Raw genomic sequence first — 57,671 nt, 5'->3', positions numbered from 1 at the left:
CAGGCAAAAAAAGCATGAACCCATCAGCGCAGGTTCATGCTTTTCCATCTTAAAACATTTCACTAATCGTTTTTGCCTGCATGTGCAGAGCTAGGTAATCTGGACCGCCTGCTTTTGAATCAGTGCCTGACATTTTGAAGCCGCCGAATGGATGATATCCAACGATGGCACCTGTGCAGTTACGGTTAAAGTAAAGGTTCCCCACATGGAACTCCTGCTTCGCACGGTTGATGTGATCACGATTATTCGTAATCACAGCACCTGTTAAACCGTATTCTGTGTTATTGGCTACCTCAAGTGCCTCATCAAAGCTAGAAACTTTCGAGAAAGCCAAGACCGGTCCAAAGATTTCTTCTTGCATTAAGCGGGAAGTTGGCTCAAGATCTGCAAAAATGGTCGGGTGGATAAAGTATCCTTCCGAATCATCACTCGTTCCGCCAGTGACTAAGCGGCCTTCCTGTTTGCCAACCTCGATATAATCCGTAATCTTGTCAAAGGACGCTTGATCAATGACAGGTCCCATGTAGACATCCGCAGAAAGCGGATTGGCTGTTGTTTTCGTTTCTGTGATTTCCTTCACTCGCTCAACCACTTGGTCATACAGCTTTTCGTGGACGACTGCCCGAGATCCAGCTGAACATTTCTGACCTGAAAACCCGAAGGCTGATGTGAAAATGGCATTAGCCGCTAATTCAACATCTGCATCCTCATCGACAACCACTGTATCCTTACCGCCCATTTCAGCAATGACACGTTTTAAATGCTGCTGGCCTGGCTGTACTTTTGCCGCGCGTTCAAAGATACGTGTCCCTACTTCTCTTGATCCAGTGAATGTAATCAGACTTGTTTTCGGATGATCTACTAAGTAATCCCCGACCTCTGCACCGCTTCCTGGTACAAAGTTGACAACACCCTTTGGAAGACCGGCTTGCTCAAGCTCTTCCACAAAACGGGCTGCAATGACAGGCGTCGCACTTGCTGGTTTTAAAACAACTGTATTCCCAGTGACGATTGGCGCTACTGTTGTTCCTGCCATGATGGCAAACAAGAAGTTCCACGGCGGAATGACGAGCGTCACGCCAGTTGGTGTGTACACATATTGATTGCGTTCCCCTTCGCGGCTGTTCACTGGTTTGCCTTTCGCCAGCTCCAGCATTTGACGAGCGTAATACTCTAGGAAGTCAATCGCTTCTGCTGTATCTGCATCTGCTTCATTCCAAGGCTTTCCTGCTTCTTTTACAAGAAGGGCTGAATACTCATGCTTTTTACGACGAATGCTTGCCGCAGCACGGAATAATACGCCTGCTCTTTCTTCAGGAGACGTGTAGCGCCATGTTTCAAATGCTTTCGCTGCTGCTTGAACCGCTTGTTCTGCCTCTTCCTTCCCGGCCTTTGAGACGGTTCCGACCACTTCATCCTTTTTCGCTGGATTGATTGAAACGATCTTGTCTTTCGTTTCAATTCTTTCTCCATTAATCACGAGCGGATAGGTTTGACCAAGTGATTCTGTTACTTTAGCTAATGCTTGTTCAAACGCTTTGCGGTTTTCTTCCTGGCTAAAATCCGTGAATGGTTCATGCTTGTAAGGTGTTGTCATTTTTGTCACGCTCCCGTTTCAAATTATTTTTTCGTCATCCCTTTTAAAGCAAAGGCAATGTTTGCCGGCCGTTCTGCAAGACGTCTCATGTAGTAGCCATACCACTCTCGTCCATACGGAGTATAGACCCTCATTTGATAGCCTTCTTTCACAAGTGCTTGCTGCGTTTCTGATCTCATGCCGTACAGCATTTGAAATTCGAACTGACTTGTCTGTATATTGTGTTTTTTCACAATATTTTTCGTAAACTCAATCATTCGATCGTCATGTGTCGCAATAGCTGTATAGTTTCCTGAGAGCAATTGCTTTTCGATCAGCTTTTGATAATTCTGATCGACGTCTTTTTTGTTTGGATACGCCACTTCGGCGGATTCCTTATAGGCACCCTTTACAAGTCTTAAAAATGGCTGCAGCTCATTTAGGTCATCAAGATCCTTTTCTGTTCTGTACAAATACGCCTGCAAGACCGTACTGACATACTCATATTGAGATTTCATCTCTTTAAAAATGTCCAGCGTTTTTTGGCAGCGCTGTTCATCCTCCATATCGATTGTCACCATGATACGGTGCTTCTCTGCCGTATCTAAAATACGTTTCATATTGCGATACACAAGGTCATCGTCAATATCCAGGCCAAGTGATGTCATTTTGAGTGACACGTGAGAATTGAGTCCCGCCTCTGCAATCCGCTGAATGGTTTGAATACACTCAATCGTCCGTTCATTTGCAATCTCTGCCTTTGTGACAAACTCACCAAGGTGATCAACTGTCACAGCCATTCCTTGGTCATTTAATCGCTTGATAACAGGGATCGCACTCTCAAAGTCCTTCCCTCCGATGATTTTCTTAGATGCAACAGCACTTCCCCAATTACGAGCAATATGGTTCAAGAGACTGCTCTTTGACAAAAACAAGAAGAAATTTCTTGTGACCGACTCCATAAAGGGCACCTCCCACTCTTTGTAAGCTATGTCTTTATTGTAAGGCTCATAAGCTGTCCGCTACAATATTTGAAGATGACAAAAATTCTGACTTTTTTTGTGGTTTTATCACAATAAGAGATAAAGAAGAGCCTGCCGCGATCCGGCTGGCTCTTCCTTGCTTACGCCCACACCTCATCAAGGGTAGACTGCAGCAGCTCATTTAATTCTTGCATCAGGTTGTCTTTCGGCTGATTGTAGCTTTTCACCAATTCATCAAATCGCGCGAGCTCTTTGTCGATAAATGGATGGACATAAGCGAGACGGTTCTCTATATCCATTTCTTCGCCGTCCATTTTACGTTTGAGCAGCTCATGGATTTCCGCTAAAAGCGGACCTTCCTCTACTAGTTCCTCGAGTAGTTCATGAAAGTCCATCGGCGGAACCGTCCGGTAGCGTTCAATCCACTGACAGGCAAGCAGCGGACGAAGTACATAAAAATACTTCTTGATTCGCACCTGCTCTCCTCGTAAATGCCGGCTTTCATTCCGCTTCGCCATATTGAGGTAATGATACATCAATGCTGCAGGATAAAACGCTCGATCCTTTAATTCTCTTAGCTGCTTTGCCAAAGAAAAGGATTCAGCATAGATGATGTCAGAAGACAGCCATTCCATGATGGACGGATTCGATTTATGGAATAAACGAAGTGCCTTTCTAAGCTCCCAGCCGCTGATATCAAGCACATCATCAATCGGCCGTTCAATGACATCACGATGTTCTTCCATCGCCCAATACCATTCTTTTCGAGGAACATATAAAAAACGAACATCATAATCACTATCAGTCGAAGGAAATCCCCAAGCCCTGCTGCCTGATTCCACAGCGAGGCAAATTTTTACGTCATACGTTTCTTCGATGATTTTCAGCTCTTCCTTGATTCTCTCTCTCATCATCCATCAACTCTTTCTATAGAAATCTGCATGACTTCTTCACGTTTTGGTAAAATACGAATAAGACATATATGAAAAAGGAGTTGGATCTCATGTCTATATCTCGCATCATGAAATGGATCACCGGGATTTTTGAAGCCTGTCTTGCCATCCCTGTCATCGGAGGACTATTTATTATTAGTAATGGCTATACACCGCTCATGGTCATGCTTATTCTGCATATTATCACACTCGTCTTATCGAAGCGAGACCAAGGACCAATGATTGGCAGCATCATTGGGATTATCACAGCCTGCCTCGCCTGGATTCCGATACTCGGATTCATCCTGCATATCATCACAGCTCTTGCCCTGATTATCACAGCGTTAGTGCCTGATGAAAAAACGAGGCAGAATACGAGTTATTAAAAAAGAGGCCCTCCTAGAGCGGCCTCTTTGTTCTTTTATTTGAGCAAATGCTTTTGTAAGAAGGCGAGCTTCTCTGTTTGAAAAGCCGGGATATATTCGTGTCCAAAATAGCGATATATCTTCAGGTCTTTTTCTGTTTCTAAATGGTTGTATGCCGCAAACACAGTAGATGGTGGGGTTATTTTGTCAATCAGCCCAATCGCCATCAATGTTGGCTTTTTCACCCATCCAGCTAGATTGATTAAATCAAAGTAGCTTAATGTCTCAAATGCCTTTTCTTCCACTTCCGGATCACTATTTCTTCGAAAGTATGAATTGATTTCTAAATAAGGCTGCTCCAATGCCACATCCACTGCACGCTCGAAGTTTGATAAGTAAGGGTAATCTGCCACGACGACTTTCGGAATGTCAGAAAGGGCTGCAGCTGCAACCGCTAATGCGCCCCCTTGGCTCCCGCCAATCACGCCGATCCGTTGTTTATCCACTTCCGGTAAGGACTGAATGACTTCGAGTGCACGAACCGTATCTAAATAAACACCTCGATAATAGTAGGTCTCTTTTGATAAAATGCCTTTTGTCATCCATCCCAAAGCGTGACCACTTGGTGTCACTGCCTGATCTTCACTGCCGCCTTGACCGCGGACGAGCATACCAAATGTTGCATAGCCGTGCAGCGCCCAGTTGACGATGTCGTGAATGCCGCCGTCATAGCTGGCATTATAGCCATGAAAACGAACGAGAGCTGGATGTGGACCAGTTTGATCAGGTACAGCATAAAAGCCTTCAATTTTAGAATGTCCAAAGCTTTGATAGGTCAGGCGGTACACCTTGACGCCTTTCACTGGATAGTCATAAGGTTCAAGTGATGGCTCTGCCTCCACTTGGCGCAGTTCTTCGAGTGATTTCTTCCAAAAATCTGAGAAATCAGAACGTGCTGTTTTCTTTGGTTTATATTTTTTTAACTCTTCAAGTGGTAAATCGAACAATTGCATATCCGAGTATCCCCCTTTGTTTTATTCATTATATGTATCATAACACCGATTTCTTGAGTTAGAAAGCTATTTAACAAAACCTTCTGACATTTCTATTGGCAAAGATGATGGAAACCTTTATGATAAAGAAACTGGCCTTGAAGACTAAAATAAACCATTACATACATTCATGATTTTCACATGACATATAGCAAATAAAGGAGGAACTCGTATGAAAATCGCCCTTGTCCAAATGGACGTACAAATTGGAGAACCTGAAATGAATTTTAAAAAAGCAGCAGCGTTTTTAGAAGAAGCGGTCCGCGAGCAGCCTGATTTGATCATTTTACCCGAAATGTGGAATACCGGCTACGCCCTTGAGCAAGCCGATCAGCTTGCGGATGTAAACGGTGAACGCACAAAACAGCTCTTTTCCTCCTTTGCCCGTAAGCATCAGGTGTATCTCATCGCAGGCAGTGTATTAAATAAGCGGACAGAAGATGAAAACATCACCAACACGATGTATGTCTTTAACCGCCAAGGTGAGCTTGTGTTAGATTATGATAAAATTCATTTATTCCGCTTAATGGATGAGCACAACTATTTAACCGCTGGTGATCAGCTTGGTTTATTTGACTATGGTGAAGATGTAACGATTGGTGCGATGATTTGCTATGACCTCCGCTTCCCGCAGCTTTCCAGAACACTTGTGAACAGAGGAGCGAAGGTGCTCATCAATACGGCGCAATGGCCGTCAGCAAGAGTGGACCATTGGCGCAGCCTGCTCATTGCAAGAGCGATTGAAAACCAGTCATTTATGATTGCTGTTAACAGAACAGGCACAAGCAGAGACACAGAATTCCCTGGACATTCCATGGTGATTGATCCACTCGGCCGCATACTGCTTGAAACACGCGGTGACGAAGACATTTATTATGCTGAAATTGATCTTCAGCTTGTGGATGAAGTCAGGAAGCAAATTCCAGTTATGACGGATCAGCGTCTGGACTTATATTAAAAAGCAGGGTGCTCCCCTGCTTTTTGCGTTTAATTAAACGTTTGTTTAAGCTTTCCCTTGATCCTGATATAGGTCCATGAAGACTTGAGCGGCTTTCGTTAAATATCTTTCTTCCACATATGCAAACACAAGTGTGCGGGTTGGGCATGAATCAATTTGCAAATAAGTGACTTGGTTCCTATCCTCTTGTGCCACCATTTTCGGCACAACGGTCACTCCTAATTCGTTTTTGACCATTGCCTGTGCTGTTTGAATATGGCTTGTTTCAAAAGCCACTTTTGGCTGAAAACCGTGATGACGGCACAGTTCTGTGACCACTTGCCGAAAACCGTATCCCTCTTTCAGCAAAATAAATGGGATACCTTCAAGAAGCCGAAAGGGAACGATTTCGTGACCGGTCTCTTTTTGCCCTGCTTGCTCAATGATCTCGTTCAATTCCTCTGATAACCAAGGCTGAGCAGCTTGCGGAACTGCAAGAAGGAGCGGCTCGGTCAGCATTTGTTTCGTTTTCAATGATTCGTGCTCGACAGGCATCGATAAAATAGCCAAATCCAGCTTTCCAGCCAATAGAAGTTTTTCGAGCTCACGCGGAGACTCTTCTATCAGTTGAACGTGAACATGAGGATACGTTTGACAAAAGGTTTTTAATAAACCGGGCAAGACATATCCCCCTGTCACTGCTGGCGCTCCAATGTTCAGCTCTTTCCCGATTTCATAAGCTGCTTCTTCCATTTCACGCAGCAAATCATCTCTTTCCTTCAAAATATTCTCAGCCCTTTTAATGAATCGTCTCCCTTGAGGTGTGGGCGTTACTTGTCCATATTTTCGAATAAATAGTGGTGTGTCTAATTCCTCTTCCAGCTTCTTTATTTGCTGGCTTAAAGAAGGCTGTGCAATATGAAGTTGATCAGCTGCTTTTGTAAAACTTTGCTGCCGGTACACTTCTATGACATATTCCATCATTCGTATATCCACTTTCATCACCTCATAGGTTTTAACTATTCATGCCATATCTTTTATGTCTTAGACAAATAACAGAAGGAATTCTACGATAAAGAGACCACAAAGGGGGAAAAGAAATGAATCCATATGCTAAAGCAGAGAACCAATTCTCACAAAATGCCGAGAACTATCGAGATTCACCTATATTTGCAGCTGGAGAAGAGCTGGAATGGATGAAAACAACAGCACATGCGAAGGGACATGAGCATTTACTTGATATTGGCTGCGCGGCAGGACATACCGTTTTTTCCTTTTCAGACGTTATCTCTAAAGGGATCGGCATTGATGTCACGCAAAAAATGATCGAGGTTGCAGCAGCACTTGCGGAAGGACGCCACCTGAACCACATTACTTTTGAGCAGGCAGCCGCAGAAGCATTGCCCTTCTCTGATGAATCATTTGATTTAGTGACGTGCCGATTTGCTGCTCACCACTTTCCAAACCTTCAGGCAGCCATGTCTGAAATCAGCCGAGTCTTAAAAAAAGGCGGCCAATTTCTGCTCGTTGATCATTATGCACCTGAAAACACTGCACAGGATTCATTTATTAATCACTTAAATAGACTGAGAGACCCTTCTCATGTGCGGGAAAGCTCGTTATCAGAATGGAAACAGCTCTTCGCTGACAACCAATTGACTCAGAAAGAGATTCGTTACTGGGATCTGCATATTGATTATCAGGACTGGATTATACGTGGACGCACACCAGAGAATATTCAAAAGGAGATCGTTTCCCATCTTCAAGCCGCAGACCCTGACACAAAGCAGCTGTTTCAGCTTCAATTCGATGCACAGCATCAGCCCATTTCCTTCTGTTTAAAAGCTGCACTGCTTCAAGGAATCAAGCATTAAACTGATAGAAAAAGTCTACCATCGTCGGTAGACTTTTTTATTTCAAATATACATCTTCACTGTTTCACAGGTGGCTTTTCATGTTCGTGACACGTCTCTTCTCACGACAAGATCATGTTTCTATTATATGATAAATGAACGAAGATAGGTGAGGCATTTTAGATTCTCTGAATAAAAAAGAACCTACCCTCTTTGGAATAAGTTCTTTACTGCATGCGTAACTTACGGTGCAATATCCTCTAATACTTTCTCGCGCGTTTCTATCATTTTAAAAGCAAGAATTGCTCCCACTACCGTCACACTTGCAAAAAGAATAAAAATAGTTGAAACACCGCTTACCTCTAAAATAAAGCCTATCATAATAGGAGCGATCGCTGAAGCCAGTCTAAGCCACGCTGTAGCAAATGCCGTTCCAATCACCCTCATACGTGTCGGATAAATTTCAGGTGTATATAGATAGAGGAGAACTGTAATTGTCCCCATCATTCCGTAAGCAGCAGACCCTAAATAGATGACGCTTTCTGGTGAAGTCGCTCCGCTGATCCATAAAGCCGTTAATAACACACCTGTTAATACAAATGCAATGGTTGCCCAGCGCTTCCGTCCCACTTTATCAATTAAAAATGCACAAGCGAATACCCCTACGGTCTGTAAAATATTTGTGAGAGATGCTGCCCTTAATGAATCTCCGACTGGCAAATGGTAAACAGTATTATAAAGACTCGGTAACCAGTTATTTAAACCATTCGATACAAAGTAGGCAGAAAACCATAGTCCCCATACGACCAATGTTCTTTTACGGTAAAAAGTTGAAAATAGCTCTTTCCAGTCGCCTTTTTCAGTACTGCTGGATACTTGATTTGCGACAGGCATTCGTTTGTCAGTACTAGCTTCAATTTCTTCAATAATTTTTTCGGCTTCATCTAGCCTGCCTTTCGAAATAAGCCACCTTGGCGATTCACGCAACATGAAAAAGAATACAAAGACGATTAAACCTCCAATGCCTCCAATCAAGAACATCCATTTCCACCCAAAGCTAGGTACGACGAATGCGCCAATTTGAGCTGAGATCATTAATCCTAATGGAAAAATCATCTCATAAAGCATAAAAAATCTGCCTCTTCCTTGGGCTCGGGACAACTCATTAATATATGAAGCTGCTACCGGCACCTCTCCTCCAACTCCAATCCCTTGTATAAAGCGGAAAATAAAAAGGGCCATAAAATTACCTGAAAATACACATGCGATACTCATAATAGACATGAGGAACACTGTCCATTTTGCACTAAATACACGGCCGCGCCTTTCTGCTAACCACCCAAAGAAAATAGCACCAACCGCTTGTCCTATATAACCAGACCCAATAAGAAGGCCAATTTGAGCAGGTGATAAATTCCACATGCCGATGAGGACCGGGAGAACAAACGCTAAAGATAGCGCATCAAAAGCATCAAAAAAGGTAGCAGATCCCATAATGATCCGAGGTTTTAAATGCCACCTCGAAAAAGGTACACTTTCCATCCTGGTCAATAGTTGTGAAGCTCTATCAACAACTTGCCCACCTTGAGAATTTGAATTTCCGCTGAGTTCTAACGTCATGGTATCTCCTCCTTATTAGAGGAAATGATGCAAAAGTACATGCCGAAGAGCACTGAAGAAATCGCTTACATTTTAAATCAAGAGAAATTCTGCAGCGTTCATACGAGTTTTCAGCATCTATCAAATCTTTTTTGGCGTTCCCGTGGTGCCCCGATCTATATAATACATAGGGAAGATATGTTCCATCGCCTCTAACTGTTCCCCTTCTAATAACTGTGTTAGTAAAGAAACAGCTTTTCTTCCCATTCCAACTAAATCAACATGAACAGAAGACAAAGAAGGGGTTAGAAAACTTGCAATGGGCACATCATCAGCACCAACGACAGACAAATCATGAGGTATTGACACATTTGCGTTTTCTGCCGCTTTCATGACCCCTATCGCCAAAAAATCTGAAGAGCAAACAACTCCAGTCATGTGCTGGTTTCCTTGGAGAAATTGAGAAACCACTTCTACTACTTTTCCCCCATCAAATTCATCTAACTCAAACACAAGCTCTTTGTTCATTGTTAATCCTAAACGTTTCAGTGTGCGCTCATACCCCTTGTAATACCTTACACTATGCATCGAACTCATTGGACCATTGACCAGCCCAATGGTTCGATGACCTTTATCAAATAAGGCCGTTACAGATTGACAAACACCTTCTTCATCATCTGGCCTGACACATGGAAATGGTGAATCCTCTAAGTAACTTCCGACAACGATAATGGGAATAGCCAAACTTTTTAACCAATCTATGCTCAATTCTTCATTTCTTGGAGAAAATAAAATGGCACCATCTACAGCCTGCGTCTCAAGTAACCGCTGCTGCTGCACAGATGTAAATGACATCAGCATATTGAATTCGGTCTCATCTAATTCCTTCGCTATTCCATCTAAAATCGTTGAAAAAAATGGATTATTCAAAATATATGAACCGCGAGGAACCACTACAGCCATATTCCCAGTCTTTCTTTTCACGAGCCCTCTCGCTCCTAAATTAGGGCGGTAGCCTAACTCATCAATTACTTGTTTGATTCTTTCAGCCGTTTGAGCACCTACTCCTGGTTTACCACTCAATACTCGGGAAACAGAGGCTATAGACACTCCTGCTTTCAATGCTACATCTTTAATACTTACTGACACATTTCATACCTCCGGGAGTCTGTTGTTTTATACCTTATTATAACCTGACTCACCTTCATCATGAAATCAATGGTCTGTTATCTACTGACATTTTCCTTAAGCAAACCAACACTTTGAAGGCCCTGGCGAATCTCTTCTTTTTCCTTTTGAGTTAAAGGTAATACCGGCTTCCTAGCAAGCGAACTGCTGATCAAGCCTCTCTGGAACATCGCTTCCTTCATTCGCAGATGAGAGGTAGAGGAAGGTTCATCCATTTTATATACAGCATGCTTTAATTCAAAGATTCTATCGTACACTTTATTAGCTGCTGCAAGGTCTTGTTCTTTCACACATTTCACAAGTTCAGCAATCAAATCCGGCACAAAACAGCCGAAACCTACAAGCGCCCCGTCAATCCCTTGAACTAATGTTGGCAATAAATATTCATCGTGACATGTGAGTAGCGATACATCTGGTGCATGCTTTTTCAATGCGCGCACATCGACTTCATATTGTGCCATGTCTCTTTGACCAATTTTAAATGAGACAACATTTTCAATTTCCGACATTTCTAGTAATTGATTCGTTGTATATGAGGTTTTTGTCCACGTTGGATATTGATGGACGATGATTGAAATGTCAATCGCTTCTGCAACATCTTTAAAGAATTGGACAGGTGATTCAGGCTGCATACCGAATCTCAGCCATGAATGCGGCGGCATGAGAAGGATACCTTCTCCGCCAGCTTCTTGAACTGCTTTTGCATGCTGGATCGCTTCAATTGTTCCTTCAGCTGAAACCCCGGAAATGACAGGTACTTCCCCTTTTAATTCGTCGGCTGCAATACGCACAGCCTCAGCTCGTTCATGTGGCAGCAAAGTCATAATCTCGCCCGTATGTCCATTGACAACAATCCCGTTAATCCCTTCGTGCTCCGCCACCCAGCGAACAAGCTTACGAAAAGCAGGTTCATCAATTGAATAGTCATCTTTAAAAGGAATTAAGACCGCCGGGAATACACCGCTCCATTTTTCTTTATTCTTCATCAACAAATTCCTCCCCATTCGATTATAGTAAACGTTTACGGTAAGCGTTTACGTAAACAATCATAGAATGTTCCCATCGAAGATGTCAACATTATTTTTTAAAAATTTTAATAATTCAAATAAATATTATTAAAATTTAGATACTTTTTTATTTTTCCGAAAAAGAAAATGATCTATATCAAAAAACTCCTCATCATGAACTGATTGAAGGAGGATCACCGCTTTTCCCTAACGGCCGCACACCAAAAAAAGGATAAATACATTTTGGTTGTCAAAGCATCATCATATGTACGAAGGAAAAGAATTCAATAGAAAAAGTCTACCCTAAACGGTAGACTTTTTTTATTTCGAATACAAATCCCAGCCAAGCTTGAGTGTGTCCACAATATAATTGGCGACTTCCTCAGCCTCTAAATGATCTGTTTCCACTCTTGAGTTATGAAGAGAATAAATCTCCCGGCGCTCTTCAAACAGCTCTTTCATCTCATCAAGTGTCCGGTTGTGAAGAACAGGACGGTTTTCGATTAAAATATCAAGCCGCTGCTTCCAATTCTCCCACGATAGATCAAGGAAAAGAACGGTACAATGCTTCAAGCAGGCGCGTTTGATTTCTTCCTGTTTGAATGCACCGCCTCCAAGGGAAACGATCTTGAGCTGTGTATGTTCACATAAATCGACGATATAATCCTTTTCAGCCTGCCTGAAGAATGCTTCTCCTTTTTGCTGAAACATCTCTGGAATCGTCATGTTGTACTTTTTCTCAATCTCCTGATCGACATCAATAAAATCTCTATATAGCTTTTTGGCAACCAGCTGCCCAATGGTTGTTTTCCCAACACCCATAAAGCCAATGAGGACAATATTCCGCTGTCTTACAGGAATTTCTCTATTGATTTTCATGGTCGTGACACGTCCTCCCTACGACAAGGAATGCTACATAATGTTTCTATTATATGATAAATGGAGCGCGAAAAGATAGGCAATCTTAAAAATTGTGTTTGACGACGTAGCCGAGCTGTTCAGAAAGCCTCTGTGCCTGTTCTTTCACTTTTTGTTGCAGCTGAGGAATGACTTCTTCAGTAAACCGATGGGTTGGACCAGATATGGATAAACAGGCTTTCACTTCACCATGAATGTTAAAGATTGGTGCCGCTACTGCCGCAGATCCTACCTCGCGTTCATCAATGCTGCAAGAAGTATATGTGTCAAGAATATGTTTACGTTCCTTTTGCCAGTCACCCTTCATCACATGAGCAGCCTCAGACGCTAATACTTTTTGTTGAAATTCTTCACTTTGAAATGCCAATAATACCTTTCCGCCTGCACCTGCGTACAATGGCAGCTTCTCACCAATCTTGACAAGATGCCGAATCGATTGCAGCCCTTCCGCTTGTTCAATACAAACCCTGCTTGTTGAATCCAGTACATACAGGTTGACGGTTTCCTTTGTTTCATCACGAAGTGAGTACATGAGTGGTTTAGCCAGTTCTCTCAATTTAATGGACTTCCCTGCAATGTATCCGAGGAGATAAAGCCTTTGACCCAATCGGTATTTCATTGTTTCTTGATTCTTCTCCACAAAATGATTCATTTCAAGTGCTTTGAGCAGTCTCGTTGTCGTAGACATTGCTAAATTCATCTCTTTTGAAATATCCGTTAGCGTCAGCTCTTGACGTTCTTCACTAAAACAATAAAGAATATCCAAAGCACGCTGAACTGTACGCAGTCCTGATTCTTCTTTTGACTTTTTATCAGCCATGTTCACTTTCTCCCTTTCCCCTTTGATTTCTTATCGACATCAACGATCGATTTTGCTATAATCCATTTTAAACGTTCCACTAAAAGAAAACAAATTCCACCAGTCGGAATAAAGTCACTTGAAGATATTTGATGGAGGAGATATTTGAATGTACCTGCTCGTTTTTACACTTCTTATCAGTCTATATATTGTTCATCAACTATTTCCTGCTCCTATACTCTCCTATTTTGTTGGTCTGCTGGCCGCTATCTCGCTCACCATTTCTTTTAAGAAAGCAAGCGGTCTTTATTTGAAAACAGGTGCTGTATTTCTCATCATTGGGTTGTTCTTATTCTTCTTATCCGGCCAGCCATTGCACACGTTTTTTCTTCACTTTCATTCCATGCTGGGCTTGCTTTCTCTCTTTTTCATGCTGCCTTTTATTCATTCTCTCATACATGTTGGACATTTCGATACACAATTAAATAAACTGCTCACACTGCATACAACGAACTCAAACCAGCTTTATCGCAAGAGTTCATTTGTCACTCATATTCTCGGCATGTTTTTAAATATCGCGACCATTCCTTTACTATATACATCGCTCAAACCGTCGCTCGAATCCCTAAAAGAACAAGTGAAACAACATCTTTATACACGCAACCTCTTAAGGTCATATGCATTATGTTTAAGCTGGAGTCCTGTTGAAGTGCTGGTAAGCGTCACCATTGATGCAACCAAACTAAAATATTATCAAATTGCACCTATTACTTTTGGTTTAATGGTCGTCGTGCTGGCGATAGATTGGATGCTTTTTTCTCGTCAAAGCAAACGATTACCAAACATCATTCAGTCTTCAGAAACAAACGCCAATCCTCATCGAATTAAGCGAAAAACCCTTCAGCTCGCTTTCATGCTGCTAGGTTTTATGACAGTCGTCTCACTTGTCGATGCATGGATTGGGAAAGGCTATTTATTCGCTGTAGTACTGACGATTATTCCATTTGCTCTATTATTCTCTTCTGTTATCAAAAAAAGAAAACAATATATCGCTGTCTCTGTGCCTCATTGGAAAGAAAGAACCCGTCAGCTCTCCAACTATATGTGTCTATTTTTAAGTGCAGGCTTCTTTGTCGATATGCTCCTTGCGACAAACAGTATGCAGCCGATTCAAGCATTTATTGTCAGTATATCAGACCATGCCATTTGGGTTTATTGTGTCATTGGGTTGTATTTTCTGATCACCGCCCTTTGCGGTTTTCACCCGCTCGTCTCACTTGCTTTGTTAGTCAGCATGATGGCACCAGTCATCCATGAACTGCCTGCTCTTCCCATTGCCATCATGCTGATCGTTGCTGGCACATCAACTGTCATGTTTAGCCCTTTTAATGTTTCTGTCTCCTTATTGGCTGATTTGATGAAGGTCAATCCTTACCGTATCACTCGCTGGAATATATGGTTTGCCAGCCTTTATATCAGCATGGGTATCGCATGTGCAGCGATCATCACCGTTCTCTTTTATACATAAAAAAGAGAACTCACCTTGGTATGAGTTCTCTTTTGCTTTCCCGCTATGGTTTTAATTGAATACGTTCAATTTTACCTACGATAAAAATGTACGACAATGCCCCGCCTAAAGCGACTAAACTGACGAATAAAATTCCGCCATTGTAAGAGCCTGTCGCCGACACGATGAATCCGATAATCAGCGGAGTGATGATCCCAGCTAAATTAGCAAAAAAGTTAAATACGCCGCCAGCCAGCCCAACCATTTCCCGCGGTGCCACCTCAGACAGCATCGTCCAAGAGATATTAGACAGTCCTTGCGCAAATGAAGCGATGGATAAAATGGTCAGCACAAGCGGGATATTTGTTGTAAAGTTTGCTAAAACAATGGTACTCGTCATCAGCAAGCCCACCACTACTGGCAGCTTTCTCGCTACATTCACTGATACGCCCTTTTTAAGCAGCCAATCAGACACATAACCTCCAAATAAGACCCCAAAGAATGCAGCAATATAAGGAAGAGAAGCAGCAAAACCTACCTTGAGAAACGCCATATTTTTTGCCTCTGCCAAATAGGTCGGAAACCACGTTAAAAAGAAAAAAAGGGTAGACGCAACAGAGAATTGGCCAATATAAAGCCCGATCAATTTACGATATTTTAGAAGGGCGGCAAAGTCTGCCCATTTCAGCTTCTCCTGTGATGCGACTGTCAGCCCATCGCCTTGCCGGATTAATTCTAACTCATCTTCATTTATCTTCGGATGCTCTTTCGGTTCGTGATAATACTTGTACCAAAAGAAAGCAAATATGATACCGAGCGCACCTGCCGTAATGAAGACGGTTCTCCAATCGAAAGTCGTCATGATCCAAAATAGAAGAGGTGTCGCAAATGCAAGACCCACATACTCTCCAGCAGTATAAACACCTGTTGCAAAAGCCCGTTCCCGCCTTGGAAACCATGTGGTGACAATACGGTTATTTGCAGGAAAAGCGGGAGATTCTGTAATCCCAATAAACAAACGGCAACCGAATAAAAAGGCAAAGCTGTTCGCAAACGCCTGTAAGCCTGTGAAAATAGACCAAGTAACGAGTGATATCCCATACGTTACCTTTGAGCCAAATTTATCGAGAATAAAACCGCCTGGTATTTGCATCGCTGTATATGTCCAGCTAAATGCCGAGAAAATCAGGCCTAATAAGGCTGGATTTAATTGCAATGAAGATTGAATTGCAGGAGCAACAATGGACACACTGGCTCGATCAATATAATTAATAGCGGTAATAAAAAACAACAGAATCAATATGCCAAAACGGGCTTTCGTTGGTTTCACATATGCGGGCTGCAATTCATTCCCCTTCAGTTCTGAATGCACTTTCATAACCATCCTCCTTTGTTTCCGCAGCGTGCGGTTCGGTTGAGCGTATTAAATAACCCCTTTTTCTTCTAACTGCTTACACTCTTCTTCTGTTAAGCCAAGCATATTTGTTAAAATCTCATAATTATGTTCGCCTAAATCAGGTGCAATGTGACGGATACTTCCAGGTGTTTTTTCAAACTTCGGAATGATCCCAGGCACCTTCACTTTTCCAAGACGAGGGTGATGCACCTCGACGATATTCTCTCGTGCTTTAAATTGCGGATGCTCAAAAATATCCCGAATACTTAAGATTGGGCTCACAGGAACACCATGTGTATCTAAAATTTCTAATACGTCATCCCTTGTTTTCGACGCGATCCATTGAGAGACGATCGCATCCATTTCTTTGTTATGCTTCAGCCTGGATGCATTGACCGCGAATTTTTCATTCTCTAGTAAATCTAATCGATTCATTGCCTCCGCCAATCGATTGAAGGTCGAATCTGTACTCGTCACAAGAACCAAATAATGCCCATCCTTTGTCTCATAGGTACCGGCAGGGCTTGAATGACCGCTTAGCCCCGGTGAACGCTCACGCACCTTCCCAAGCTTGTCATATTCTGCAACCAAAAACTCTAACATACGAAACACAGATTCGTAGAGGGCCAAATCCACCATTTGCCCAGTTCCTTCTGGATGTGTATCCCTGTAATACATCGCTGTCACAGTAGCAAACGCCACATAGATGCCAGCAATATAATCAGTGAGAGAAAAGGAAGGGCTGACTGGATGCCGGTCTGGAAACCCTTGAATATATGTAAAGCCGCTAAACGCCGTTGCCGGTGTTCCAAATCCGGCCTTGTCCTTAAATGGACCCGTTTGTCCATAACCTGATACACGAATCATGATTAAACGAGGGTTGATTTCTTTTAACACATCGTACCCAACGCCCCATTTTTCGAGTGTTCCAGGGCGGAAATTTTCAATCAGCACATCGACCTGACCCGCAAGCTTTTTAAAAATGTCCTTTGCTTCTTCTTTGTGCAGATCCAGTGTAAGGGATTTCTTATTCCGCGAGAGACCTGACCATCTAAGTGGTTCCCCATCTGCAAAAGGGCCGACATGCCGCAGCGTATCGCCTTTGCCAGGAATCTCGACTTTGATGACCTCTGCTCCAAAATCCCCTAGAAGCACCGCGCCATAGGGTGCAGCAATCATCGTAGAGACGTCTAATATTTTTATTCCTTCGAGCGGTGTATTCATATTCATTGCTTGACTCCCTTTCATTCATGTGATGAAGGGCTAAAATCATTCCTAATTTTAGCCCTTTTCATCTTTCTGATTGACCTGGAAGGCCCTGATGATTCAAAAGGAGGGCTTACCGGTGCAATTTTTTAATCCTTCGGAAGCTGCCCTTGCGGTGTGTAGAGCCAAATGAGCCATAAAGGTTCATCTCCTGTATTGACATGCTGGTGCGGGACACCGTCAGGAATGAACATAAAATCATTTTGTTTAAAGGACTGCCTTTCTCCATCACAAATGACTTCGCCAGATCCTTTAATCACAAAATCAAATTCCTCTGAACCCGGGTGATTGTGCACTGAACTTGCTTCCCCTGGTTCAAAAATGGTGAGACCCGCCATCATATGTTCTGATCCAACTGTATCCGGTGTAATGGTTTGAAATACCTTTCGAATCATTTGCTCCTCTGGACGATCTAAGCCTAACCATAATGGGTTCCCATCTTGAAACGGATTCAATACTTTAATTTTCATTGTTCATTCCTCCCTCGTTCTGTTTAATTCACGCTGACATGTGAGCGCTTTGAATTTGGTGAATAAATATCATTAATGTTCCAATGTCCATCCGTAGGAACAGGATCATTTTTCATTGCTACATCAATAACGCAAGGATCCTGAGAAGCAATGGCTTCAGCTAAAGCTTCTTTGAATTCAGAAGCAGAGGTGATTTTAATCCCCTTCATTCCATAACCTCTCGCAATGGCAGCAAAATCCGGTGAATAGCTTTCTCCATCTTTTCTGAAAACAGTGCCGTACGTCGTTTCATAGTGCGCCATTTGCAAGCCGGCTATTGTGCCAAACGCACTGTTATTCATCACAATCCACACAACAGGAATGTTCTCTTCAACGGCTGTTGCGAGAACGGATGGATTTTGACCGAAGCCGCCGTCTCCAACGAGTGACACAACGACACGCTCAGGCTGGGCAATCTTCGCCCCAAGTGCGGCAGGGGCTCCAAATCCCATCGTTGCAAAGCCGCCTGGCGTTAAAATGGTTCCTGGCGTGAGCACAGGAAATTGCTGTCCGACCCCATTTTTATTCCAGCCAACATCCGTTGTAATAAAGGCATCTGGCGGCAATACTTCCCGCACTTCCTGCAAAATTCGCTGCGGCTTCATTGGGAAGGATTCATCTTGAATATTCGTCAGATTGCTAGCCTGAAAATCCTTACGATATGCCGCAATTTCCTTTTTCAATTCAGGACGATTCAGTCCTTTTGGCAGCCTTTCTCTCGCCACTCGATTGAGTACAGTTAAGGCTTGCTTAAGATCGGCTACTGCTCCAATTTCAACAGGATAGTTACGTCCAATTTCATTCGGATCAATGTCAATATGAATGAGCTTGGTTGAGGGGAAGCGGAATGTATAATCTGATTCCCACGAGCTCGCATCAGCTTCAGCAAAACGAGTGCCTAAAGCCAATATATAATCCGCTTCTTTGCACTGATCATTGATAAATTTTGTTCCCCAAAACCCTGTCATTCCAAGGGTCATTGGGTGATCATCCGGCATGGCTCCTTTCCCCATTAAAGAATGGGCGACAGGGATACTTAGATGGTCAGAAAATGCCTTTAATTCTTCAGCTGCATCAGCTAATAAAATGCCTCCCCCTACATATAAGAGCGGCCTTTCTGCCTGCAGCAATCGATCTAATATCCGATTGGCCGTTTGATCATCAATAGAAGGTTTTTCAATGGTGTGTGTATGATGGTTGATTTGTTCAAACAGGGACACATCTAGGTCTTTTGAGAACACATCCATTGGAACAGAAATAAGCACCGGGCCAGGACGGCCGCTTTCAGCTAACTGAAATGCTTTTGATAAAATCTCTGGAAATAATTCTGGAATATCGACTCGCCATGCTCTTTTCACAAACGGCCGGTAAATTTCGTATTGAGAGGCATCGGAATGAAGATTGATCTCTTGATGTGGGTGCTTTCCGTAATAATGACTTGGGACATCTCCTGCAATGACAACCATTGGAATGGAATCAAGTGCTGCATTCGCTACCCCTGTTGCCGCATTGGTGAGTCCAGGTCCTAGATGACTGAGCACAACAGCCGTCTGTTTCTTCGCTCGCGCATAACCATCTGCTGCATGTGCCGCTATCTGTTCATGCCTGACATTTACAAATTGAATCGAGCTTTTCTCAAGCGCTGATAAAAAAGCAATATTCGTATGACCGCAGAGACCGAAAATATGCTCGACTCCCCGATTTTCTAAGTACTGAATCACCTGTGTAGAAATATTCTTCTTCATGTTTCTCTCCTCTCACGGTGCAGCTATGAATCTGCTACTCACTTATTCTTTGAAAACACAATCGATAGAACATTGTTCAAATCCTGTATCGCCACTTGCCCGGGAGCTGAGCTTTCTTTCCCTACAGCAAAGGTCATCACAGATCCAAAAAGCCCGCCAATCATTCTTGTAAAAGCCCCGTATTCCCCCATTGCCATCGAAATAACGGGAATTGACAGCTGCTTTTTCGCATGGCTGGTCGCCGAGAGCAGTGTTAATGCATCGTCATAGGAATGCGGCATCACTGCGATCTTTGCGATATCGGCGCCGACTGATTCTGCATTGACCAATAGCTGCACGAGCCGATTCACCTCAGGGGTGCGATTGAAATCGTGATACGACACAATCAAGGTAACGCCATGTCTTTTAGCCGCCTGACTGACTTGCTGTATATGTGTCACATCATGCATCAATTCATAATCAAGAGCGGCCACAAGCTGTGTGGAACAAAGCTCGGCAAGCAGAGAAACCTTCTCAGATTCTGAGAGTGATATCCTTTCGCCTCCCTCCTTTTCAGAACGAATGGTGAATAAAAATGGGATGCCCTTTGCCTTTTCTACCATTCCCTTAAGGGTTTCTATCACTTGATCCTTGTCATGAAGGTGATGAAAAAAATCCGCCCGCCACTCTATCACATCAGGCTTCTTCTCTGTTAACACCTCGACCTCATGAAACAATTCTTCCTTTGTTTGTCCGATGAGCGGCGTACAAATCATTGGCTGACCGCCTGTCTGCACACTTTTTACCTTTTGCTGAAATGCATTCACATCCATACGCCCCTTTCACAGACCATTTGGAAGCACGACCATTTTGGTTTCGGTCATCTCCTCGATGGCGAAACGCGGACCTTCTCTTCCAAGGCCACTTCGTTTAATCCCGCCATAAGGCCAATGATCCAATCTAAAATTCGATGTCCCATTGATGACAACCCCGCCAGTTTCAAGCTCTTTTGCTGCGTGTAATGCCACATCCAGCTGATTCGTAAAGATCCCTGCCTGCAAACCATATCGGCTATCATTTGCTTCTTTAATTGCCTCCTCCAGCTCCTCATAAGGGAGAATGCTGACAACTGGGCCGAACACTTCCTCACAGACGACCTTGGCCTGTTTCGGAGGGTTTAGCAAAATAGCCGGTGTGATGCTCGCTCCGTTTCTTTTCCCCCCGCATAAAAGCTGGGCACCCATGCTCTCTGCTTCTTGTATCCATGCCTCAACACGCTTTGCCGCCTTTACATCAACCATACAGCCGATATCACTCTCACTGGACAGCGGATCTCCAACAACAAGCTGCTCTACTTTTTGTTTTAATACCTCAGTAAACGACGGCATCATTTCCTGGTGGACATAAATTCTTTGAACAGAAATACAGCTTTGACCGGAATTACTAAAGCCTGTTTTGGCACACATGGATGCGGCTTGTTCAATATCTGCATCGTGATGAACAATCGTCGCGCCATTCCCTCCGAGTTCGAGCAGTACCTTTTTTAATCCCGCAGAGGTTGTAATATGTTCGCCTCCGGCAGCCCCGCCGGTAAAAGAGATGAGATTCGTTCTTTCATCAGTGACTAACTGTTTCCCGGCGTCGACCCCGCCAATCACAAGCTGTAAACCAGCCTGAGGAAATCCTGCTTCGAGAAGGAGTTTGACAAATGCTGTGGCAACAGCTGATGTTTGCGGCGCGGGCTTCAAAATGATGACATTCCCTCCCGCAAAGGCCGGACCGACTTTGTGACAAATTAAGTTGAGCGGTGCATTAAAAGGGGTAATCGCCAGCACAACTCCGACTGGTACTTTAAATGTCATGGCCATTGCTCCCTGTCCGCGCGATGATACATTGCCAGGAATGGTCTCACCTATTAATCGATTCGCTTCTTCCGCCGACTGAGCCAGCGTCTCGATTGATCGCGAGACTTCATCTCTTGTATTTTTAAGCGGTTTGCCTAATTCTAGCGAAATCAGTTTTGCAAAATGGTCTTTTTGTTCTTCAAGCAAGGTGGCTGCTTTTGTTAGAAGCTTTGAGCGTTCGATTGCCGATATTCCCGCTATTTGTTTTTTAGCACGCTGCGCACTAGAAAGTGCCTGTTCTATGTCTTCTGATGAGGCAAGATAGGATGTTCCGATCCTTTCTCCTGAGTAAGGATTGATGATATCTGTTTTCACACGACCTGTATCCAGCCACTCGCCGTTTATATATGACAACGCTTTTAAACCACTCAAATTTTTTCTCCCTCCTTCAAGTGCCGCGTTCCATGTCCTGCATAACGAACCAATCTTTCTTCATTCGGACAAGGTCCTTTCACGAGGGCTCCTTTTGTCAGCTCCTCATATGCATGCGCCACGATGCCCATTCCTCTGGATAAGGAAAAAATGCCTTTTGCTGCTTCTGCTGGGATGTTTAATTCACATTGGATGGCAGCAGATACACCATCTATATTCATCGTGATTTTCTTCCCTTTCAGTTGTTCAAGCTCATGTCTAATCGCTTCGGCTAACCGTAAATATGTGCCGCTGATCAGACCTTGCTGGACATATGTGTGACTCAGCTCATATAGACGTCTCACCCTCGGATCATCATCATGAAGCTGATGGCCGATTCCCGGGATTTTTTCCTTGCGATTTAACCATGTTTGACACACTTGCTTTGCCGCAGCCTGTATATCCTTTTGATCATCATAGATCGCTTTAGCCTCGTATAACATACGCATGGCCTTCTCTCCGGCTCCACCATGAATGTCACCTAATAGATTCACCCCTGTTGCAACAGAGGAATTAAACGAAATGCCGCAAGTCACCGCCATTCTAGCTGCTGCAATAGATGGCGCTCTTGGTCCATGGTCCGCACCTGCGACAAGAACACTTTCAAAAAGAGCTGCTTTTGAATCATCCAATAATTCACCAACAAGCAGTAAATAGAGCATTTGTGGATACGACAATTCACCAATCAGTTCTTCAATCGGATACCCTCGTAGTTCAATTGAATTTTTTTGAATATGACTAATCTCAGTCTCCCACCAAGCTCCTCCCTCTTTGTAAATTTCCAGTGCACTTCGATTTTTCATTGTGTCAATCATTCCTTTAGCTTCTTATTTAGAGGTGAATCACCCTTTTATTCCATCCAGTGGAATCTAATTTCACTTTTCGGAATGTGGTTTCATTGTAAGCGCATTCTTTTCGTTCGTCAATTATTTTTTCTGAAAATACTGTCAACAGAAATGAAATTAAGTGAATCGAACTAATTATGTTTGCTATTATTGTTCAAAAAAATCAATATTTAGTTAAATGGACTTAAGTAGATCGTTCTACTAATTTAATGAATTTTTGGTTATTTTGTCAAACCCACTTGAAATTCGACATAAAAAACCTCTCCATCTTCTGGAGAGGTTTCTTTTTTATTTCCACCAGTCATCAAACATGGAAGCGGGTACTTGGCGTTTATGCTCTGATTGAACATAGCGCTTTTCAATCGCTTCTGCTGCTTGATCTGACACTGGTTTTCCTTCTAAGTAATCATCAATTTCATTGTACGTAATGCCGAGTTCTGTTTCATCCGTTTGCTGAGGTTTGTCATCCAGCAGATCGGCTGTTGGTTTCTTTAAATACAGGCGTTCCGGTGCTTCTAGTGCTTCGAGTAGCGCCCGTCCTTGGCGTTTTGTCAAACCTGTGAGCGGAAGAACATCTGCACCGCCATCACCGTACTTCGTGAAGAAGCCGGTTACTGCTTCAGCTGCATGATCTGTACCGATGACAAGCAATCCTTCCTCACCACCGACGGCATATTGCGCGATCATTCTCATGCGAGCTTTGACATTTCCTTTATTAAAGTCAGACAATGGGCCGCCAGTTTCCTTTTGATATTGATCACTGAATGCTGACACGGCAGGTGCAATATCATATTTCCACGACTTGTCTGGCTGAATAAATGATAGGGCGAGCTGTGCATCATCTTCATCCTGCTGCACACCATGCGGAAGGCGTACCGCAATAAAGACCGCATCCTCTTTTCCTTCTTGACGAAGCTCACTGACAGCAAGCTGTGCAAGACGTCCGGCAAGCGTTGAATCCTGCCCACCGCTAATACCGAGAACAAATCCTTTTGCACCGGTTTTTTTCAAGTACTCTTTTAGAAATCCAACCCGTTTTTCGATCTCCTGCTTTGGGTCAATTGAGGGCTGCACATGCAACTCTTGGCTGATCTTTTTCTGCAAACTCATACACTTTTCCTCCTAAGCATCCTCTACATGAAGAGAACAGGTTTTACTCACAATTCATTGATTTAACAACGTTTTTTGAATCTTCATTATACCATGTTTTCATCAAGAACATTTTGTTAGACGTTCCCCTATTTCTTAGATGATCAAACATTCACAAGTGAAAAAGACCATGTCTTTATGGACTGGTCCTTTTCTTTTTTAATCAATTTCTACCCGTATAGATGTACAGCTTGATCCATTACACTTCCCAATATCAGCAGGACATGCAGACACGGCCACAATGAGATCCATTTCAGCCCGCAGGCGAATGTAGTCACCGGGCAGCGATTTTGGCAGCTCGACAGACAACTTTCCTTTTTCATCAATGACTGTATTCATAAAGGCATTAAAAGGATGGTACATATCCTCCTTTGGAATTCCAAAGGGCTCAAAGGCCGTCCGCAAATTGTCGTAGCATGTATGCATGACCTCTAAGTGCGTCCGGCCGTATAAAAGCTGATACATCTCTTGCCGGCAGGCGGGCATGTATAAATCATGGCATTCTACTGTATCTTCAATGATCGTAAACATCGGTTTATATAAATTAGAATAAAGCTTATCGCCTTTTTTCACTTTAGACGAGAACAAACTGTCCATCGTCGCACCTTGGTCAAATTTTTCATAAAAATCTTTTTCATGATAGGCCATCACATCTGCTACTTGCTGGCCTTCGACATCAACCACTCGCATACATTGGCCTTTTCCTAAACGAAAGCCGAGTCTACCCTTTGGTAAAATGACGTGTTCTCCGTTCATCACATGCACTCCTTTCCATGACAGTATGCCCAAAATGTCCCCTTGATCATGTATAAAAAAAAGAGGCGGTCACAAGCTAAAGTCATTGAAACAGAAAGGTGTTGCACTTGCATTGAAAGAAGAACAATCTTTATCTTGGTGGCAGCTTTCTCTCATCGGAGTCGGCTGTACAATTGGCACTGGTTTCTTCCTTGGTTCCAGCATCGCCATTACAAAATCCGGTTATTCCGTCTGCATTTCTTTTTTGCTTGCTGCGGTCGGAACGTATCTCGTCTTTAAACATTTAGCTGCGATGACAGCCGATCATCCTGATAAAGGGTCGTTTTGTTCCTATGCTCGTAAAGCATACGGACGCTGGGCAGGGTTTAGCAATGGCTGGGTGTATTGGTTTGCAGAAATGCTGATTACAGGAAGTCAGTTAACCGCCATTTCTCTATTTACCCGCCACTGGTTTCCTTCTGTTCCGCTTTGGGTGTTTTCTGCGATTTATTCCGCTCTTGCCCTGCTCGTGATTATCATTGGGCTTTCTTCTTTTCAAAAGACAGAAAATGTTCTTGCGGTACTGAAAACAGCGGCGATTTTTCTGTTTATGATTCTTGCGGTGCTTGTGTTATTCGGCATTTTGACAGAACATAAACCGACCCTGCATCTGCCTAACAAGGATCACGAATGGATGCCTCTTGGTCCGCTTGGTCTTTGGAATGGATTGATTTACGCATTTTATGCATTTGGGGGAATTGAAGTCATGGGGCTGATGGCGGTTCATTTAAAGGACCCGAAGGATGCGGCAAAGGCTGGACGTGTCATGCTGATCATTCTAGCAGTCATCTATATCGTCTCGATCGGACTTGCTCTCTTGCTTGTCCCAGTGACAGCCTTTAATGAGAACAGCAGTCCATTTATTACTTCATTAGAGCCGTTTCATTTATCGATCTTTCTTCATATCTTTAATGGCATTTTCATTATTGCTGGTTTTTCGACATTGGTTGCCTCTCTCTATGCGGTCACAACGCTGCTCGGCACAATGTCAGAGCATCAGGATGCACCTGCTTGCTTTAAACAAAAAGATCCATCGCATGTGAGATGGTCTTCGATTATCTTAACTGCTGCTGGCTTAATTGTCTCGATTTTGCTTGCACTCTTTTTGTCCAAACACATCTACGAGCATCTCACAACAGCAGCCGGTCTTACCCTGCTGTACACATGGATTTTTATTCTGTTCTCAAGTAAAAAGCTATCCAAGCCATCCACCCGCCAAACGTGCGAAATGATTCTTGCGCTGCTTTTAATTGGAGCCGCTGTATCAGGCACATTAACAGAGGCAAGTGGACGACCTGGCTTTTTTATCAGCCTTGGGATCATTGCAGTGATTGCCATCATGGTGCTATTTATGAGGAAAAAGTGGAAGCAGGATCAGACCGCATCATAATTTCATCATGTTTTTTAATGCAGTAAATGGACATTTGGCGGAGGCTGGTTTCTCCGCCTCTTCATCTGGGAGAAAGTATTGCTTCCATTCATGATTGGTCGGATCACCGTACCATTTTAATGATGGATGAACACTGACCCCATCATATGCTTTGAGCCGCTTGCGAACGAGCTGGCTCATTTTTTGTCCAAACTTGGTCGATCCATTCAACTTCTCAAACACCCATCTAGGCTGAAATGCCATCAAGAGATAAGGGAAGTGGCGGCTTTTTCTGAGTTTGTGAGCAGGTGTGGAACACAAAATAAAATACGCTTCACCATGGAAGCAATACTCCCATTCATGATGATGAGTATCTAGCGGAATCTCCTCAGGCCATGGTTCTTCATCTTTATGATGCAGCCGTTGAAGCAGCGACCAAAACTGCTGCTCAAACTCTTCAAGCGAACTTTCCCTTAAATCCTGCGGTGTTTCAAAAAAACAGATAAATGAAGCATATTGACCGGTTTCTTTCGCACAGCCTTGATATTCTCTCAGCAGCTGCGCTAATTCATCCACCGCTTTCTCTTCCCTCGGGTCACCAACAAACCCATAGCGTAAATGATCGAGAAAAAATCCCTGTCTTCCGGGTACACAAGGGAATGTATCGGCTTCATCTCCTACCATCTCGCCAAATTGTGTGAAAGCATCCTGCTTCCATTCTTCTAGTGATCGTAGATTTTGATCAAGGCAACTTTTTGCATACAGCTGGGCCATTTCCTTACACCTCGTTTTAGCGTCTTCTCCATAGCCTATGAGGTGCAAATGGCTGTGGTGACTGTCCTTCCACGACTTCCTAGCGTATGACAAGATGGGTTTCCTATGATCAGACTAGTGAAAGTTAATAGAGAGCCTTTCATCATACCTACGATGGATTCTTCATCAAAAAGACGGAATCCATCACCCAATAAATAAGGGCTGCGCAGAAGCTAAACAAATAGACTTTATAGCTGATGAACACAACAAGCCCATAATCAATCCATAAAGCCAAAGCCGAACAAACCACCCATGCCGCAATAAAATAAATCAATAAGTCACGGTTTCGAAACCTCTTAGGATGCCGGTGTAAAACAAGCTGAATCGGTGCAGCAAAAATGACATAAGCGAGCAAAATGAACAGACTGGTCATCTCCACATAACTCAAGCCCACTTCAGGCGGCATGAATAAAAACGTATAAACGAATGTTGCTGTGATGACTGATAAAATCAACATACACACATAGTTGAATACTGGCAAAAACAGTCGCATAGCAGAAGCTCCTTCAATCCATTTTCTATTCCATCATTATTCAAGAATGTGTTATGTCTGTCAATCCTTACAAAAAAACAGACTGAATGTGTCAGTCTGTTTTTCTACCCAATCAACGCCATAATCCCTTGATACCCAAAATAGGCACCGAAACCAAGTAACGATAGACCTGCAAGAACGGATAAGCCATGTAAAACACGTTCACTTAAATAACGCCTAAACGAACTAGCAAGCAGCGCCATACTGAAATCCCAGATCAGCATGCCGATAAAAATAGCCATACTGTACATGAGCATTTGGGAAGCTCCATACTTTTCGATCGTATTGGCTAAGATGCTGCCATAGATGCCAAGCCAAAACAAAATACTGAGCGGATTAGATAGAGAAATGAAAAATCCGGTCATGAACGATTTGCCAATTGATGTGTTTTCGCTGTCCTTTTTCGGACTCTCCTGCAAATTGATTTTACGCAGACTTTCAATGCCGGTATAGGTCAAAACGAAAAAGCCGAACAGCCACAAAAAGGTTTTTACAAGAGGTGCAGTCAAAAGCTGGGCGACACCAAAATAGATGAGAAGCATATAGACAATATCCGCAGCCATAGCCCCCACACCAAAAATCCACGCATGCCAAAATCCACTTTTAATCCCTCTGTCGATTTGGGCTGCATTGACTGGTCCAACAGGCGCTGAAAGTGACAACCCTAAAAAGATATAACCAAAAAACACCGCCACATAGACGTCCTCCTTTTGATGCTGACTTGTACATGTTATTCAAACTTTCTGCGTTTTAGTACAAGTCCTTTGTCATCATTTCAGGTGGAGGCTTAGCGGTCTGCTTTCAGTGCTGACTGCTGCGCATATACCGTTTCTTTTTTCTTAAAACGATTCATTTGAATCGCAGCTGCAAACAGAAGAACAGCTAAGAAAGCAAATACAAAGACGGCACTAGCCGCTCCTGCCCATTCCAGACTAAATCCAATCAAAAAGGACAAGCAGGCTCCGCCTAAGCTCGCGGCTGCAATAAAATAACTTGTCGCCTCATCGATGGCATTTTCAATCATTAAGGCAGACGCTGTCAGTGCGATTGGGAACATGCCAGCTGCGCAAAGGCCGATGAAAAAGATGAGAATCAGCTGCGCGGTAATGTGGGTTGTCAGAGCGAATATCATAAGCAGCAAAATCATCAGTGATGCACTTAGCTTTAAAAAACGCAGCGGATGCAGCTGATCAGCTTTTCTCGCGATCACGGTTCTGCCGATGACGATCGCTGTCCAGAAAGTAGAGACCGCAAAGAGTCCCCAATTTTCTCCCCCTTTTTCCAGCATGATCGACGGCAAAAAATTCGCAAAGTTCGTTTCAATCCCTGCGTAGAAAAAGGCAAAGCAAATCATGATCACCACAATCATTCGATTATTTCGATCAACAAGTAAAGACGGTTTCCGCGTCCCCCCTGTGGAGGGAGCATCCATCTGTCCATGAGGCAGTTTGTTCATAAAAACCAGCCAGAGCATGAGGAAAAATGTCAGCGCACCCACCTGAAATAAAAACACATACTGCCATGTCTGTTCTGTGACAGTCAGCAGAATCACTAGCGGAAATAACAGCGCACCTAATCCAAAAAAGACTTCCATAATACTGATTCGCTTTGCACTATTAGCCATCGAAATGACATACGCACCGGCTGTTGTCTCAAGACTGCCAGCGCCGCTCCCAAGAAAAAAACCTGCCAGCACAAGCGTTGTCCAGCCCGGCACCAATAGCCCCAGCAGAAGTGAGCCGATCATCAGCAAAAGACCCATCGTCAGCACAGCGCCATAGCCTTTTTTTCTCACTAAAATGGGGGATAACAGAACACCTGTCAAAAAACCAATAAACTGAAAAAAAATTAAAGATGATAATTCCCCTGGGCCCTTATCGTAACTAGACAGTAAATAAGGTGTTAAACTGCCAAAAAATACATGAATGGTCCCAATAAAAAAATAAAAGACACAGCCAAAATAAAATACCTTTTTCATCTTTTCACTTCCTCTAAAAAGGAGCGGAGTCATGATATCCTCCGCTCCACCTCTTTAATATGCCTGGGCAGAGACGACTGCCTCTTCCCTTTCAAAGCATGTATTGAGCGCAGTCTGAGCGCGATAACCATCTTCAAAATCAGCGACCTTCATATGAGATGGGTATGGATCAGTATTCACCCAATGCATCAGCTGATCGCGGAATGTATCGGACCATCCGTAAAATTCATTTGGCGGATCTGTCAGCAAAGTTTGCGGCATTTGATGACGCTCCACACACAATCCATCACTGATCTCATATTCGTTTTTCATGTTCGTATGGTATTTGAATACCTTGTCATGACCAACGACTTCTACACTAAATCCACATTCCTCAGGCTGCGTGCTTTTGGATGTGACCAAGTGAAAGAACACTTGATTCTCCATCTGACCGAAAATTTCGGTATGATCATCCACCTGCACCTTTTTCTCTTCTTTTTCCTTTACATGTGTCAGCATCTTGGTATTAAGTGATTCTTTCTTCATGTCACTGCCAAATAAGTACCACAGCATATCAATTAAATGAATACCAAGATCCCCTAATGCACCGCTCGTGCGCAGACTCTCACCGCCGTCTCTCCATGAAAATGTCTTTCTTCTGAGGGCACTGTTTTTCTTAAAATGAGTCCTGACGGTCAAAATGCGGCCTAATTCACCATTGGCAATCAAGTTCTTCAAAATATTCACAAAGGATAAGTAACGATAGTTAAAGCCCATACTGGCTTGAACCTGGAACTGTTTGGCTGTCTCCACCATTTCCTTCGCTTCCTTCAGCGACACAGCCATCGGCTTTTCACATAAAATGGGCTGTCCTGCTCTTAGTGCCTGAAGGGCATGGTCTTTGTGACAAAAATTAGGGGAGGCAATGATCAACCCATCAGATGCATCTGCTAGTGTTTCAATACTTGAATACACACGTCCGCCGTACTGTTTAATGAATCCCTGTGCAACTGACTCGTGCAAATCATAGACACCGGATAACTCTGCACCTTTGATCGTTGATAATGCTCTTGCATGTGCTTTTGCAATATTCCCTGCTCCAACAATTCCAATTTTCTTCATGAATGTGCCTCCTCATGTTTATACATCACTGTTTTCAGTGTTTCATAGATTCCTTTTGCATACCCATGATGACAAATTTGGTGATGGTGCCGTTTGGCTTCGGCTGTCGCATTTTGGACAAGGAAACCATGTGTGACGGATTGAAGCATCCGCAAATCGTTGCCACTATCACCAAAGGCAAAGCCTTGATCTTTCGATAAATCATATTGGTTCAGCATAAAACGGACAATTTCATCCTTCCCTGTTCCGACTGGTAAAAAATCGACATCATAGCAATCCTCAGGATCTCCTGCAAGCGGGTTGCATTTGTTGATATTGACCGCCACGCCTCGCTCTTTAGCCAGTGTTTGGATAAATGATAGATGATGAAGATCTGTCCGTTCATCCTGCTCCTGATAATAGAAATTCTTCTTATACCCTGAGCTGCCCAGCTGCGTTTGCGGCCTAAGGGAAATTCCCTTTTCTCGGATGGTTTCCAGGATGTCTTCGATTTTTTCATCTGAAAAGCCCTGCGCATCCAGCCGCTTCATCCACTCTGCATCTGGCTGTCCAAAATGGGCATCCGACGTATATACAATCTCAGTTCCTAAGTTCGACGCAATGAAATGCGGGAATTGATGAAACCCGCCTTTTTCCATTTTGCTCGTGACAGAATCGAGACTGCTTCCCGTCACCCAGCCCAGCAAGAGCTGTCCCGCTTCACTCTTTTCTGCCACAAAGGCTTCCAGCCGCTTTACATCCTCTCTCTGCTCATCGGTCATTCCGTGAGAATAATAGGTTTCATCAAAATCACAGAAGACGATCCACTTCGGATTTTCCGGCTGATTCAGTAGCTTTTTATTGAATGGAAGACTTGATAACATGATGAACCCCCTCGATGACCTTCTCCTGATCTTGCAGCGGCATACCTGGATACAGCGGCAAGTGAAGTAATTGCTGTGCTGCTTTTTCCGTGTGTGGAAGTGTCGTACGTTTATACTTTTGAGAAACAAGATTTGTTTGATGCTGATGCGATAGAATCGGGTAATAAACATCTGTTTCTATGCCCATTTCCAGCAATTTCGCTGCAAGCTCATCTCGTTCTCCCTTCAGCACTCTAATCGGGAATAGGTGCCAGACATGATCATCTGTCAGCTTCGGAAGCTTCATGTATCCTTCGTCCTCAAGCGTTTGCAGCTGGTCAATGTATCGCTTGGCTAAGTAAAAACGTTTAAAGTTTTGCAATCCTAAATACTTCATTCGTTCGAGTCCGATCGCTGCCTGCAAATTATCAATTTTGGAATTAAAGCCGTAGTCACTGCGTTTGACATTTTTCTTTCCAGCTTCAAAGCCGTGATAGCTGATCTCCATGCATTTTTCCGCTAGGGCCTCATCATTTGTAGCGATGGCTCCTGCCTTTCCGCAGACCCCAAGGTTTTTGTATGGATTAAAGCTGAGAACAAGTCCATCTCCATAAGCGCCAAGGCCGCTGCTGCCAATCGCTTGACAGCCGTCTTCAATGATTTTCAGCCCATGCTGTTTCGCAATCGCCGAAATCTCCTTCATATCCGCTTGCTTTCCATATAAATGAACTGGTAGAATGCATACCGTTTTATCTGTGATATGCTTCTCTATTTCACTCGGTGAGAGGCAGTAGGTTTCAGGATCGATATCGGCATAAACCGGAACAGCCCCAATGGCAAGCACTGCATTTTCTGTTGCAGCAAAGCTATTGGCCGGCAAAATCACCTCGTCTCCTGGATGGACGCCTGCTGATATGAGACTGATCATCAATGCATCTGTTCCACTTGACGTGGCAATGACATATTTTTTCCCTAAGTACTCAGCAATCGCCTTTTCAAACGTCGGAATATATGGCCCTGAAGTAAAACGGCCAGAGCTCAATACTTCCTTCAGCACCAGCATAATATCATCGATTTCATCTTCTGAAATCAGTTTGTCAACTGGCAGAAACGGTATCTTTTTTTCCTTATTTTGTTTATAATGGAAGAGAATTTTTTCCAAACCTGTGCGCTCTATATCTTGCTCAAGGAACGTCACCAGCTTTTCATTTGCTAGATGCTTTTCAACTGAATCGGCCTTTACTTGAACACCTTGATTGATCATATCCAGCAAAGGAAGATAATCCTTGCTTTTACCTGATATCTTCGTCAATATTTGCATTCCATTCCCTCCAATTAATCAATTCCTTTTGTTAATATTTAACTTGTTTCACATTGTAAATGATGTTATCGATTTCAGAACAATAACTTTGTGTAAAGGATTTGTTAATATGTGTACAATTTATGAAATTGCCAAACGCTGCGGGGTTTCAACCACCACCGTTTCCAGAGTGCTAAACCATCACCCATATGTGTCAGAAGAAAAGCGGCAGCTCATTTTACAGGTGATGAAAGAAATGGAATATACACCGAGTTCAGCAGCCCGCACACTAAGGTCACATCAGACAAAAACCATTGCTGTGTCTGTTCCAGCTGTGGATCATCCTTTTTTTGCACAATTGATTAAAGGCATTTCAAAAGAAGCCCTTGATCAAGGATATAAAGCCATCGTGCTTCAGACGTTTTATCAAGAAGCATTGGAGCTTGAAGGGCTTCAATTATTAAAAAGAAAAGAAGTAGATGGGGTCATATTGGGGGCATTAGAAAATCAGTGGGAAAAGATCGAGCCATTTTTAACAAACGGCCCCATTGTCATGGCTAATGAATATCATCAAACAGCAAACATCCCGATTATTGGTTACGATGAACGGGAAGCCGCCTATAAAGCCGTTGACTACTTGATTCGGTCGGGGCGAAAATCGATTGGGTTTTGCTTTGATACAGAAAGCAGTGAAGCGCAGAAACAAAGAAAACAGGGCTATCTTGATGCACTCTCTGCTCACGGTTTGCCGCTGCAAGACGATTGGCTGTTTGGAGAGGCCTTTACCATTGAAGACGGCTTTCGCTTAATGGATGTCATCCATCACATGAAGAAAGCGCCTGATGCCATTTTCACCGGCAATGATCAAGTCGCAGCTGGGCTCATTAAACAGGCCATTTCATATGGCTATCAAATCCCCAAGGATCTAGCGGTCATCGGCTATGACAACCAAGACATATGTGAGGTGACAGCTCCAACGATCACCACAATTGACATACCGATCGTAGAGCTTGGCCAGCGGTCTGTACAGCAAATGATCGCACTCCTGCAAGACCAAAAACCATTACAGCGCGAACATATCCAGCTGCCCACCCGGCTCGTGACAAGAGAATCTACATAAAGAAAAAGACTGAGAGAAATCTCAGTCCTTCAAATTGTTGACAAAGGGCTAAAATGATGTTGATTTTAGCCCTTTGTCTTCTTTTCAGCGTGATAGAAAACCTTTGCAGCCCTAGGAAGGACGAGCACCGGAGCGCAGACCTGACACCGAATGCGAGGGTTTGTCTACACGCTAAAAGACTGAGAGAAATCTCAGTCTTTTTTATACCTATCTATTAACCTATACAAATTGAGCGAGAATGAATGTCCATATACATACAATACCGAGCAGGATGAAGCTGTACTTCACGGTCTTTTTGAAGAGCTCAGATTCTTTCCCTGTTTCTCCAACAGCTGCTGTAGCGATAGCGATTGATTGGGGAGAAATTAATTTCGCCATCACACCACCGGTCGTATTCGCCCCAATTAACAAACCTGCCTGTGAGCCGATTTGAGAAGCAGTGACCGCTTGAAGGTTACCGAATAAGGCGTTGTTACTCACGACAGACCCCGTAATAAACACACCGATCCAGCCAAGCACTGGGCTGACAAGGGGGAACAGATCGCCTGTTTTGGCAAGAGCAAGTCCAATCGCTGAACTTAGTCCAGCAAAGTTGGCAAGGTTGGCAAAGCCCATGACAAAACAAATAGTGAGAACAGGAACCCAAAGCTCTTTCACCGCTGCTTTTAAACAGACAGCGCCTTCTGTTAATGTAATATGTCTGCTAAACAGCCCTGTCAGCATGACCGCAATCAGAATGGCGGTCCCCGTTGCACTGATGACATCAATTTTAAAGATCGCATCAATAGGTGTTTCCGGTTGTGCAATTGGTGGTAATTTCACAATTTGCTGATGTAAAAATGGCATTTTCACTAAAATGGTCGTCCAGTTAAGCGGACCTCCTACAGCAAACAATGCTTTAAATGCTGGCAGACTCCATACCGTAATAACAGCAGTTAAAATATAGAACGGAGACCATGCTTTCAGTATTTCAACGCCGCGATACGTTTGTTTCTGTTCAATATCTGGCGCTCCTTCTTCACGATAAATGTGTTTTGGCTGCCATTTCCGAAGAAATAAAGCCAAAACTCCCATACTTGCCAAGGCAGAAATAATATTGGCAAGCTCAGGTCCCATCGTCACCATTGTGACAGCTTGCAAAATGGCATAGGTTCCACTCACAACAAGTAAGGCTGGCAGAGTTTCTTTGATTCCTTTGAATCCATCTACAATCAGAATGAGGAGGAACGGAATACAGAATGAAATAAACGGGATCGTATATACAAGAGTTTGAGATAACGCAAGCGGCGTCATATTGCCCATTTGCGCCCCTGTAATCACTGGAATGCCCACAGCACCAAATGCACCAGACGCAGCATTGGCAATTAAGCAGAGCATCGCAGCTTTCAGCGGTTTAAACCCAAGCTCTGTTAAGAGAGCGGCACTGATCGCAATCGGTACACCAAACCCAGCAGCTCCCTCTAAAAATGCGTTAAAACTAAAACCAATTAATAAGAGCTGAAGACGTTGATCTTGAGAGATTCCTGCAATACTAGATCGAATGACATCGAACTTACCAGATTTCACAGCAATTTTATAGAGCCATACCGCCATGATGACGATATATCCAATCGGCCACAGCCCATTAGATATACCGAGCAGCACAGCAGATAATGCCTTTTCAACCGGCATATGAAAGAAGAAAACAGCTGTTACAAAACTGACGATTAAGGTAAAACAAGCGGCTAAAACACCTTTTAGCTTAAAAACGGTTAATGCAAGAAGGAAAAACAAGATTGGGAGCATTGCCACCAATGCACTGACGAATTCATTACCAAACGGATCATATATTTGCTGCCACATAGTGATTCATCCTTTTCTGCTCAGATAGGTTGCTTTTGATTGATTAAAAATGAGGAGCCAAAATCTCTTTTAACACATTTACACTGTGTGCAAATTTTTCTTTCTCCGTGTCGTTCAATGCAAGCTCCATTACTTCTGTCGCGCCATTTCGATTCACAAGGGCAGGTACACCAATGTAGACATCTTCTGCTCCGTACTCTCCATCTAAGTAAGTGCTGACAGTTAAAATGCTGTTTTCATTGTGCAGGATCGCTCTTGTAATGCGGGCTAAACTCATTGCTACGCCGTAATAAGTGGCGCCTTTTTTCTCAATGATTTGGTAAGCGGCATGACGGACATTTTCCATGATTTCATCTAAGTCTTCTTGTTTGTATTGATCATTTCTCTTCATTAATTCTGTAATCGGTACACTTCCAATATTTGCATGACTCCAAACAGCAAGCTCTGTATCTCCATGCTCTCCAATGATGTACGCATGCACGTTGTGTGCCGCTGCGTCAAAGTACTCACTGAGCATGTATCTAAATCTTGCCGTATCAAGCGTCGTACCACTGCCAATCACTCGTTCTTTTGGAAGACCACTGAATTTCCAAGTCGCATATGTCAAAATATCGACTGGGTTTGTGGCCACTAAGAAAATGCCATCAAATCCACTTTTCATTACGTTTTCTACAATGCCTTTAAATATATTTAAATTTTTCTCAACAAGGGCAAGTCTTGTTTCACCTGGCTTTTGGTTTGCACCAGCACAGATACAGACGATATCTGCATCCTTACAATCCTCATAATCTCCATACCATGTATTCACAGGATGCGGGGCAAATGCTTTTCCGTGGTTTAAATCCATCACGTCACCCATTGCTTTGTCTTGATTCAAATCGATGACAACCAATTCATCTGTGATTGCTTGATTTATTAATGTAAAGGCATAACTGCTGCCGACGAAACCTGCTCCAATAAGGGCTACTTTGTTTACTTTTTCGTTTGTCATTTATCTCATCCTCCTGAGTAAAACTAGGCTGTTTTCCTTATGTGAAGTATTTCACATTCTTATTGTGCAACATTTCACAAACTTTTGCAAGGGGGCTGCTCAAAAAAAATATGTAGCGAATTTGTGAACACATTTATTGTGCTTTCAAAGCGCTGGCTCCATACATATTTCCACAAGAAAAAAGCTGCCAAACGCTCGTCGGCAGCTTCCTACATATTTAATAAGGTCCCCAGTTGATCATGACCCCGATACAAATAAACACAAGACCGATGACAAACCAAATGAGGGCAAGCGGCACCATAAAACGCAGCCACTTTACATAAGGAATACCACTTGCAGCAAGCACAGCCATCAACACACCGGAAGTCGGATTGATACAGTTGACCACCCCTTCACCAAGCATTACCGCTTCTACAGCTACCTGTCTTGTGATACCCATTAAATCAGCGAGCGGCGCAAGAATTGGGATAAAGACAACGGCTTCTCCTGATCCTGATGAAATCAAAAAGTGAAGAAGCGCACTCGCAATATACATCCCGATCGCACCAACGATTGGACTAAAGCCTGTCAGCATACTCGCCAAGCCGTTGACCACTGTATCAAGCAGCTTCCCGTTTTCTAAAATGACCGAAATACAGCGTGCCATCCCAACAATAAGTGCGCCGTATACAAGGCTTTGGCACCCGATAATAAACGTTTTCGCAATATCATTGGCCGCTAAACCGCCGAGCAGTCCAGCAGCGATAGCCATAAAAATGAACACACCGGCCATTTCCTTATCGGTCCAGCCAAGCTGAAGTGCGCCATATAAGAAACCCCCAAGTGACAATCCGCACACTGCTAAAATCAGCTTATGTCTGCCAGTAAATGCAGGCTTGTCCACAGATTCCGCATCGGCACCGCCAAGTCCCTTAGCAGGAAACCATTGATCGCCAAGAATGCTTCCCTTTTCTTTATTCTTCAGACGTCTTGTATATAAATAGATGTACACAATACTAGAAATAAGAAAACAAAGATAAATAATGACACGCAGGCCAATGCCGGAAAAGATCGGCAGCTCTGCAATCGTTTGTGATAAACCTAATGGAGATGGAGATAAAATCGTTGCGTTAAATCCTGCATAACAGCCGATGTATATGACAGCCGCTCCTGCTACAGCATCCCATTTCAAGGATCGTGCTACAATGATGCCGATTGGAATAAACCCAATGACAGAGTTCACGACAATTCCGGTCGTTCCAAGGACTGAAAATAATCCCCCAACAATACAAATAAACAATAATTGCTTCGTTTGAAACCGGCTGATGACATGGTGAATCATCCCGTTAATAGCACCTGTCTTCTCCAGAATGGCAATGGTTCCGCCCGTAAATAGAATCAGAAAAATAATAGAAGAGGACCCTACCATTCCTTCTTGTATCGCTGTGAAAAAGCCAACTGGACTCACTGGTGATTGATCAATGCGGTGATAGCTGCCAGGAACAGCTGTTGTGATCTCCCCAGATGTCTTTCGGTCAAACTCACCCGCTGGTACAAAATACGTTGCGATTGTACAAATCAGTGCAATCATAAATAAGAGAACATACGCATCCGGCATTTGAAGTTTTCGTTTTTGTTTCTCTGGTGCTGATACTGTCGCTGTTTTCATGTGTCAAAACCCCTTTGTCCCGATCGGAATTTCACTTAATTTTCAGAATAATCAAATGATGTGTTATATTATAAACACTGTTGATATTTAAGAGCAATATTATTTCATTAAAATAATGTTTTGGCAGATTATCTGTCAGCAAGGAGGCTTCTCATGACAACTTTGACAAACGAAATGAAACAAACCGTGACAGACATCTTTGAACACTTGCATGCCCACCCGGAAATCAGCTGGGAAGAAACAGAAACGACCGCTTATATTGAAGATATATTGAAAAAATTGGGCTGCAAAACTCAAACATTTGACGACTGTACAGGGGTGATCGGTGAAATTGGAGAAGGCGCACCAGTGGTCGCTGTGAGAGCTGATATTGATGCACTTTGGCAGGAAGTAGATGGTGAGTTTCAAGCCAATCATTCATGTGGCCACGATGCACACATGACAATGGCTCTTGGCACCTTCATGGCATTAAAGGAAAAAGAACGCCCGAACGGCACGATCCGTTTCATCTTTCAGCCTGCTGAGGAAAGAGGCGGCGGTGCGCTGAAAATGATTGAAAAAGGTGTACTCGCAGATGTCGAATACTTATATGGCGTACATGTGCGCCCAATTCAAGAAACATTAAACGGACGCTGCGCTCCTGCTATTTTGCACGGATCAAGTAATCATTACGTCGGCACCATTATTGGCGAGGAAGCGCACGGGGCACGTCCACATCTTGGCGTCAACGTCATAGAAGTGGCTTCAACCCTCGTGCAGAGACTCGCGCATATCCATGTCGATCCAAGAGTCGCGCATTCTGTCAAAATGACCAATTTACATGCTGGCGGGGGCAGCTCAAACATCATTCCAGGCAAAGCTTCTTTTACATTAGATGTACGGGCGCAAACAAACGAAGTGATGGATGAACTAGAAAAAGAAATTGAAAGAGCGGTTCATTCTGTAGCGGATGCCTTTGGCTCTTCCATTACACTTTCAACAGACCATCGTCTGCCTGCCGCCACCTTAAATGAAGAAGCTGTCCAGATCATGTCTCATGCAATTGAACAGGTTTTAGGAAAAGAGCAGCTTGATCCCCCGATCGTCACAACAGGTGGAGAGGACTTTCACTTTTATGCAGCAAAGCTTCCGCATATCAAATCCACGATGCTCGGTTTAGGCTGTGATTTAAAGCCCGGTCTTCATCATCCGTATATGACCTTCGACCGCTCTGCTATCTTTACTGGCATTGAGATTTTGACTGAGGCTGTCTATCAAACACTCCAGCAGCATTCATCATAAAAATAAAAAAGCCACCCGCCTTCTCTACATGGCGGGTGGTCTGCTTTATTATGCATTCAGATCTGTCATAGCTGGAACATTGATTTCTTTCACGCAAGATACCCTTGATAAATGAATCACACATCTCGCAAGCTCCACAATATCCTGGACAGGGATTCTCGTTTCATCATATAGAGTGATGGCCTTTTCGGCTCCATCCTCATACGGAACCTCCGCAGCCAGCTCTCCTGGATTGATACAGGTGACGGATATTTTATCTTTCCTCACATGCTCTCTCAGTGCATTCACAATTCCGCGCAGGCCAAATTTAGATGCAACAAACGAGACCTGCGGCAGGTTTGTATGATCGAGTCCGGCCGTTGAGCCAATCACGATGATTTTCCCATTCTCTGATTTCCTTACGTGCGGAAGCAGTGCCTGGATGTATGTAATGGTTGAGGTGACATTTACATTGATTAAATGTGCAATATCCTCTGGCTGATCGTGATCAAAGGAATAATCGTCTTCAAAGCCTCGTTTTTCCCATAAACCGACGTTATAGATGAGTACATCAATCGTCTTGTTCTCAAGTGCTTCAAGCATATAAGGGATATGCGTTTGGCTTGATAAGTCGATTTTCAGCCAAATTCTATGTACACCGTCATCTATGTTCAAACTGCTTGGTTCACTTCGCGACACAATCCAAACTGTATCTCCACTTGAAGGAAGACCCTTTACAAAAGCATCTCCTAATCCTTGACTTGCACCGAATATGATATAGTTTTTACTCATAGCTCCTCCTTCTATGGCACACATACTGAAAGCGTTTTATACCTATATCATACAGATTCTAAGAGACCGGCGCCCCTTTTATGCTCGTCTTCACTTATTGATTGGCGCGGCTACTGGATTTCCTTTAATTCGACTGGTAATGCACGTGCCTCTATAAAGCTTATGACCATTTCTGTAAAAAGTTCTTTCTTTTCAAAAGTAAATGTATGCCCAATACCGGGAACAACGACGCCTGTTGCCTTCGGATGTGAATTCGTTATTTTTTTTGCTGACCGTTTCATAATTCCTTTTTCTTTTTCTCCCACCGTGACAAGAATGCGTGCCTTCGCTTGCTGAAACGTGTCTGGGAGCTTGTAATGGAGGTTTTCTTGAAACATCGTAAGAAGGGTTTTCTTTTGCAGATGTTTCGATTCCGCCGCATAATGATGCAGTACATGTTGCGGGAGCCCCATCTTTTCGGCTTGGAGCTGGATAAACCAGTCTTTCTTTAATAATGGATACGTCAGTGGCAAGAGGGGTCTCACCATGAAATGGAGCCATGGCAAAGGCATCACAAGGGCGCTATTGATGACGGCTATGTCTACGATATCTGGCTCTCTTGATAACACATCAACGGCAATCTGCGCACCTAAAGAAAATCCAATCAGAATCACTTGACGGCCATTCGCATTTTCCTTGATCCATGAGATGACTTCACGGGTGCTTTCATTCATTGAAAATATCTGTTCTTTTGCTCTTGTCCCGTGTCCAATGAGATCAGGGGCAAAGCATTCATACGTGTCCTTCAATATTTCAACCTGCTCCTGCCACATCCAGCTGCTTACTCCTCCACCATGCAAAAAAATCATGATTGACTTATCCATCGCCCGACAACTCCATCCTTCTATATAAGAAAAAAGCAGCCGCTTTTTGAGCAGACTGCTTTTTCAACATGCTCCCTTCTATTATAAGGGAATCACTATATCATTGACTATTTTTTCAAATCCTCAATGGAGTTTACGTTCTTCATATATGTCGGGACAACTAGCCCCATTCGAAGACCTTTCATACTTGTACCAAGGTCATCATATTTTCCTTTAAACTTCGCTGCATACGTTTTATGCGTATTTGGCAGCCAAGCAGATAATGATGCATCCGCACTTCCGGTTGCAATTGCTGTCCACATCGGACCTGCTTCAACCTGAGTCAAAGTTACTTTAAAGCCGAGTTCACGCAATACTTCTGCTGCAACATTGGTACTTGCAATCTCACTATCCCATGCAACGTAAGCAAGATTGACTTTTCCACCATTCGACTTTTTCACGCCTTTTGTCCATTTCGCTACTTGGTCTTTATGTTTTTTCACATATTTTATGGCGGCATCCTTTGGTTTCACACCATCTTGGATATCCATCATGACTTCACCCATGTCATCTTGAGACCATTTAAACTGACTAAGCATTTTAGCTGCTTCCGGCTGATCCTTCGCAAAGCCTTTACGTGAAATCGTATGAATTTCTTCCGCTTCACCGTAAGATTTTTTTGGATCATCTAAATATTTTAAATCATAGCGGGAAAACATCCAGTGTGGATTCCAGCCAGTGATAATGATTGGCTTTTTACGGTCGTAAGATTTTTTGAGCGTTGCCGTCATGGCTGCACTTGATGCAGACACAACCGTCCAATCCTCTAAGCCATAATCCTTTTTGGCCTGATCGGTTAGGGCCATAATACCTGAACCCGGATCAATCCCAATAATCGTTTTATTGACCTGCTGTGCTGCACTTGCATTTGAATCCAATTGTGCACCACAAGCGGCTAGTAAAAAGACGAGCAGGGCGGTCATCCCAATGTAGAGAGACTTTTTCCACATTAAGCATTCCCCCTGGTTTTTTTCGTTTTAATGTTTTGTGTAATACGGTCAAGTGTAATCGCCACAATAACAATGGCAATACCTGCTTCAAAACCAATACCTGTTTTCAGCTGCGTTACCGCACTATATACTTCTGAACCAAGTCCTGGTGCACCTACCATTGCCGCAATCACGACCATGGATAGAGCCAGCATGATACTTTGGTTAATACCAGCTAAGATGGTTTTTGTTGCAAGTGGAAGCTGAACTTTGAATAAACGCTGGAATGTCGTTGAACCAAATGCTTCGGTAGCTTCAATTAAATCAGCCGGTACTTGTTTAATACCGAGAATGGTCATACGAATCGTTGGCGGCATGGAGAAAATAACCGATGCCACAACCCCAGGAACAACCCCAATATTAAAGAAGAAGATCGCTGGTAATAGATAAACGAATGCAGGCATTGTCTGCATTAAATCTAAAATAGGTGTCACAATTTTACGCACAGTTTCCTTCTGTGATGCCCAAATACCGATCGGAACCCCGATCACAATGGAAATGACCACAGCGGTCAAAACGAGTGCAAGTGTTTGAAGCATTGGATGCCAGTAGCCTAAATAGTCGATCAGTAAAAATCCAATAAGTGTGAAAAGAGCAACTCCTCTTGTACTGATCCACCAAGCAATACCGGCAAAGATAAGGGTTAAAATAATGGATGGAATGACGCCAAGTGCTGCTACAATCCCATTTACTGTTCCTGCTAATCCATTTGTGATGCCATCAAAGAAACCACCAAACGTTAATGTTAACCAGTCAACAAATTGATCGATATATTCCGCAAACGGAATTCTAGGTAAATCACTCATACTAAACATCTTATTCTACCTCCTGTGCAGAAGGCTCTTGTGCTTTAATTTCCTCTAGCTTGTTAGAAGACATGTTGATATACTCATCATTTCCTGATAATGCACCAATCAATGCACCTCTGACCACAATGCCCTTCATTCTGTTTTTCTCATCAACAACTGCAATTGGAATGTTTGCCGCATCAGACACTGCATCAAAGATTTCTGTTAAATACGTTGATTCCAACACTGTCGTAAATTCTTTATCGAGAACCGTTTCAAGTGACGCTCCCGTTTCTGCTGCCTTTTTCGCTGCTTGGGCAGAAATGACACCTAATAAATGCTTTTTCTTATCTACTGCATAGATAGACGAAATCCCTAAGTTTTTCATGAGCGTAAGCGCAACACGTGCCCCTTTATCGATCTGAACTGTTTCTGCACGTTTCATAATATGACCAGCGGTTAATACTTTAGAAAGGTCAACATCTTCAACGAAGCGTTCAACATATTCATTCGATGGGTTCATCAGAATTTCTTCTGGTGTTCCAATTTGAACGATATTTCCGTCCTTCATGAGTACAATGCGGTCACCAATACGAAGCGCCTCATCTAAATCATGGGTAATGAAAATGATCGTTTTTCCTACAGATGTATGAAGCTCAAGCAATTCATCCTGCATATCTTTACGAATTAATGGATCTAGTGCGCTGAATGCTTCATCCATTAATAAAATGTCAGGGTCATTTGCTAACGCACGTGCCAATCCAACACGCTGCTGCATACCACCACTTAATTGATTTGGATATTGCTCTTCAAAGCCTTCAAGTCCAACAAGCTTTAAAGATTCAAGCGCTTTTGGTCTGCGCTCTTCTTTATCGACACCTTGCAATTCAAGACCATACTCAGTGTTCTCAAGAATTGTACGGTGCGGGAACAATGCGAAGTTTTGGAAAACCATGCTGATCTTTTTGCGTCTGACTTCACGCAATTGATCCTTTGACATATTTGTTATCATATCCCCATCAATATATATTTCACCGGAGGTTGGTTCGATTAACCTGTTTAGCATCCGCACAAGTGTGGACTTTCCGCTCCCTGATAGCCCCATGATGACAAATATCTCGCCGTCATATACATCAAAATTTGCTCGATTGACACCAACAGTTGCGCCGGTCTCTTTTAGGATTTCTCTTTTTGTTTTCCCTTTTTCAAGCATTTGAGATGCTTTTTTAGCATTTTTACCGAAAATTTTAGATACATTATTTATCTTGATTTTGATATTTCTCTCTTCAGAATTCATATTTTCCCTCCAAATTAGCATCTTTATAACCGTAACATAAGCGTTATGATGCGAACAATCTTTAGAATTCGCTTATTTCCCCACAATATGTATGAATTCCATATAGAGGTCTGGTCATTAGAGTTTATACGCCGTATTACTCGTAAATCCTATAGAATGCTTCATAAACTACATATTTTACGGGGTATTTCCTCTCATCAGACAATATTTTACTGGAAATTCCTAATTGTGCTAAAAAATAAGTCGAATCCTCGTCATAGCGGTTTTTTGAATCATGGGCGAACCATTCCCCTGAACAGGATTTACCCGAAAATGGTCACATAAAAACCTTTTTTCTCAAATTTTATTTAAATTCATAAAAAAACTGCCTGAAACTTTAGTTACAGACAGCTTGTTTTTTTAGGACTCTAGGGCAGCCCGCTTAATATTATCTTGAAGCTCAAGCATACGTTTTGTTCCATCTTCGCGTAATCGCTTGTTCTCTTCTTCAATCTGTTTCGTCTCTTTCATCCCTTGTACAATTGTATTAAAGGAAGATTCGATCGTTTCAATATCGATGCTTGGACGGCCAGATAATTTAGCAATCTCCACACTTTGACTTGAAATGTTTTCAGCATTTCGTTTCAGCATTTCATTTGTTCTTCTATCCAGCTCACTCATAGAATCAGCCACAAGCTTTTGTCTCTTCGCTGTAACAGCTTGAATGATCCCATTTTTGAAAATTGGAATCGTGATGATGAAGGCAGAGTTGATTTTACCGATTAATTTCGTATTCCCGCGCTGAAGCAAACGGATTTGCGGTGCCGTTTGAAGCGCCACCATTCGTGCCATATCAAGGTCATACACACGCTCTTCAAGCGCTTGAATGCCATTACGAAGCGTATCAAGCTCCATTTGTGCCAGCTGGTTTCCACTAGCTGCTTTTTCTTCATATGAAGGAACCAATTGCTTTAATTCTTCGATTTTCATTTGACCGGCTACGACATACTTTTCTAGCTCCAAATAGTATTGAATGTTATGCTCATACATTTCTTCAAGCGTCACAGTCGATTTGGTCATTTCATCTTTATATTTACTAATTTCCACATTAATTTTTTCAATTTCTGCACCGAGCGTTTGATATTTACTGAAAATCTTTTCGATCATACTGCCGCCGCGCTTAAAGATTTTTGACAACAAACCACCCTTCGGTTCGTCAAAATCATTTTTATCAAAGCGATCCATAATCTTACCAAGCTGCGTCAGCATTGTTCCTGAGTCAGTGACGCTTGTTGAACGCATCATTGAAAGGATACGGTCAGAGAACTTAGAGATTTCAACGGCCGGCTGTTTTCCGTATTCAAGCAGTTCCAGCTGATTTTTCGCATCTATTTGTCTCGCAATATTTTGCACTTCTGGTTCATTGCGAAGCTGAACGCGAATATCGTCTGCCTTCTCAATCGTGATTTCCTCTTTATCAATTGAAATGATGTCATTTCCGTTTGTATTTGTCATAAGCTTTGATCTCCTTATCGGTTTTTAATGGATTGAAATAACTTTCTAACGATGGACGGCTCTTTAAACTCCTGGTTCATGACCATCTCATCAAGCCAATGGGTATCAAATAATTGGTCATCGATATACCGTTCGATACACTGATATCCCGCCGGATGATATACGAAAAGATCCACACCCATTTCATTTAGGAAAATCAGGGCGGCCGCATCAGAACGAGTCAGCTCACCATTATATTCCGTATGGTATAAAATCACTTTCGGTACGGTTTGTGCGTAATCAAAGGTTTGAATCAGTTCAATGATATCCTGGCTTAAATGCAGAACCTGCTTGAATAAATAAATACGGACATCTAATTCGGTTTCATTGCCTTCTTTTAATAGCTTCGGATGCTGACAGATTCGAGATATCGCCTCTGCAATCGCACGCTGCGTACCCTCATATAGATGAGAAAACTGCCACACATTGCTTTTCATTAATAAGTCAGGATCAATCTCTCCAGTAGAAGAAAGTGCATGCTGATAATGAAATTGATAATTCGATGTCACTTCTTTCGTAAAAGGAAAATGGCGAATGGTCTTCGTCTCTTTCCCTTCCATTAACGTATGGATGCGATCCCAGTATTCACGCTTGTCTCGTGTGACACCCATCATTTTCGCAAAGAGATTTGGAATCTGTATCGTGTCCCGGTCTGCTTTGAAATTGGGGCGGATAAAGGATCGTTCCTTTGCGATTAAAAACAGCTCATCATACGTTGTCTTCAGCGTAATAGAATGAGGAGTATGATCTCTGAATTGCCACGGCTTATAGAGCATTGAATCTTCCGTGTGAAGCACCTCTTCAAGCTCTCTTGTCGAGCGGTACGCCACCGTTGATTTCCTCTCAGGCCTTTCAGTAGGGAACGGCTCAAGCTTTGAAGTCCCCGGGTACTGATCAATAAAAGTCAGCTTTTCTTCTGGATCTAATTCGCGGAACGAATCCTCGCCTTCTGGATGAAATAGCACAACATCACAGCCAATCAGCATGACATAGTAAAGAAAATAAAGCTGACTTTTATTCGCCTCTCCATACCAAATGACAGCCGGCATTTTTTCTTCGATATTGACTTCCTTCAGCCATGGACCTAGATGGTTATTTGAAAACTTCACGACATCCAGCAGAACCCGGCGGAAATCAGGATGCTGAAATCCACCTTCATGCATCTGCTTGAAATGCTCAAACACCTTGATCAATGAAAGACGAATATGCCGGTTCATTACAGGGTTTGGATGGCGTACAATCAGCTGTTCACCATCTAAAAAAGCCACAAAGCGATTCACGGACAATCCCTTTTCTTCTTGGTTAATCAAATGAATGCGCTGCAGCGCTTGAAAATGCTCTGGCTCAATATGACGATTGAGCGTTTCACTTAAAATATGCATGCCGTCTGTTTCGTATAATTCATGTAAATAAATAAAATAATCGGTTGCATCATGCGGAGTTCCAAGGACCCGGGCGGCGAGACGCGGCAAGGACAACGTATGCTCGTCCTTTACATAACCGTCTCTTTCAGGGAGCGGCTTTTTCAGCACGTTTTTCCAGGCTTCCTGCTCCGCCCGTGTATGGGTGACATTGATTTCTTTATAACTCACGCCGCTCCTTCCTTTCTCCTATATTTTCTCGAAAGCTACTACTATCATATCATTCAGCCTTCTACTTCTGCTATCGAATCGAAGGCTTTTTTGCGTTCATCATCTGCTCGATGACACAAGCGGTGATTTCATCTGCTGCGGCCATGCCAGATGCTGCTGTCGGCTCAAGGTCTGGGTCAAAGCCGAGAACTTCTCCATGCCTTGGGGCAAAGCCCATATCTGATTGACGAATGAGCCCCGCATCTAACAGAGAATCACCCGCACCATAGACGTATTCTAGCTGCAGCCTGTCCTTTAGAAAAGCAACAGCATCCCACTTATTAAGCGGCTGTGGAATAAAATAAAGCTTCCGTCCCTGAAGAGAAACCTGCCATCCTCTCTCCTCACCCCACAGCTTCAATTCAGTAAGTGGAATGTGAGATAGATACTCCTCTTTCATAATCAAATAAAGGAATCTTCCCTCTGCTGTACGGGTACGCTTCACCCATGCCGCAACTGGAAGCTCGGAGATCGCCCTCAGCATCTCTCTGACTGGCATACACTCCCTAAGTCTCTCATCAACAATGGCCTGCCAATCCTCAAGCGGCTTGCCATGATGAAGAATACAGCCCCCGTTTGTTGTGACAGCATACTCCGGTATAAGCTCTTGCTCAAAGAAGGTGATTCGTTCATACTGTGCGGTTGTTCTTGTCGTCACTGGAATGAACCAGCCTGATTGATGAATCGTCTGCAAAGATTTTTTCGTTTCAACAGACATATAGGAAAGCGGCCGTTCGTCCAGCACCTCAACTAAATCATACTCTCCTTCATACGCATACTGGTCAAGCACTCGATGTGAGTAAATCAGCGTCCGGTCTAAATCACTGGCAAATGCAAATGTCTTCATGACGTTTGCTCCAGCGGGCGAATTAACCCACAGCACGTGTAGGACATATTGGCATATTCAATGACAGGAACCCCTCTGTCCTCAGCCAAAAGCAAAATATGCTTCAGCTTTTCCTGAGATCCAGGCTGAATCAAGATTTTCCAAGGGATTCTTCTAAGCAGCACGCGGGTCGTCTCACCAACTCCCGGCTTAATCAAATGGGTATTTTCAATTTGAAACTCCTGACCGATTGCTTCAATGGATGCCATTCCCCGCCAATCTGCCGGCGTTCCCTGCGAGAGTATGGTTTCTGCTTTCTCTTGTACATTTGGTCCGAGGCTGGAAAATGCTTGTTCAATTGTATCCACATATAGATTGGACACATCCTCATCAAGCAGCTCTTTATAATACTTTGCCCCATGGAAATCATCGGCATTGATCCAGCGGTTGTTTAGTACCGTACGACTGACAAGCCCTGATACCGTCGAATTTAGGCAGGCACTTGGAATGAGAAAGTCCTCTCTCGTTCCGTATACATGTGTACAATAGCCGGGGTCTGCCAGCACAGCCAGTTCACTCGAGAGACGTACACCATACTTTTTTTCAAAATCAAGAACAGCTTTTTGGAGCTCTTTCGAAATCGCCCCTTTTCCAGTCCATCCATCGATAAAAGCAATTTCAAAACCTGGATGTTCTTTCAGCATATAATGCAGTGCATTCTCGTCTATTCCGCGGTCGCGAATAATAGAGATGCTGTAATGAGGCAGATCGACACCATACGTCTTTCGAATATATCGTTTGATCAGCACCCCGATCGGTGTCCCCGCACGCGCCAAACTGCAAAGCACGGTTTGGAAGCCTCGCTTTTTCACAATCTGTTCTGCTACAACAGCTACTGCTTCTGCTACCTTTTCCTTACTTTCTTCAAGAGATTGATAGAATAAAGTCATATAAGATGCCGTTGGTTTGTACTCAATTGGCAGCATTTCTGAATAATGCGCACCGCTCTGAATCGAACGCTCCCGCTCCTCTGTACTTTTCTCCATCTCAATAGAGGATAAATCTTTGAGTAAGAAGGTTACATCCTGCTCTGGATAGCTCCCCATCTTTGTATACACATTAGCCATTCACCTTCACCTCGTCTGATAAAGTCACAATATGCACATGCTTCACATGCCGCTCAGCAAATAAGTGAACAAGCGGAAGCAATGACTCCTGAGAGACCTTTTTCTCAAAAAAGAGAAATACATCATCATATTCACCTTTTGGAATGTTGTACACGTAGTGCTGAATTCGGGCATCCTCTGGATTCATAAAGGTAAACCCATTTTGGACAGCGTATCCATCCTTTTCGACTGGGTGAATAGGGCTTCTCGTTGTTGAATGAAAGAGAACACCTTGCCCCATGTGTGCAGACAGTCTCATTGGCACATACATCAGCTCACCTGTCCCTAAGCAGAGTGTTTGTTTTCCTTTGCGTTCCTGCCGCAGCTTCAATCCCGCTTCAGCAGCTGCTTGGTCGAGCGCTTCCGTATCTGCTGCATTTAAACCAAAACGGCCCGTTTCATGTATATATGGCGAATGACCAGCCGAATTTGCTGCATGAGAAAGTGAATATGGCACCTGCTTAAAGAAAGATTGAAGAGAGTGAAAAGAGAGACTTGGCTGCTTCTCTTGCTCCGCAATCTCATACGAATAAGCTGGCTCATCGAGCGTCTTGCCTCGAAAAATCATCTGCCCTTTTAATAAAGACAATGATGTGATGTGAATTCCAAGCTCCTCTTCAAGCTGGCACATGGCTTTCTCATGCTCCTCCGTCCGCCAGTCCAAAATGGAAAGAATGGTATAAGAATGCCTTGGATACTTTGCGTGAAGGTCACGAATGATGTTGATATTGGTACGGCCTGTCGTGACTTCATCATCTACTAACACGATGGGGCGGTCTGTGCGAAGTAATGCTTCGTCTGCATAACAAAGCTGATCTGTTGCATGCGAATGTTCTTCTTCAAATACCAATGACGGGTCAAGATCCAGCAGCTGTTCACGTGTCGTATGAATGTATGATGCGCCTTCTATCACATCATACACACCATGTCCAAGGGCTGTTGCCGTTTCCGCAAAGCCGATGACGACAGGCACATTGCCAGCTGAAAGCTTTTCTTCTTTGAGTGTTTCATAGGCTGCCGTTAACACCGTGTGATCATCCGTCTTGAGTGCCTCGACGATAAAATCTTGGTGCAGGGGCGTCTTTCCCGTTTGCTCTTTGGCATATGCCATCGCTAAAAGACCCGAGACAAGGAGCGGTTTTACTGGATGAACAGGAATATGCTTTCCAAGCACCCTACTAACGAATAAAAAGGCTCTTTTTTTGTTCACCCTTGCCGCCATCTCAAAAAGATGCTCTTTTTCCAGCTGGAGCTCACCCTCTTTGAGGTCAAGCTCAACCTCCATATGTTCCAAGATGTTCAGCGTATGCCGCTTCTGATTCTGTGAGTATGTCGATATAGCTTCTATTTTCATGAAACACCCCGTAAATGTCTGACTTAATTAAAATGTGCTCTGCCCACCTGTAATGGGGCTTCGTTTCATTCATCTTATTAGAGAAAGCACTCTTCATCACGCCAACTGTGCCGTCGGCATGTTCCAGAATGCTTAATGCATCCAAGTACTCTTCCTTTGTCACAACGTACATGCTTTGCACTGGCTTGAGATGTGTTGGATGGATCACTGTCTTTCCATGTATGCCGTTGGCTACATCGAGTCTTGTCTCTTTGAGTAAACCTTGTACGTCATCGAATTCAGATAAGGACAGCTCACCGCCCTTAGAAAGCGCACGGATGAAAGGTTTTTGTTCCTTTCTTGCAGGGCCAAAATGCTCCCATACAGCACCTGATACAACAAAGGAACGGCCAAAATAATTGATAATATCTGTGATCAAATCAGCAATCAATCTGATTTCATAGATGGTGGTGTCGCGATCACGGCGAATGCCATGTAGGCCGCAAAGATCCGTTGCCCCAATACGAATATTCAAAATATATTCTTCATCATTCAGCATGATCTGCTTTAACTCAGACAGCACCGTATATCTTGTTTCTTTTTCTAATAAATCGGGTGTTTCCAAAATGGGCATACCGTACAGCGTTGTCTTCGTTTGTGCGGACGCCTGTTTCAAGCTGTCCAAATAATCCTTCGCATTATGAATAGAACACTTTGGAAATACAAAGCCCGTCAATAAACGAAGAGATGGACCAAGCAAATCTGCCATTTTCAGCAGCTGCTCCGGCGAACGAACCCGAATAAATAAAAGCGGTATTTTTTCAGCCGTTTCAGGTGTATGCGTCAATTTGTCCGACAGTTTGGCGAGTTGTACCACTAGATTCTGTTCAGCCAGTTCCACTTCTTGATCACCGATGGCATCCTCTAAACAAAATACAACAGAGCAAAGCGCTTCATATTTCTGCGACAGCAGCATGTCTGCTATATCCTGTCTTGTCGCAGGCATATACAAAGTAGCACCTAATGCATGCGCAAGTACGTGCCTTGGCGTCATCAAATGCATCGCCCCCGGCCGTTTGAAGAAAATATCGTGCTGCCTCGCCTCTGATAAAAACTGAAAATACCGCATGCTGTGCCACCTCCTGTTGTTGAGAGAAAATCGAACAAATGACTTGATGATTCAAAAAAGGATGGAGCCGCTAATCAACTCCATTCCTTTTTGATCGTCCTATTCTTCTTTTGAAGCCGCAGCTTCGTTTGTCACTTCTTGATGTTTCTTCTTATTGATCTTATGAACAATAAACGTTCCGATAAATGCTAGGATAATAATCGCAAAGAATACAAGATGCGGGATTTCAATGTGAGCAGCACTCAAGCCCATTTTGATCGCAATGATCCCGATGAGAATAAACGCTGTATTCTCGAGCTCTGGGATACGATCAATGAGAACAAGGAATAACTGCGCGACTGTACGCATCATGAGAATTCCAAGCATTCCGCCTAATAGTAGAATCCATACTTCCTCAGATACAGCAAATGCTGCAAGAATACTATCAACCGAGAAGGCAAGGTCCATAATTTCAACAGAAATAACGGTTGCCCAGAACACACCAAAGACACGAACCATCCAGCCTTCTTTTTTCAGTTCCTTCGCTTCATCATCGCCGTCACCTAACCAGAAGTGCTTAATCACAAGCCATGCTAAGTAAGCAGCTCCGAGGACCTTAATCCACCAGAACTTAATAAGCAGCATCCCTACGCCAATGAATAGAAAACGGAAGAAATAAGCGCCAATTAATCCGTAGGTTAATGCCTTTTTACGCTGCTTTTCTGGTAAATGTTTCACCATCACAGCTAATACAAGTGCGTTATCTGCTGATAACAATCCTTCAAGCACGACAAGAGTCCCAATAAGCCCCCAAGAGACAGGGTCTGTTAATACCTCTGCCCACATATGCCAATCAAAAAACGAGGCATATGTATCCAACATATGTTTCAAAATGTCCAACTGGTTTTCCTCCTATAAGTGTAGAAGCATCAGCAGGCTTTCGCCTGCTGCTATTCTTGATCGCTGTTTCTTTCTCACTTAGGAAAAGGCCCTCATATGAGCTTTTGACAGCATCTCTTGAATTGATTTGTTTCTCTTATTTACACTTCTAACCCATAATTTTGACAAAGAGCTGCAAGTCCGCCAGAGAATCCGCTTCCGATCGCGTTAAACTTCCAATCACTTCCGTGGCGGTACAATTCACATACCACAACAGCTGTTTCAATTGAGAAGTCTTCGCCTAAATCGAAGCGAATCAATTCTTCCCCGCCCTCTTCATTTACAACACGAACAAATGCATTAGAGACTTGTCCAAAATTCTGGCTGCGCGCCTCTGCATCATGGATCGTAACTGTAATTCCGATACGATCAATGTTAGCAGGAATTTTCGAGAAATCAACGAGAATTTGCTCGTCATCTCCATCTCCTTCACCCGTACGGTTATCACCTGTATGAGTGACACTGCCGCTCGGATGCTGAAGGTTATTATAGAATACAAAATCTGTATCTTGCTGACAACGATTGTTTGCATCCACCAAGAAAGCCGAAGCGTCCAAATCAAATTCGGCTCCGCCAGAATATTTATTCGTATCCCAGCCAAGACCGATCATCACTTTCGTCAGCCCTGGGTTGGTTTTGGTTAAATCGACACGTTGTCCTTTTGAAAGCTGAATCGCCATATTCGTATCTCTCCTGTCTTTGAAAATAGGAAGTTATCGTTATCCGATATCTAAGCCGAAGTCCGTTGCAATGCGGGCAAGACCGCCTTGATAGCCTGATCCGACAGCTGAGAATTTCCATTCCCCGCCATGACGGTATAATTCACCTACAATAATGGCTGTCTCAATTGAGAAATCCTCTGCCAAATCGTAGCGAATGAGTTCTTCATTCGATGCTGCATTTAAAATACGTACATATGCGTTAGACACTTGTCCGAAATTTTGACTGCGCGCTTCTGCATCATGAATTGTAATGACAAATGAAATCTTCTCAATACTTGCTGGTACAGCTGCAAGGTCAACATTGACCTGCTCGTCATCTCCGTCCCCTTCGCCAGTGCGGTTATCGCCTGTATGTACGACACTTCCGCCTCCGCCAGTTGTTTGATTGTAAAAGACAAAGTCAGATGGAGAGCTTGCTTTACCTGCCGCATCTAAAAGGAAAACACTTGCGTCTAGATCAAAGTCATGTCCGCCGTCATACTTATTGACGTCCCAGCCAAGACCGACGACTACTTTTGTTAAACCCGGATTCGTTTTTGTTAAATCAATTTTTTGACCTTTCGCTAAAGAAATTCCCACTAGGAACCTCTCCCTTCTGTTTAAATATAGTTTCTCGTAATATCGGCAAGCTTCGCATCATTTGTACCATTTCCAAGCGCCGCAAACTTCCACTCATTCTCATGGCGATAAAGTTCTCCGACGATTAACGAAGTTTTTCCTGCATAGTCATCTTTTAAATTATATTTCACTAATTCTTGATTGTTAGAACGATCAACGATGCGAATGTAAGCATTTTGAATCATACCAAAGTGTTGGTTTCTTCTAAGGGCATCATAAATGTTGACGACAAACACCAATTTGTTCACATTGCCCGGCACCTTGCTCAAGTTGACGAGGACTTGTTCATCATCTCCGTCTCCTTCACCAGTCAGGTTGTCACCTGTATGCTCCACACTGCCGCATTTGCTTTTTAGGTTGCCAAAATAAATCAAATCTTTATTTTCCGTAAACTTATCATTTTTCAGCATGAGCACTGAAGCATCACAATCAACATCAGCGCCGCCTCCGCCGCCAAACAGCTTTCCTAAAAATCCGCCGCCTTGTGAGACAGGGTCCCAGCCAAGTCCAACAAGAATATTTGTTAGCCCTGTTTTCCCTTTTGTTAAATCAATACGTTGACCTTTTTCTAATGTAATCGCCAAATCAATCACTCCTCCAGCATAATAAAAATCTATTTATTAAGCGATGGACCCTATTAAAATCATCATACATGAAAATTCGACAAAATTCATGAAATGACATTGGAGCCTCTTACTCTTTTTTCTATTTACTAGTATATACGATCTATGTTCAAGATAGGTTTCAAACACTTTATATTTTTTTAACGAAAGATGCACATTGGAAATGGTTCATGTCGTTAATGAAGTGTTTCATGTGAAACATTGTCGAAAAATCACGGTGAACAGCTCTTGCTGATAAGGAGCGTATTGATGTGGTTTCATATGTTGATATAGAAAGATAAAAGCAAGGGATCAAAGGATAAACCCTTTCGTTTCCTTCCATCCATGGATTTCTTTATACTTATATTCAGCATGTTGATGAAAGGATGTTGATGATGCCATCACTTCATATATTAGATCAAGTCGCCATTCCTAAAGGTCAGTCTGCTCAGGAGACATTGATTCATACAACGCAGCTGGCCCAGCTGGCTGAAACGCTTGGGTATGAGCGCTATTGGTTCGCTGAACACCACAGCACAAGGGGGCTCGCTAGTACAGCGCCTGAAATATTAATGGCTCATATTGCGGCTCATACAACGACCTTGCGTACCGGATCTGGCGGTATTTTACTTCCTCAGTACAGTCCTTTTAAAGTAGCAGAGGTCACGCGGCAGCTTGAAGCCCTTTATCCTGGACGGATTGAGATTGGTGTCGGCAAATCTCCGGGCGGGATCGAAAGGACGAGACTCGCTTTGACGGACGGCGTGCATAAAGATCTGTCTCAGTTTGACCGCCAGCTGAAGGACCTTCTTTTTTACTTATCAGACAGCCTGCCTTCTGGTCATCCGCATGCAGGCGTGAAAGCTGCTCCGCTTGTTGATGCTCATCCGCCAGTTTGGCTGCTCGGACTTGGAGAAAATAGTGCCGTGCAGGCGGCGGAGCTTGGAATCAACTATATTTTTGGCCACTTTATCCATCCTGCACGCGGCACACAAGCATTTGAGACGTATCGATCACACTTTTCTCCATCTGTCTTTTCTAGGCAGCCACAATCTATGTTTGCCGTCTTTGTCATCTGCGGTGAAACAGATGAAGAAGCAGACAGGATCGCCAGCAGTACAGATTTATGGCTGCTTCGTGTTGAAAAAGGACTGGACAGCCGAGTTCCTTCTATAGAAGAAGCAAATGCGTATCACTACACCACACAGGAGAAGAAAAAAGTGCTGCAAAACCGCCATCGGATGATTGTCGGCTCGAAGAAAACGGTGAAAGAGCAACTACAGACCTTGATGGACCGCTATCAAACGGATGACATCATGATTCTGAACAATTCCTTTGATCCGATCGAAAAACAACGTTCCTTCAAGCGAATAGCAGAATTATTTTGAAGCCAGCTTTTCAGGCTTCTTTTTTACATTGTCATAAAAAATGGGAAATGTAACATCAAGATGTCAAAATCCTTCCGTCTGTCATCTGATCGCAAATGTGTCTTCTAATCGTTAGCGAACTGTAAACGCATAAGTGGTGTACCTTTTATATAGTAGAGGTACATATTCAATGAACGGTTTACGACGCTGAGAAAGAAGGAGATGACAGACATGAAAAAGAGACTCGATTGGGTTGATGCAGCTAAAGGAATTGGCATTCTGCTCGTGGTCATGGCGCATGTGCCCATTCCAGATTCGCTCAAGCAATTCATTTACTCTTTTCATATGCCGCTTTTCTTTTTACTATCAGGCATGATGTTTCGATCATCCTCATCCCCTGCTCTGTCATTTATTCAGAAAAAGACCAAAAGCTTACTCTTGCCCTATCTCTATTTCTCCATCATTACGTATGTATTTTGGTTCTCAGTTACCCGTTTTTTTGCATTCAAGGGACAAACGGATATTGATCCTTTCGTTCCGTTTACAGGTATTTTCATATCCAATGCAGATGAAGCAAGACTCACACATAACCCAGCGATTTGGTTTTTAACGACGCTCTTTTTAGTGGAAATTTTATTTTTCTTTATGCATCGTCTTTCAAAAGGAAAACCCGCTGCCGTGATCTTGCTGACTGTTCTTTGCGGAGGTGCTGGATATGCCTCTACCTTGCTTTTAGATCAAAGTCTTCCTTGGAACGCCAATGTCGCCTTGACGGCTGTTGTGTTTTATTCGATTGGATTTTTAGCAAAGCAGTGGTTTGTGGAATTAAAAACAGATCCAACTCTTCTTTTATGTACAGGTCTGCTTGTGCTAACGGCTTACATGCAGAGCTTTAATTCACGGATCGATATGCGCGTCAACGACTACGGTGATCTCTTTATTTTCTATGCATGTGCTCTGCTCGGTTCAGCTGCCGTGATTTATTTAAGCTTTAAATTGAAAACATCCCCTATTTTGACGTATCTAGGACGTAATTCTATTGTCATTCTTGTCTTGCAGTTTGCCGGCATCGATATCATGAAAGCATTTGTTTTTTATGGACTTGGTATCAATATTGCTGATACAGCGCAGCTCTCTTGGACACTTTTTTACACGATCGGCACATTGCTGCTCATGGTGCCATGCATCTCCTTCCTGAGCAAATACCCGATGCTGCTCGGCAAAACAGCCAAAGCCGCACAACGCTACGAACAAAAAACATCCGCCGGCTGAACAGGCGGATGTTTTTTGAATTAATCATTGATTTGAGAAGGATAAAGTGTCATTCCACCATCCACAAATAAGGTGGTGCCTGTGATATACGCCGCTTCCTTAGAAACGAGGAATGCAGCAGCGGCCCCAATCTCCTTCGGTTCACCAAAGGTTCTCATCGGAATTTTCTCAAGCTGCTTTTGTTTTTTCAATTCATCCTGTAAATCATCATTCGATTCGGTTGCCATGGTACCCGGCGCAATCGCGTTGATTCGAATACCTGCTTCGGCATAATC

The 57,671-nt window shown here is 43.2% G+C and carries 54 protein-coding genes (1 of these 54 only partly in view); 9 read left to right on the top strand and 45 right to left on the bottom strand.

Going from position 1 to position 57,671, the window contains the following annotated elements; genetic code table 11:
• Window positions 1–49: 49 nt before the first annotated feature.
• From pruA to AWT60_RS02770, 3 genes are all read right to left on the bottom strand, one after another.
• On the bottom strand, window positions 50–1,597 hold the full coding sequence (gene pruA, locus AWT60_RS02780) for an L-glutamate gamma-semialdehyde dehydrogenase (protein WP_024424316.1): 1,548 nt from the start codon (window positions 1,595–1,597) through the stop codon (window positions 50–52).
• 23 nt (window positions 1,598–1,620) lie between these two features.
• Window positions 1,621–2,538 carry a proline dehydrogenase family protein gene (locus tag AWT60_RS02775; RefSeq protein ID WP_075612346.1) on the bottom strand — a complete coding sequence of 306 codons (918 nt, stop codon included), beginning with the start codon at window positions 2,536–2,538 and terminating at the stop codon, window positions 1,621–1,623.
• Window positions 2,539–2,699: 161 nt separating this feature from the next.
• Window positions 2,700–3,470 (bottom strand): nucleotidyltransferase domain-containing protein, encoded by a 771-nt coding sequence (locus AWT60_RS02770; protein WP_218676884.1) that lies wholly within the window; start codon window positions 3,468–3,470, stop codon window positions 2,700–2,702.
• A gap of 92 nt (window positions 3,471–3,562) precedes the next feature.
• On the opposite strand from AWT60_RS02770, the gene AWT60_RS02765 reads away from it, so the two are divergent.
• Window positions 3,563–3,877, top strand: a complete 315-nt coding sequence (locus AWT60_RS02765; protein ID WP_218676883.1) for a hypothetical protein — start codon at window positions 3,563–3,565, stop codon at window positions 3,875–3,877.
• A 35-nt stretch (window positions 3,878–3,912) separates the two neighbouring features.
• On the opposite strand, the gene AWT60_RS02760 is transcribed toward AWT60_RS02765, so the two are convergent.
• Window positions 3,913–4,869, bottom strand: coding sequence for an acetylxylan esterase (locus AWT60_RS02760; protein ID WP_218676882.1), 957 nt, complete (start codon window positions 4,867–4,869; stop codon window positions 3,913–3,915).
• A gap of 211 nt (window positions 4,870–5,080) precedes the next feature.
• On the opposite strand from AWT60_RS02760, the gene AWT60_RS02755 reads away from it, so the two are divergent.
• Window positions 5,081–5,866 carry a carbon-nitrogen family hydrolase gene (locus AWT60_RS02755; protein ID WP_218676881.1) on the top strand — a complete coding sequence of 262 codons (786 nt, stop codon included), beginning with the start codon at window positions 5,081–5,083 and terminating at the stop codon, window positions 5,864–5,866.
• A gap of 45 nt (window positions 5,867–5,911) precedes the next feature.
• On the opposite strand, the gene AWT60_RS02750 is transcribed toward AWT60_RS02755, so the two are convergent.
• The gene (locus tag AWT60_RS02750) at window positions 5,912–6,829 is read right to left on the bottom strand and encodes a LysR family transcriptional regulator (RefSeq protein WP_041088978.1); all 918 of its coding nucleotides are present in this window, start codon (window positions 6,827–6,829) and stop codon (window positions 5,912–5,914) included.
• Between the two features lie 116 nt (window positions 6,830–6,945).
• On the opposite strand from AWT60_RS02750, the gene AWT60_RS02745 reads away from it, so the two are divergent.
• On the top strand, window positions 6,946–7,719 hold the full coding sequence (locus tag AWT60_RS02745) for a class I SAM-dependent methyltransferase (RefSeq protein ID WP_218676880.1): 774 nt from the start codon (window positions 6,946–6,948) through the stop codon (window positions 7,717–7,719).
• Window positions 7,720–7,941: 222 nt separating this feature from the next.
• Here the strand turns inward: AWT60_RS02745 and AWT60_RS02740 are convergent, their stop codons facing one another.
• The 5 genes from AWT60_RS02740 to AWT60_RS02720 all read right to left on the bottom strand — a co-directional run bounded on the left by AWT60_RS02740 (window position 7,942) and on the right by AWT60_RS02720 (window position 13,230).
• Window positions 7,942–9,318, bottom strand: a complete 1,377-nt coding sequence (locus tag AWT60_RS02740) for an MFS transporter (RefSeq protein WP_041106632.1) — start codon at window positions 9,316–9,318, stop codon at window positions 7,942–7,944.
• 120 nt (window positions 9,319–9,438) lie between these two features.
• A complete protein-coding gene (locus AWT60_RS02735) occupies window positions 9,439–10,446 on the bottom strand; it encodes a LacI family DNA-binding transcriptional regulator (protein WP_218676879.1) in 1,008 nt (335 codons plus the stop codon).
• A 77-nt stretch (window positions 10,447–10,523) separates the two neighbouring features.
• Window positions 10,524–11,471 (bottom strand): dihydrodipicolinate synthase family protein, encoded by a 948-nt coding sequence (locus AWT60_RS02730; protein WP_125587113.1) that lies wholly within the window; start codon window positions 11,469–11,471, stop codon window positions 10,524–10,526.
• Window positions 11,472–11,813: 342 nt separating this feature from the next.
• The gene (locus AWT60_RS02725) at window positions 11,814–12,371 is read right to left on the bottom strand and encodes a shikimate kinase (RefSeq protein ID WP_003214270.1); all 558 of its coding nucleotides are present in this window, start codon (window positions 12,369–12,371) and stop codon (window positions 11,814–11,816) included.
• Between the two features lie 85 nt (window positions 12,372–12,456).
• Complete coding sequence (locus tag AWT60_RS02720) at window positions 12,457–13,230, bottom strand: IclR family transcriptional regulator (RefSeq protein ID WP_041106635.1); 774 nt, start codon at window positions 13,228–13,230, stop codon at window positions 12,457–12,459.
• A gap of 148 nt (window positions 13,231–13,378) precedes the next feature.
• Here AWT60_RS02720 and AWT60_RS02715 point away from each other — a divergent pair, with 148 nt between their 5' ends.
• Window positions 13,379–14,737 (top strand): hypothetical protein, encoded by a 1,359-nt coding sequence (locus tag AWT60_RS02715; RefSeq protein WP_087976270.1) that lies wholly within the window; start codon window positions 13,379–13,381, stop codon window positions 14,735–14,737.
• 43 nt (window positions 14,738–14,780) lie between these two features.
• Here AWT60_RS02715 and AWT60_RS02710 read toward each other — a convergent pair whose 3' ends face one another.
• The 9 genes from AWT60_RS02710 to AWT60_RS02670 form a co-directional block, all read right to left on the bottom strand.
• Window positions 14,781–16,094: an MFS transporter gene (locus AWT60_RS02710; RefSeq protein ID WP_025092799.1), complete on the bottom strand. Its 1,314-nt coding sequence runs from the start codon at window positions 16,092–16,094 to the stop codon at window positions 14,781–14,783.
• Between the two features lie 45 nt (window positions 16,095–16,139).
• Complete coding sequence (locus AWT60_RS02705; RefSeq protein ID WP_087976271.1) at window positions 16,140–17,342, bottom strand: CaiB/BaiF CoA transferase family protein; 1,203 nt, start codon at window positions 17,340–17,342, stop codon at window positions 16,140–16,142.
• Window positions 17,343–17,467: 125 nt separating this feature from the next.
• Window positions 17,468–17,848: a cupin domain-containing protein gene (locus AWT60_RS02700; RefSeq protein ID WP_034283259.1), complete on the bottom strand. Its 381-nt coding sequence runs from the start codon at window positions 17,846–17,848 to the stop codon at window positions 17,468–17,470.
• Between the two features lie 23 nt (window positions 17,849–17,871).
• The gene (locus AWT60_RS02695; protein ID WP_087976272.1) at window positions 17,872–19,632 is read right to left on the bottom strand and encodes a thiamine pyrophosphate-binding protein; all 1,761 of its coding nucleotides are present in this window, start codon (window positions 19,630–19,632) and stop codon (window positions 17,872–17,874) included.
• A gap of 38 nt (window positions 19,633–19,670) precedes the next feature.
• Complete coding sequence (aroD, locus tag AWT60_RS02690) at window positions 19,671–20,444, bottom strand: type I 3-dehydroquinate dehydratase (protein ID WP_218676878.1); 774 nt, start codon at window positions 20,442–20,444, stop codon at window positions 19,671–19,673.
• A gap of 9 nt (window positions 20,445–20,453) precedes the next feature.
• Window positions 20,454–21,887, bottom strand: a complete 1,434-nt coding sequence (locus AWT60_RS02685) for an aldehyde dehydrogenase family protein (RefSeq protein ID WP_218676877.1) — start codon at window positions 21,885–21,887, stop codon at window positions 20,454–20,456.
• Complete coding sequence (locus tag AWT60_RS02680; RefSeq protein WP_218676876.1) at window positions 21,884–22,741, bottom strand: citryl-CoA lyase; 858 nt, start codon at window positions 22,739–22,741, stop codon at window positions 21,884–21,886. Before AWT60_RS02680 ends, AWT60_RS02685 begins: the two co-directional genes overlap by 4 nt.
• Before the next feature lie 318 nt (window positions 22,742–23,059).
• Window positions 23,060–23,881 carry an ammonia-dependent NAD(+) synthetase gene (nadE, locus tag AWT60_RS02675; protein ID WP_024424335.1) on the bottom strand — a complete coding sequence of 274 codons (822 nt, stop codon included), beginning with the start codon at window positions 23,879–23,881 and terminating at the stop codon, window positions 23,060–23,062.
• A gap of 198 nt (window positions 23,882–24,079) precedes the next feature.
• On the bottom strand, window positions 24,080–24,676 hold the full coding sequence (locus AWT60_RS02670) for a DUF1989 domain-containing protein (protein WP_041088963.1): 597 nt from the start codon (window positions 24,674–24,676) through the stop codon (window positions 24,080–24,082).
• A 112-nt stretch (window positions 24,677–24,788) separates the two neighbouring features.
• On the opposite strand from AWT60_RS02670, the gene AWT60_RS02665 reads away from it, so the two are divergent.
• Window positions 24,789–26,105, top strand: a complete 1,317-nt coding sequence (locus tag AWT60_RS02665; RefSeq protein ID WP_265192563.1) for an amino acid permease — start codon at window positions 24,789–24,791, stop codon at window positions 26,103–26,105.
• On the opposite strand, the gene AWT60_RS02660 is transcribed toward AWT60_RS02665, so the two are convergent.
• The 7 genes from AWT60_RS02660 to AWT60_RS02630 all read right to left on the bottom strand — a co-directional run bounded on the left by AWT60_RS02660 (window position 26,100) and on the right by AWT60_RS02630 (window position 32,671).
• Window positions 26,100–26,858, bottom strand: coding sequence for a YqcI/YcgG family protein (locus AWT60_RS02660; RefSeq protein ID WP_218676875.1), 759 nt, complete (start codon window positions 26,856–26,858; stop codon window positions 26,100–26,102). The two genes, AWT60_RS02665 and AWT60_RS02660, sit on opposite strands and share 6 nt — an antisense overlap.
• Window positions 26,859–27,006: 148 nt before the next feature.
• Window positions 27,007–27,390 (bottom strand): UPF0715 family protein, encoded by a 384-nt coding sequence (locus AWT60_RS02655; RefSeq protein WP_218676874.1) that lies wholly within the window; start codon window positions 27,388–27,390, stop codon window positions 27,007–27,009.
• Between the two features lie 104 nt (window positions 27,391–27,494).
• A complete protein-coding gene (locus tag AWT60_RS02650) occupies window positions 27,495–28,124 on the bottom strand; it encodes a LysE family translocator (protein ID WP_024424337.1) in 630 nt (209 codons plus the stop codon).
• A 92-nt stretch (window positions 28,125–28,216) separates the two neighbouring features.
• On the bottom strand, window positions 28,217–29,407 hold the full coding sequence (locus tag AWT60_RS02645) for an MFS transporter (RefSeq protein WP_218676873.1): 1,191 nt from the start codon (window positions 29,405–29,407) through the stop codon (window positions 28,217–28,219).
• Window positions 29,408–29,461: 54 nt separating this feature from the next.
• Window positions 29,462–30,508: a Gfo/Idh/MocA family protein gene (locus AWT60_RS02640; RefSeq protein WP_218676872.1), complete on the bottom strand. Its 1,047-nt coding sequence runs from the start codon at window positions 30,506–30,508 to the stop codon at window positions 29,462–29,464.
• The gene (locus tag AWT60_RS02635) at window positions 30,505–31,371 is read right to left on the bottom strand and encodes an HAD-IIB family hydrolase (RefSeq protein WP_218676871.1); all 867 of its coding nucleotides are present in this window, start codon (window positions 31,369–31,371) and stop codon (window positions 30,505–30,507) included. Before AWT60_RS02635 ends, AWT60_RS02640 begins: the two co-directional genes overlap by 4 nt.
• Window positions 31,346–32,671 (bottom strand): DegT/DnrJ/EryC1/StrS family aminotransferase, encoded by a 1,326-nt coding sequence (locus AWT60_RS02630; protein ID WP_218676870.1) that lies wholly within the window; start codon window positions 32,669–32,671, stop codon window positions 31,346–31,348. The genes AWT60_RS02635 and AWT60_RS02630 overlap by 26 nt, the downstream gene beginning before the upstream one ends.
• 109 nt (window positions 32,672–32,780) lie before the next feature.
• On the opposite strand from AWT60_RS02630, the gene AWT60_RS02625 reads away from it, so the two are divergent.
• Window positions 32,781–33,770, top strand: coding sequence for a LacI family DNA-binding transcriptional regulator (locus tag AWT60_RS02625; RefSeq protein WP_218676869.1), 990 nt, complete (start codon window positions 32,781–32,783; stop codon window positions 33,768–33,770).
• Between the two features lie 219 nt (window positions 33,771–33,989).
• On the opposite strand, the gene AWT60_RS02620 is transcribed toward AWT60_RS02625, so the two are convergent.
• The 3 genes from AWT60_RS02620 to AWT60_RS02610 all read right to left on the bottom strand — a co-directional run bounded on the left by AWT60_RS02620 (window position 33,990) and on the right by AWT60_RS02610 (window position 38,251).
• The gene (locus AWT60_RS02620; protein ID WP_218676868.1) at window positions 33,990–35,612 is read right to left on the bottom strand and encodes an L-lactate permease; all 1,623 of its coding nucleotides are present in this window, start codon (window positions 35,610–35,612) and stop codon (window positions 33,990–33,992) included.
• Window positions 35,613–35,655: 43 nt separating this feature from the next.
• Window positions 35,656–36,603: an L-lactate dehydrogenase gene (locus tag AWT60_RS02615; RefSeq protein ID WP_218676867.1), complete on the bottom strand. Its 948-nt coding sequence runs from the start codon at window positions 36,601–36,603 to the stop codon at window positions 35,656–35,658.
• Window positions 36,604–36,820: 217 nt separating this feature from the next.
• A complete protein-coding gene (locus tag AWT60_RS02610) occupies window positions 36,821–38,251 on the bottom strand; it encodes a YfcC family protein (protein WP_025092785.1) in 1,431 nt (476 codons plus the stop codon).
• A gap of 153 nt (window positions 38,252–38,404) precedes the next feature.
• Between AWT60_RS02610 and AWT60_RS02605 the strand changes: the two genes are divergently transcribed.
• Window positions 38,405–39,532: a M20 peptidase aminoacylase family protein gene (locus tag AWT60_RS02605; protein ID WP_218676866.1), complete on the top strand. Its 1,128-nt coding sequence runs from the start codon at window positions 38,405–38,407 to the stop codon at window positions 39,530–39,532.
• Between the two features lie 48 nt (window positions 39,533–39,580).
• On the opposite strand, the gene AWT60_RS02600 is transcribed toward AWT60_RS02605, so the two are convergent.
• The 15 genes from AWT60_RS02600 to AWT60_RS02530 form a co-directional block, all read right to left on the bottom strand.
• Entirely contained in the window at window positions 39,581–40,303 is a 723-nt protein-coding gene (locus AWT60_RS02600; RefSeq protein WP_142946501.1) for an SDR family NAD(P)-dependent oxidoreductase, read from the bottom strand.
• A gap of 110 nt (window positions 40,304–40,413) precedes the next feature.
• Complete coding sequence (locus AWT60_RS02595; RefSeq protein ID WP_076840682.1) at window positions 40,414–41,166, bottom strand: alpha/beta fold hydrolase; 753 nt, start codon at window positions 41,164–41,166, stop codon at window positions 40,414–40,416.
• 107 nt (window positions 41,167–41,273) lie between these two features.
• Entirely contained in the window at window positions 41,274–42,155 is an 882-nt protein-coding gene (locus tag AWT60_RS02590) for a glycine betaine ABC transporter substrate-binding protein (RefSeq protein WP_218676865.1), read from the bottom strand.
• Window positions 42,155–43,000: a glycine/proline betaine ABC transporter permease subunit OpuAB gene (gene opuAB / locus AWT60_RS02585; RefSeq protein WP_039182966.1), complete on the bottom strand. Its 846-nt coding sequence runs from the start codon at window positions 42,998–43,000 to the stop codon at window positions 42,155–42,157. Before opuAB ends, AWT60_RS02590 begins: the two co-directional genes overlap by 1 nt.
• Window positions 43,001–43,010: 10 nt before the next feature.
• The gene (gene opuAA / locus AWT60_RS02580; protein ID WP_041106662.1) at window positions 43,011–44,279 is read right to left on the bottom strand and encodes a glycine/proline betaine ABC transporter ATP-binding protein OpuAA; all 1,269 of its coding nucleotides are present in this window, start codon (window positions 44,277–44,279) and stop codon (window positions 43,011–43,013) included.
• A gap of 399 nt (window positions 44,280–44,678) precedes the next feature.
• Complete coding sequence (locus tag AWT60_RS02575) at window positions 44,679–45,773, bottom strand: toxic anion resistance protein (RefSeq protein WP_024427234.1); 1,095 nt, start codon at window positions 45,771–45,773, stop codon at window positions 44,679–44,681.
• 14 nt (window positions 45,774–45,787) lie between these two features.
• Window positions 45,788–47,404: a YceG family protein gene (locus AWT60_RS02570; protein ID WP_218676864.1), complete on the bottom strand. Its 1,617-nt coding sequence runs from the start codon at window positions 47,402–47,404 to the stop codon at window positions 45,788–45,790.
• A 70-nt stretch (window positions 47,405–47,474) separates the two neighbouring features.
• Entirely contained in the window at window positions 47,475–48,290 is an 816-nt protein-coding gene (locus AWT60_RS02565; RefSeq protein ID WP_087976280.1) for an HAD family hydrolase, read from the bottom strand.
• Window positions 48,287–49,396, bottom strand: a complete 1,110-nt coding sequence (locus AWT60_RS02560) for a cysteine protease StiP family protein (protein ID WP_041106668.1) — start codon at window positions 49,394–49,396, stop codon at window positions 48,287–48,289. Before AWT60_RS02560 ends, AWT60_RS02565 begins: the two co-directional genes overlap by 4 nt.
• Window positions 49,389–50,720 carry a phosphoribosyltransferase family protein gene (locus tag AWT60_RS02555; RefSeq protein WP_087976281.1) on the bottom strand — a complete coding sequence of 444 codons (1,332 nt, stop codon included), beginning with the start codon at window positions 50,718–50,720 and terminating at the stop codon, window positions 49,389–49,391. The genes AWT60_RS02560 and AWT60_RS02555 overlap by 8 nt, the downstream gene beginning before the upstream one ends.
• A complete protein-coding gene (locus AWT60_RS02550) occupies window positions 50,710–51,897 on the bottom strand; it encodes an HpcH/HpaI aldolase/citrate lyase family protein (RefSeq protein WP_087976282.1) in 1,188 nt (395 codons plus the stop codon). Before AWT60_RS02550 ends, AWT60_RS02555 begins: the two co-directional genes overlap by 11 nt.
• A 99-nt stretch (window positions 51,898–51,996) precedes the next feature.
• The gene (locus AWT60_RS02545) at window positions 51,997–52,776 is read right to left on the bottom strand and encodes a TerC family protein (protein ID WP_034283214.1); all 780 of its coding nucleotides are present in this window, start codon (window positions 52,774–52,776) and stop codon (window positions 51,997–51,999) included.
• Between the two features lie 140 nt (window positions 52,777–52,916).
• Window positions 52,917–53,495, bottom strand: coding sequence for a TerD family protein (locus AWT60_RS02540; protein WP_007498343.1), 579 nt, complete (start codon window positions 53,493–53,495; stop codon window positions 52,917–52,919).
• Between the two features lie 39 nt (window positions 53,496–53,534).
• Window positions 53,535–54,116 (bottom strand): TerD family protein, encoded by a 582-nt coding sequence (locus AWT60_RS02535; protein ID WP_039176267.1) that lies wholly within the window; start codon window positions 54,114–54,116, stop codon window positions 53,535–53,537.
• 20 nt (window positions 54,117–54,136) lie between these two features.
• Entirely contained in the window at window positions 54,137–54,739 is a 603-nt protein-coding gene (locus AWT60_RS02530) for a TerD family protein (protein WP_024427228.1), read from the bottom strand.
• A gap of 413 nt (window positions 54,740–55,152) precedes the next feature.
• On the opposite strand from AWT60_RS02530, the gene AWT60_RS02525 reads away from it, so the two are divergent.
• Window positions 55,153–56,145: an LLM class flavin-dependent oxidoreductase gene (locus tag AWT60_RS02525; RefSeq protein WP_076840677.1), complete on the top strand. Its 993-nt coding sequence runs from the start codon at window positions 55,153–55,155 to the stop codon at window positions 56,143–56,145.
• A gap of 210 nt (window positions 56,146–56,355) precedes the next feature.
• Window positions 56,356–57,396: an acyltransferase family protein gene (locus tag AWT60_RS02520; protein ID WP_076840676.1), complete on the top strand. Its 1,041-nt coding sequence runs from the start codon at window positions 56,356–56,358 to the stop codon at window positions 57,394–57,396.
• Window positions 57,397–57,416: 20 nt separating this feature from the next.
• Here the strand turns inward: AWT60_RS02520 and AWT60_RS02515 are convergent, their stop codons facing one another.
• Window positions 57,417–57,671: the end of a glucose 1-dehydrogenase gene (locus tag AWT60_RS02515; RefSeq protein WP_024427225.1), read on the bottom strand. Its footprint extends 525 nt past the window's final position; only the last 255 of its 780 coding nucleotides appear in the window; its start codon lies off the right edge, out of view — the gene reads right to left on this strand; it ends in the stop codon at window positions 57,417–57,419.

The organism is Bacillus sp. F2HM (genome assembly GCF_019266135.1).
GTDB classification, from domain to species: Bacteria; Bacillota; Bacilli; order Bacillales; family Bacillaceae; genus Bacillus; species Bacillus safensis.
The sequence above is the reverse complement of the archived record's forward strand: the minus strand, read 5'-3'. Positions and strand labels throughout refer to the sequence as shown.

What these genes read in the sequence shown, in the direction of transcription:
- pruA (WP_024424316.1), bottom strand. Translation starts at nt 1,597, where the DNA reads ATGACAACACCTTACAAGCATGAACCATTCACGGATTTTAGCCAGGAA.
- AWT60_RS02775 (WP_075612346.1), bottom strand. Translation starts at nt 2,538, where the DNA reads ATGGAGTCGGTCACAAGAAATTTCTTCTTGTTTTTGTCAAAGAGCAGT.
- AWT60_RS02770 (WP_218676884.1), bottom strand. Translation starts at nt 3,470, where the DNA reads ATGAGAGAGAGAATCAAGGAAGAGCTGAAAATCATCGAAGAAACGTAT.
- AWT60_RS02765 (WP_218676883.1), top strand. Translation starts at nt 3,563, where the DNA reads ATGTCTATATCTCGCATCATGAAATGGATCACCGGGATTTTTGAAGCC.
- AWT60_RS02760 (WP_218676882.1), bottom strand. Translation starts at nt 4,869, where the DNA reads ATGCAATTGTTCGATTTACCACTTGAAGAGTTAAAAAAATATAAACCA.
- AWT60_RS02755 (WP_218676881.1), top strand. Translation starts at nt 5,081, where the DNA reads ATGAAAATCGCCCTTGTCCAAATGGACGTACAAATTGGAGAACCTGAA.
- AWT60_RS02750 (WP_041088978.1), bottom strand. Translation starts at nt 6,829, where the DNA reads ATGATGGAATATGTCATAGAAGTGTACCGGCAGCAAAGTTTTACAAAA.
- AWT60_RS02745 (WP_218676880.1), top strand. Translation starts at nt 6,946, where the DNA reads ATGAATCCATATGCTAAAGCAGAGAACCAATTCTCACAAAATGCCGAG.
- AWT60_RS02740 (WP_041106632.1), bottom strand. Translation starts at nt 9,318, where the DNA reads ATGACGTTAGAACTCAGCGGAAATTCAAATTCTCAAGGTGGGCAAGTT.
- AWT60_RS02730 (WP_125587113.1), bottom strand. Translation starts at nt 11,471, where the DNA reads ATGAAGAATAAAGAAAAATGGAGCGGTGTATTCCCGGCGGTCTTAATT.
- AWT60_RS02725 (WP_003214270.1), bottom strand. Translation starts at nt 12,371, where the DNA reads ATGAAAATCAATAGAGAAATTCCTGTAAGACAGCGGAATATTGTCCTC.
- AWT60_RS02720 (WP_041106635.1), bottom strand. Translation starts at nt 13,230, where the DNA reads ATGGCTGATAAAAAGTCAAAAGAAGAATCAGGACTGCGTACAGTTCAG.
- AWT60_RS02715 (WP_087976270.1), top strand. Translation starts at nt 13,379, where the DNA reads ATGTACCTGCTCGTTTTTACACTTCTTATCAGTCTATATATTGTTCAT.
- AWT60_RS02710 (WP_025092799.1), bottom strand. Translation starts at nt 16,094, where the DNA reads ATGAAAGTGCATTCAGAACTGAAGGGGAATGAATTGCAGCCCGCATAT.
- AWT60_RS02705 (WP_087976271.1), bottom strand. Translation starts at nt 17,342, where the DNA reads ATGAATATGAATACACCGCTCGAAGGAATAAAAATATTAGACGTCTCT.
- AWT60_RS02700 (WP_034283259.1), bottom strand. Translation starts at nt 17,848, where the DNA reads ATGAAAATTAAAGTATTGAATCCGTTTCAAGATGGGAACCCATTATGG.
- AWT60_RS02695 (WP_087976272.1), bottom strand. Translation starts at nt 19,632, where the DNA reads ATGAAGAAGAATATTTCTACACAGGTGATTCAGTACTTAGAAAATCGG.
- aroD (WP_218676878.1), bottom strand. Translation starts at nt 20,444, where the DNA reads ATGGATGTGAATGCATTTCAGCAAAAGGTAAAAAGTGTGCAGACAGGC.
- AWT60_RS02680 (WP_218676876.1), bottom strand. Translation starts at nt 22,741, where the DNA reads ATGATTGACACAATGAAAAATCGAAGTGCACTGGAAATTTACAAAGAG.
- nadE (WP_024424335.1), bottom strand. Translation starts at nt 23,881, where the DNA reads ATGAGTTTGCAGAAAAAGATCAGCCAAGAGTTGCATGTGCAGCCCTCA.
- AWT60_RS02670 (WP_041088963.1), bottom strand. Translation starts at nt 24,676, where the DNA reads ATGAACGGAGAACACGTCATTTTACCAAAGGGTAGACTCGGCTTTCGT.
- AWT60_RS02660 (WP_218676875.1), bottom strand. Translation starts at nt 26,858, where the DNA reads ATGGCCCAGCTGTATGCAAAAAGTTGCCTTGATCAAAATCTACGATCA.
- AWT60_RS02655 (WP_218676874.1), bottom strand. Translation starts at nt 27,390, where the DNA reads ATGCGACTGTTTTTGCCAGTATTCAACTATGTGTGTATGTTGATTTTA.
- AWT60_RS02645 (WP_218676873.1), bottom strand. Translation starts at nt 29,407, where the DNA reads ATGAAAAAGGTATTTTATTTTGGCTGTGTCTTTTATTTTTTTATTGGG.
- AWT60_RS02640 (WP_218676872.1), bottom strand. Translation starts at nt 30,508, where the DNA reads ATGAAGAAAATTGGAATTGTTGGAGCAGGGAATATTGCAAAAGCACAT.
- AWT60_RS02635 (WP_218676871.1), bottom strand. Translation starts at nt 31,371, where the DNA reads ATGTTATCAAGTCTTCCATTCAATAAAAAGCTACTGAATCAGCCGGAA.
- AWT60_RS02630 (WP_218676870.1), bottom strand. Translation starts at nt 32,671, where the DNA reads ATGCAAATATTGACGAAGATATCAGGTAAAAGCAAGGATTATCTTCCT.
- AWT60_RS02625 (WP_218676869.1), top strand. Translation starts at nt 32,781, where the DNA reads ATGTGTACAATTTATGAAATTGCCAAACGCTGCGGGGTTTCAACCACC.
- AWT60_RS02620 (WP_218676868.1), bottom strand. Translation starts at nt 35,612, where the DNA reads ATGTGGCAGCAAATATATGATCCGTTTGGTAATGAATTCGTCAGTGCA.
- AWT60_RS02615 (WP_218676867.1), bottom strand. Translation starts at nt 36,603, where the DNA reads ATGACAAACGAAAAAGTAAACAAAGTAGCCCTTATTGGAGCAGGTTTC.
- AWT60_RS02610 (WP_025092785.1), bottom strand. Translation starts at nt 38,251, where the DNA reads ATGAAAACAGCGACAGTATCAGCACCAGAGAAACAAAAACGAAAACTT.
- AWT60_RS02605 (WP_218676866.1), top strand. Translation starts at nt 38,405, where the DNA reads ATGACAACTTTGACAAACGAAATGAAACAAACCGTGACAGACATCTTT.
- AWT60_RS02600 (WP_142946501.1), bottom strand. Translation starts at nt 40,303, where the DNA reads ATGAGTAAAAACTATATCATATTCGGTGCAAGTCAAGGATTAGGAGAT.
- AWT60_RS02595 (WP_076840682.1), bottom strand. Translation starts at nt 41,166, where the DNA reads ATGGATAAGTCAATCATGATTTTTTTGCATGGTGGAGGAGTAAGCAGC.
- AWT60_RS02590 (WP_218676865.1), bottom strand. Translation starts at nt 42,155, where the DNA reads ATGTGGAAAAAGTCTCTCTACATTGGGATGACCGCCCTGCTCGTCTTT.
- opuAB (WP_039182966.1), bottom strand. Translation starts at nt 43,000, where the DNA reads ATGAGTGATTTACCTAGAATTCCGTTTGCGGAATATATCGATCAATTT.
- opuAA (WP_041106662.1), bottom strand. Translation starts at nt 44,279, where the DNA reads ATGAATTCTGAAGAGAGAAATATCAAAATCAAGATAAATAATGTATCT.
- AWT60_RS02575 (WP_024427234.1), bottom strand. Translation starts at nt 45,773, where the DNA reads ATGACAAATACAAACGGAAATGACATCATTTCAATTGATAAAGAGGAA.
- AWT60_RS02565 (WP_087976280.1), bottom strand. Translation starts at nt 48,290, where the DNA reads ATGAAGACATTTGCATTTGCCAGTGATTTAGACCGGACGCTGATTTAC.
- AWT60_RS02560 (WP_041106668.1), bottom strand. Translation starts at nt 49,396, where the DNA reads ATGGCTAATGTGTATACAAAGATGGGGAGCTATCCAGAGCAGGATGTA.
- AWT60_RS02555 (WP_087976281.1), bottom strand. Translation starts at nt 50,720, where the DNA reads ATGGAGGTTGAGCTTGACCTCAAAGAGGGTGAGCTCCAGCTGGAAAAA.
- AWT60_RS02550 (WP_087976282.1), bottom strand. Translation starts at nt 51,897, where the DNA reads ATGCGGTATTTTCAGTTTTTATCAGAGGCGAGGCAGCACGATATTTTC.
- AWT60_RS02540 (WP_007498343.1), bottom strand. Translation starts at nt 53,495, where the DNA reads ATGGCGATTCAGCTTTCAAAAGGACAACGTGTCGATTTAACCAAAACC.
- AWT60_RS02525 (WP_076840677.1), top strand. Translation starts at nt 55,153, where the DNA reads ATGCCATCACTTCATATATTAGATCAAGTCGCCATTCCTAAAGGTCAG.
- AWT60_RS02520 (WP_076840676.1), top strand. Translation starts at nt 56,356, where the DNA reads ATGAAAAAGAGACTCGATTGGGTTGATGCAGCTAAAGGAATTGGCATT.